Below are 57,671 nucleotides of genomic sequence, written 5' to 3'. Positions count from 1 at the left end.
CGTGGTGAAGCCGAGGATCTCGACCGAGACGCCGCAGCGTTCCAGCGTACGCGCCAGAATGTCGGCGCAGGTGGCGGCGACCGTGATCGGCCGGCCGCGCATCGAGCCGGAATTGTCGAGCACCAGCGTCACCACCGTGTCGCGGAACTTGGTGTCACGCTCCTGCTTGAACGACAGCGGCTGCATCGGATCGATGACGACGCGCACCAGCCGTGCCGGATCGAGGTAGCCCTCTTCCAGGTCGAAATCCCAGGAGCGGTTCTGCTGTGCCATCAGCCGGCGCTGCAGCCGGTTGGCGAGCCGCCCGACGACGCCTGACAGATTGGCCAGCTGCTTGTCGAGGAAGGCGCGCAGCCGGTCGAGCTCTTCTTCTTCGCAAAGCTCCTCGGCGCCGACCGTCTCGTCGAAAGCGGTGGTGAAGACCTTGTAGTCGATTTCTTTCGGCAGATTGGTGAAGGGATTGTCGTTGCGGCGCGCCTCGCCGGGTGTCTCGGCGTCCGCATCGTCATCGTCGGAGAGGTCGTCGGCGGTGGCGTCGGAGGCTTCCGTCTCGGCCGACTGCTCGTCATCGGCCGAAGCTTCGGCATCCTCGGATTGCGACTGCTCGGAGCCGGAATCCTCTTCGCCGCCCTCCTCGCTCTGCTCCTCGCCTTGCGGCTGGTTGTCGTCATTGTCCTCGGAGTCTTCCGTCTCCTGGTCGTCGCCGAGCTCCTCGGCCATTTCCATGGAGGCGAGCATCTCGCGCACGACGCGGGCAAAGGCCTGCTGGTCGCCGAGCTTGGCCGACAATCCGTCGAGGTCAGCCTTGGCCTTTTCCTCGACCCAGGGCCGCCAGAGCTCGACCAGCCGCTCGCCGCTCTTGGGGATCGGCCGGCCGGTCAGCTTCTCGCGCACCATGAGCGCGAGTGCCTCCTCGATCGGCGCGTCGGCCTTGTCCTTGACGTCGACAAGATTGGCCTTGGCGTATTTGTCCTCCAGCATCGAGCCGATATTGTCGGCAACGCCCTGCATGGCGCGGCTGCCGATCGCCTCGACACGGGCCTGCTCGACCGCGTCATAGATGGCGCGGGCCGCCTTGCCTTCCGGCGCCAGCTTGGTGTGGATACGCACATCGTGGCAGGCGCGCTTCAGCGCCATGGAATCGCCAAGGCCACGGGTAATCGCGATATCGGTCTTCGACGCCTTCTTCGGCAGTTCGGGCAAACGGGCGCGGCTGCCGGCGAGCGCCGGCCGGTCCTTGGCGAAACCGACTTCCAGTTCCTTGTCGCCGGCGATGGCGCGCATGCAGACGGTGACGGCGCGCTTGAAGCTGTCGGCTTCAGACCCCGTCTTCGACTTGTTGCGCGTGTTGTCGCCCGGACCCGCCATCGAGACTCTGCTTAGCCCAGCACCACATTTGCCGCTGATTCCGGCAGATCCTCGCCAAAGGCGCGCTGGTAGAACTCCGCAACCACCGAGCGTTCCAGTTCGTCGCACTTGTTGAGGAAGGTCAGCCGGAACGCCATGCCGATATTGCCGAAAATCTCGGCATTCTCGGCCCAGGTGATGACGGTACGCGGGCTCATCACGGTCGACAGATCGCCATTGATGAAGGCCGAGCGCGTCATGTCGGCGACGCGCACCATCTTGTTGACGATGTCCTTGCCCTTGGCGTCGCGATAATGCTTGGCCTTGGCCAGCACGATGGCGACTTCATTGTCGTGCGGCAGGTAGTTCAGCGTGGTGACGATCGACCAGCGGTCCATCTGCGCCTGGTTGATCTGCTGGGTGCCGTGATAGAGGCCTGTGGTGTCGCCGAGACCGACCGTGTTGGCGGTCGAAAACAGCCGGAACGCCGGATGTGGGCGGATGACCCGGCTCTGGTCGAGCAGCGTCAGCCGGCCAGACGATTCCAGCACGCGCTGGATGACGAACATCACGTCCGGACGGCCGGCATCGTACTCGTCGAAGCAGAGCGCGACATTGTGCTGGTAGGCCCAGGGCAGGATGCCGTCGCGGAATTCGGTGATCTGCAAGCCGTCCTTGACGACGATCGCGTCCTTGCCGACGAGATCGATACGGCTGACATGGCTGTCGAGATTGACGCGCACGCAGGGCCAGTTGAGGCGGGCCGCGACCTGTTCGATATGGGTCGACTTGCCGGTGCCGTGATAGCCCGACACCATGACGCGGCGGTTGTAGGCAAAGCCCGCAAGGATCGCCATCGTCGTGTTCTTGTCGAACAGATAGTCCGGATCGATGTCGGGCACATGCTCGGATGTCACCGAATAGGCCGGCACCACCATCTTGGACTCGAAGCCGAATTTTTTCCTTCACCGACACCGTTGTGTCGGGCAGGTTGGCGATGTCACGATCGACCTTGTTCATATCTCTCAACGTCTCCACGGGCGAAAAGCCTGATTTCGCCGGCAATCGAATTTGTCCGGGGGCGGTCTTAGAGCCTTTTCCAACCTTATGAAAGTTGGAAAACGACACGAACCGTATGGTCGCTCAGCACAAGCCCGCCTGTTTGAGCACGCGATAGGCCTGCAGCACATCGCGGAACCGGTCTTCCGAACCTCTGTCGCCACCATTCGCATCCGGATGGTGGAGTTTCACCAGTTCCTTATAGCGCGCCTTGATCTCCTTGCCAGTCGCCTTTGTATCAAGGCCAAGCGTTTCCAGCGCCTTGGCCTCAAGCGGCTTGGCCTTGCGCTCGCGCGCCTCGCGCGGATCCTTCGGCCCCTTGAACAGGTCGAACGGGTCGCGCATGCGATTATAGTAGCCGGCGCGGCCGGAACGCATCTGCGCCACATCCGGCGACGACCGCGTCGAGGCGCCGTTGACGCCCATCTTCCAGGTCGGCCGGTGACCGGTCATCGCTTCCTTCTGGAAGCGCGCGACCTCGGTGTCCGGCACGCCGGAGAAATAGTTGAAGCCCTTGTTGTACTCGCGCACATGGTCGAAGCAGAAGCGGAAATACTCGCCCTCCTTCATGCGCCCGACCGGCGCGCGATGCGTGCCCGCCTCCTTGCAGCCGTCCCACTGGCAAATCGGCGAATGCGACTTCAGCTCCGCGTCCTTGTCGGGGCGGACGCGAATCTTCTCGAAATATTTGGGGTACGGCTTCATCTAACCCATTTATGGGGCGTTCGCAGATGCGAAACAAGAATTGACATTTTCGCGATCATCGCCCTAACCGCTGAATCGCGGCATAAAGCAGGCGAATGGCGGATTTTGTTGCGGGGCAGCGGCTTTGTACGGACCGATTTTCGGTTTCAAGGCTGATGCGCCAGCCATATGTGGTGAAGGGAGACGGCGATGTCCATACAGACGACCATGGAAGACAAGCTCAACAAGGCATTTTCGCCGGACCGGCTGGTCATCATCAACGAGAGCCATCTCCATGCCGGCCACCACCACCACGGCTCCGATCATCACGGCGCCTATGACGGCACCGGCGAGACGCATTTTCGCGTCCGCGTCGTCGCTTCCGCCTTTGCCGGCATGAGCCGCATCGACCGTCACCGTGCCGTCAACGAATTGCTTGCCGACGAACTGAAGGCCGGCGTGCACGCGCTGGCGATCGAACCGGCGGCCCCCGGCGAAAAGACCCGCTGGTAGGTCGCTTCCCCGCGCTCAGAGCACTGCTTCGATGAGGAACGGCCCGCGCCGCGACAGCGCACTGTCCAGCAGCGCGTCGAAGCGCTCGCATGTATCGGCGCGAGCCGCCTCCACGCCCATGCCTTTGGCCAGCGAGACCCAGTCCAGCGGCGGATGGTCGAGATCGAGCATGCGCCTGGCGTTCTCGCCTATCGCTTCGACACCGACATTCTTCATCTCGCCATGCAGGATCGCATAGGTTCGGTTGGCAAAGACGATGGTCACCACGTCGAGCTTTTCCCTGGCCTGGGTCCACAACCCCTGCACCGTGTACATGCCGCTGCCGTCGGCCTCGAGATTGACCACTTTGCGGTCGGGACAGGCGATTGCCGCCCCGGTCGCCATCGGGATGCCCCCGCCGATCGATCCGCCCGTGCCCATCATGTAGTCGTGCGGCGCGGCAAAGGCCGACAGCGCGAAGAAACGCCGCGCCGAGGTGACCGCTTCGTCGCAGATGATCGCATCCGCGGGAAGCTTGCGCGCCACCGACAATGCGATGGCATCTTCCGTCAGCCTGCCATTCGGCGTTGCCTCGTCGGGGAAAGCGGTCGCGAACACCTGCTGTTGCGACGGCTTTATGCCGAGTTCGTCGCGAAGCGCCTCCAGCGCCGCATGCAAATCGTCGCCATGAGCTGCCAGCGTCAGCACCTGGCAGCCCTCACGGACAAGCCGTCCCGGTTTTCCCGGATAGGCGAAGAAGGCAACGGGTTCCTTCCCGCCGACGAGGATCAGGACGTCGATATCCCTGAGCACGGCCGTCGCCGCATCGACCGGATAGGGGATGCGTGTCGGCGCGACGTGCCCACGCCCGCGCTGCATCCGCGCGATCAGGACCTCGCTGAACAGGCGGACACCGCTGCCCGTCGAGATCTGCCCGGCGATGGCGAGCGAATCGGCTCGTGCGGCCCTCCCGCGAACCACCATGCCGACCCGACCCGGAGCGGCGCGGATCGCCGCGGCGATTTTTCTTACCGCGCCCATGTCGACGGCGGGCGGCGGCGCCAGGCTCACCTTGCTGACCGAGACCGCGCCGACCTCACCCCAGGCGGCATCCGCCGGGAGGATCAGGGTCGTGACGCCGGGAGGTGTCAGCGATGCGCGCAAGGCCGCCTCGGTCGCCGGCGCGACATCGTCCGGGCCACCGATGCGGCGCACCCAGTTCGACATCGGCCGCGCAAGGCCTTCGATATCGCTGGTCAGCGGCGCATCGAGCGGCAAATGGTAGGAGGCATGGTCGCCGACGATGTTGATCATCGGGCTGAAGGCGCGCCGCGCATTGTGCATGTTGGCGAGACCATTGGCTAGGCCGGGACCGGTGTGCAGCAGCGTCGCGGCGGGGCGATCGGTCATCCGTGCATAGCCGTCGGCGGCACCGGTCACCACGCCCTCGAAAAGGCCAAGCACGCAACGCATCTGCGGTTTGCGGTCAAGTGCTGCAACGAAATGCATCTCGGACGTGCCGGGGTTGGCGAAGCAGACCGTCACATCGTTGGCCAGAAGCACGTCACACAGGACATCGGCGCCGTTCATGCAATTCTCTCCCGCTCAAGATCGCAGAGCACTTGCACCCACGAGCAGCCGCACGGCAATATCCCGCCTAGGCTTTTGATCTGATCCAGTCGCTAACGCACGAACCTCGATCAGCCGACCGTCGATCTCAGGAATGCCAGCGCGGCAGCGGTCAGCGCGTCGCCGTCCTCGCCGAAATCGTGATTGATCGACATGTGGGTATAGGCGCTGCCGTCGAACAGCGTGACCCTGGTGCCGGTGGCGCGCAGCCGCTCGGCAAAGGCCTTCGAATCCTCGCCACGGCCAGGCGCCCGCGAATAGGCAATGAAGGTCGGTGGATGCTTGCGGCCGTCGACATAGCTGGCCGGCGACAGTGCCGCCCATTGCGCGGGGTCGGAAAACACACGCGCATAGGCCCGCACCATGCCGCCATTTTTGGCAAGCGCTGCAAGATCGTAGGCCCTTGTATCATCGAGGATGAGCGCAGCGACGCCCGGCAACCCGCCGCGCATGCCGGTCAATGCAATCAGATGGCAGCCGGCCGAATGGCCCATGCCGACAATGCGGTCAGGGTCGCCGCCATGCTGGGCGATGTTGGCGCTGACATAGGCATAGGCCTTTTCGACGTCGCTGGCCTGCGTGGCGACATCGGCCTTGGGCAACATGCGGTAATCGATGGAGACGAAGCAGAAGCCGTTGGCGAGCAGGAAAGCCGGCTTGGCGTTGACCTGGCTGCGTTTGCCGAACTGCCAGGTGCCACCATGGACGAAAAACACGACTGGCAGGCCGCTTGCGCCATCTGGCGCATAGATGTCGAGCTTGGCCGGTCCGTAGTCGAAGGTTTTTGGCGACGGCGCACGCGATGCGGTGGAGGCGCCGGTCGACAGAAATGCCGCTATCGAGGCCAGAAGCAGGGTTCGTCGATCGATCATCATTCTCTCCTGGCCGCCCCGGCGGAAAATGCACCGAGGCGCCGCGAAGTTCCAATGAAGGATTGGTAACATACCCCTCTATGCGACCGGCTTGATCCTCAACCTTGCGATCCGGTTCTTGTCGCGTTTCATGACGATGAAGCGCTTGCCGTGGAACGTAAAAGCCTGTTTCTCCTCGGGAATCGACTGCGTCTCGTGGATGACGAGGCCGGCGATCGTGGTCGCCTCCTCGTCGGGCAGATTCCAGTCAAGCGCCCGGTTCAGGTCGCGGATCGGCACATTGCCATCGACGACAACGGAGCCGTCGGCCTCCTGCTTGACGCCCTGGATGTCGACATCGTGCTCGTCGGCGATTTCGCCGACGATCTCCTCGATAATGTCCTCCAGCGTCACCAGCCCTTCGACCTCGCCATATTCGTCGACGACGATGGCGAAATGCGCCTTGCGGCGCAGGAAGGCGTTGAGCTGTTCCTGCAAGGTCGTCGTGTCGGGCACGAACCATGGTTTCGACGCGATCTTCATCACATCGATCCTGGAGAAGTCGTTGCCGACTTCGTTCAAGGCGCGCAGCAGGTCCTTGGCGTGCAACACGCCGACGATGTTGTCGAGCGAGCCCTTCCACAGCGGCATGCGGGTGTGCGGGCTCTGCAGGATCTCGCGCACCACCGCCTCCGGCGCATTGTCGGCATTGACCGAGCGCATGTTGGTGCGGTGGACCATGATGTCCGACACTTCAAGCTCGGCGAGATCGAACAGGCCGCCGACGCGGTCGCGATCCTCGCGCACCACCTGGCCATCGCGGCGGAAATCGTCGACCGCGCCGCGCAACTCGTCCTGGCTCGAGCGCTGCGGCTCAATGCGCGACAGCTCGTATCCGAACATGGCAAGCAGGCGCGTGCGCACGGCAACGAGCAGCAGGATGAGGATGGCAAGGACGGCGACGACGATCCAGCCGGGCTCGTTCATCTCCGGTCGCTTTCCTTTGGGTGGTTCTCCCTCAGGAACGACAGCACTTCCGATGCCGGCACGTCCTTGGCGATGAAGGCCTGGCCGATGCCGCGCGTCAGGATGAAGGTCAGCGCGCCGCGTGACACCTTCTTGTCCTGCGTGATGAAGGCCAGCAGTGCCTCGGCGTCGGGCAATTCGCCCGGAATATCAGCCATCCGCCAAGGCAGGCCGACGGCGCGCAGATGCGCTTCGACACGCGCGGCATCGTCGGGGCTGGCCAGGTTGAGCCGCGACGAGAACCGGTACGCCAGCGCCATGCCGATGGCGACGCCCTCGCCGTGGACGAGGCGGGTTCCGTCATACTGGGTGGCGGCTTCCAGCGCGTGGCCGAACGTGTGGCCGAGATTGAGCAATGCCCGATCGCCGGTCTCGAACTCGTCGCGGGCAACGACGTCGGCCTTGGCGCGGCAGGCTTCGGCAATCGCCTGCGCCCTCTCCGGCCCGCCGGCAAACACCTGGGCCCAGTTCTCTTCCAGCCAGGCGAAAAACTCCGGTCGATCGATCAACCCGTATTTGGCAAGCTCGGCATAGCCGGCGCGGAATTCGCGGATCGGCAGCGTGTCGAGCACTCCGGTGTCGGCCAGCACCAGTTTCGGCTGATGGAAGACGCCGACAAGGTTCTTGCCGCGCGCACTATTGATGCCGGTCTTGCCGCCGACCGAGGAATCGACCTGCGCCAGCAGCGAGGTCGGGATCTGCACGAAATTCATACCGCGGCGCACGATGCCGGCGGCAAAGCCGGCGAGATCGCCGATGACACCGCCGCCAAGGGCAATGACGATGTCGCCGCGCTCCAGCTTCGCAGCCAGCACACCGTCGACCACCTCTTCGAGATGGGCAAAGCTCTTGGTCTTCTCGCCGGGCGGCAGTGTGATGACGGCCGGTTGGATGCCGACCGTTTCGAGGCCGGCTTTCAGCGCATCGAGATGCGCAGCCGCGACATTGGCGTCGGTGATGACAGCGGCGCGGGTGCCCGGCAGGCGGCGCGAAATCTCCGCACCCGCGCGGGCCAACAATCCTGAACCGATCAGAATGTCGTAGGTCCGGTCGCCAAGACCGACTTCGACAACAACGGGTGCATCGACGCTCACAGACCCACCTCGCCTGTCGCGGCAGTCTCATCGATGCCGAAATGCCGGCACAGCGCGTCGACCACCTCGGTGGCGATGACCTCCTTGCGGTCGTCGCGGGTCGGCACGGTCACATCGGATGTCGCGTAGACCGGATAGCGCTCGCCCATCAGCCGCTCCAGCACCGCACGGGGGTCGGCACTTTTCAGGAGCGGCCTGTTCTGTTTCTTGGAGACGCGATCCATCAGAAGGTCGAGTTCGGCCTTCAGCCACACCGACACGCCGTGCGCTGCGATCGCCTCGCGCGTCTGCGCGTTCATGAAGGCGCCGCCGCCGGTCGACAGCACCTGCGGGCCGTTTTCCAGCACGCGCAGGATGACGCGCTGCTCCAGCGCCCTGAACTCGGTCTCGCCATAGCGCTCGAACAGCTCCGGAACGGTCATGCGCGAGACGCTTTCGATCTCCTGGTCGCTGTCGATGAAGGGCAGCGCCAGCATCGTCGCCACCTTGCGGCCGATCGCCGTCTTACCGGCGCCCATCAGCCCGACAAAGACGACGGAACGGCTGCCCAGCCGGCCAAGCAGCGCGGCGTGGGTCTCGTCTGGAGGATTTGCTGGCAGCGCGTTCATCGGATGTTTCGAAGGCCCTCTTTGCCGGCGTATCGACATGAAAAGCCCGTTTGCGTCAAGCGTGGCAAGCGCCTTGAGCCCGATATGGACTGGCGGGGTCTGCATCAGAAGTTGCTAACAGGTCTCAGCTTCTTCCTTGAATTGGCCGGATTGGCGTCCCATAAGGGGACAGGGTTTGGAAATGCAGAACAAGAAGACGGGCGAAAATTGATGCCGACACTGTTTCGCTTTGTCGTGATAACAGCGATTCTGGCTGGCATTGCCTATGGTACGATGTTCGCACTGGTGATGTTCGTCGAGCCCAAGAAGGGGGAAATGAGCGTGCGCATCCCTGCGGAAAAGCTCAATCCCAAGAAAAGCTGAATGACAAGAAAAGCTGAATGAACAGCGCCGCCCGCATCGAAGCCTTTCTGGAAATGATGAGCGCCGAGCGAGGCGCTGCCGAAAACACGCTTTCCTCCTACCGCCGCGACCTCGAAGACGCCTCAAGCGAGATCGATGGTGGGCTCGCCACCGCCGCCGCCGCCGATATCCGCGCCTATCTCGACGACGTCGCCGCCCGCGGCTTTGCCGCCACGTCGCAGGCGCGCAAGCTGTCGGCGATCCGCCAGTTCTTCAAATTCCTCTACGCCGAAGGCCTGCGCGGCGATGACCCGACCGGCACGCTGGACAGCCCGAAAAAGGGCCGCCCGCTGCCCAAGACGATGAGCGAGGCCGACACCGGCAGGCTGATCGACCGCGCAGCGCTTGAGGCCGGCGATGCCGCGCTCGGCAACAGTGAGTGGCTGGCGGCACTGCGCCTGCATGCGCTGGTCGAGGTGCTTTATGCCACCGGCCTGCGCGTTTCCGAACTGGTCGGCCTGCCGGTGACGGTGGCGCAGCGCGACGACCGCTTCTTCATGGTGCGCGGCAAGGGCGACAAGGAGCGCATGGTGCCGCTCTCGGCCAAGGCGCGTATAGCGATGAAGACCTGGCTTGCCGCCCGCGCCAAGGTTCCCGCCTTTGCCGACAGTCCGTTCCTGTTTCCGGCCGCCTCCGACAGCGGCTATCTCTCGCGCCAGGTCTTCGCCCGCGACCTGAAAGGGCTGGCGGCAAGGGCCGGCATCGCCTCGGCGAAGATCTCGCCGCATGTGCTGCGCCATGCTTTCGCCAGCCACCTCCTGCAGAACGGCGCAGATCTCAGGGCCGTCCAGCAATTGCTCGGCCATGCCGACATATCGACGACACAGATTTACACCCATGTGCTGGAAGAGCGGCTGGTGCGGCTGGTCAACGATCATCATCCGCTTGCCGACTAGGCCTCATATCGCTATGTGAGGACGACATTTCACCGCCCGGAGCCTTGTATTCAAGGGTTCCGTCAGCCATTGCCTTCCGACGTATCGGTCCGCTCACGCATGTATAATTACCTCGATTTCGAAAAGCCGGTGCAGGACCTCGAGGGCAAGATCCTCGAGCTGAAGAAGCTTGCCGAGAACGGCGAGGCGGTCGATGTCGGCGACGAGATCAGCCGTCTCGAGAAGCGCTCCCGCGATGCGCTGCGCGACGCCTACAAGGCGCTGACGCCGTGGCAGAAGGTGCAGGTGGCGCGCCATCCCGACAGGCCGCATTGCGTCGACTACATCAAGGGCCTGTTCAACGATTTCACGCCGCTGGCCGGCGACCGCAATTTCGGCGAGGACCAGGCAATCGTCGGCGGTTTCGCCCGTTTCCGCGGCGAGCCTGTTGCCATCATCGGCCAGGAAAAAGGTTCCGACACGACCAGCCGCCTGAAGCACAATTTCGGCTCGGTGCGGCCGGAAGGCTACCGCAAGGCGGTGCGGCTGATGGAGCTCGCCGACCGCTTCAAGATTCCTTTGCTGACGCTGGTCGACACCGCCGGCGCCTATCCCGGCGTCGGCGCCGAAGAGCGCGGCCAGGCCGAAGCCATTGCGCGCTCGACTTCGGCCTGCCTTGGCCTGAAAGTGCCGTCGATCTCGGTGGTCATCGGCGAAGGCGGCTCGGGCGGCGCCATCGCCATCGCCACCGCCAACCGGGTCTACATGCTCGAACACGCGATCTATTCGGTGATTTCGCCCGAGGGTGCCGCCTCGATCCTGTGGCGCGACACGACACGATCGAAGGACGCGGCGACCAACATGAAGATCACCGCGCAGGATCTTCTGGAGCTGAAGATCATCGACGCCATCATTCCCGAGCCGCTCGGCGGCGCGCATCGCGGCGCCGAAACCGTGATTGCCGCGACCGGCGACCTGATCGCCAGGACGATGAAGGACTTTGCCGGCGCCAACACCGATTTCCGCGAGCAGCGCCGCGAGAAATATCTGGCCATGGGCCGCAGTCTCTGACCACGGGCAGCCCTGCCCGCCACAATGTGGCGGTACTGAGCATTTTTGCCACAAAAATGCCGCTGCATTCGGCTCAATGAGACTGCCGCAAGGGGACGCGTCGGCACTTGCGGTAAGGAATTTATTAGGGTTAACGGGCTTAGGGTCCGTCGATGCGCAGTGCAGTAGCCGGGGCAGGAAATGCCCGGCGCCAGAGAAAAGACGATATCCGCAGCCATGTTTGTCAAGCTTGCCCGCACCGGAATCCTGATCGCCGCCCTCGGCGTTGCCGGGTGTAACAATTCGTCGATGAAGGATTTTGCGCCGGAGGCCAACAAGCCGCTGCCCGACAAGATCCTCGCCGACATGAAGGCCAAGGGCATGGTCCGCACCTCGTCGGTGATGGCCCGCATCTTCAAGGAAGAGGGCAAGCTCGAGATCTGGAAAGCCAAGACCAATGGCCGCTACGACATGGTCGCCAGCTACGACATCTGCAAATGGTCAGGCAAGCTGGGCCCCAAATACACCGAAGGCGACCGCCAGGCGCCGGAAGGCTTCTACACGGTGCGGCCGTCGCAGATGAATCCGCGCTCGAACTATCATCTGTCCTTCAACATCGGCTTCCCCAACGCCTATGACCGCGCCAATGGCCGCACGGGTCAGAACCTGATGGTGCACGGCGCTTGCTCGTCGTCGGGCTGCTATTCGATGACCGATGCGCAGATCGAGCAGATCTATGCCTTTGGCCGCGACGCATTTCAGGGCGGGCAGACCGAGTTCCAGGTCGAGGCGTTTCCGTTCCGCATGACCGCCGCCAACATGGCGCGCTATCGCAACGACCCGAATTATGAATTCTGGAAGATGCTCAAGGTCGGCTACGACAATTTCGAGATCACCAAGGTTCCGCCGAAGGTCGATGTCTGCGAAAAGCGTTATGTCTTCAACCAGGTTGCCGCCGATGGTGAGACATTCGATCCGACCGGCGCCTGCCCGGCGACGACGCAGCCTGATTCGCTGAAAAGCGCGTACAATTCCTACATGAGCACCTATGACGCGGCTTTCAACGGCGCGGTCAAGGCCAGCGTGCCCCCACCCAAGCCGACCATCGCCGGCATCAAGGAAGCCAGCATCGTCTCCGACTGGTCCAAGCGCCGCGCCCGCGGCGAGCGCGTGCCGATCGACCCGCCGTCGCTCAACAACGATGGCTCGGTGACCGAGACGGCGCGCATGGGCCGCATCGATTCGCCGGCCGGCCGCAAGATGGCTGCCCTCGACGCCGAAAAGGCCGCCAAGCAGAAGGCCGAGGAGCAGAGGCTGGCTGCCATAGAGGCGGCCAAGCAAGCCAAGGAAGCCGCCAAGGCCCAGGCTCTGGCAGAAAAGGAGGCCGAGAAGGCCGCCAAGGAAGCCCCTGTCGCCACCGCGACCATCGCGGCCCCTTCCGAAGCCGCGCCAGTGGCCGAAACGCAAGCGGCGAGCGCCGACGAGAGCCGGGTGACGAAGCTGAAGAACAAGCTGCTCGGCATGTTCGGCGGTTGAGTTCACCCGTGACTGACCGCGCCGCTGTTTACGACCTCAAGGGGCTGAACTGCCCCTTGCCCGTGCTCAAGGCAAAAAAACGCCTGGCCGGGATGCAGCCGGGCAGCCGGCTTTGGCTGGAGACCACCGACCCACTCGCCGTCATCGACATTCCGGCATTCTGCTCCGACAGCGGCCACCAGTTGATTGAAACGGCGGCGGTGTCCGGCGGCCACCGCTTCCTGGTCGAGCGCGGCGTGCCACAATCGTAGAATTTACTGCCCCGCAATCGCCAGCGGGTTGTTCTCCAGCGCCGCGCGGTCGGGCGTGTCGATCGACGGCCGGTTGGTGAAGGCGGCGAACAGCCGGCGGATATAATCTTCCGGCATGTCGAGCGTGATCAGCACCAGCCGCGTGCCGCGCTGGCCATCGGGCCAGGACGGCAATTGCACCGGCGGGTGCAGGATCTTCTGCACACCATGGATCACCAGCGGCCGCGAAGGGTCTTCCCTGAGCTCGATGACGCCTTTCATCCGCAGCAGATGCTCGCCATGCGTCGAGCGCAGCAGGTCGAGGAACATCTCGATGGCCGAAAACGGCACCGGGCCGTCATGCACCAGTGAATAGGAGCGCACGCGCTGATCGTGACGATGGCCGTGGTCATGGCCATGCTGGTGATCATGGCCATCATGATGGTGATGATCATGAGCGGCTTCCTCGCCAAGCCAGCGCCGCACATCGGCGGATTTCGTCGCCGGGTTGTAGAGACCGCAGTCAAACAGCGCCGCCACGCCTGTCTCCGTGTCGGCGACATCGAGCAGTTCGGCGCCCGGATTGATCTGCCGCAGGCGCGCCCGCAGCGTTTCCAGATCGCCGGGGTCGGTGACCAGATCGGCTTTGCTGAGCACGATGCGATCGGCGACGGCGACCTGCTTGACCGCCTCGACATGGGCATCGAGCGTGGCATTGCCGTTGACCGCATCGACCAGCGTGATGACGCCGTCGAGCCGGAAGGCCTGGACAAGTGCCGGGTGCGCCATGATCGACTGCAGCACCGGCGCCGGATCGGCCAGCCCCGTGGTTTCGACGATGACGCGGGCAAGACGGGCGATACGGCCGGTCTGCAGCCGATCGACCAGGTCGGCCAGCGTGTCGACCAGCTCGCCGCGCACCGTGCAGCACAGGCAGCCGTCGGAAAGCTGGATGATACCGTCTGAAGACTGTTCGACCAGCAGATGGTCGATCGCCACCTCGCCGAACTCGTTGATGATGACCGCCGTGTCGGCCAGCGCCGGATCCTTCAACAGCCGGTTGAGCAGTGTCGTCTTGCCGGCGCCGAGGAAACCGGTCAGCACCGAGACGGGGATCGGGAAGCCGCCCATGCTCTAGTTCGCAACCTTGGCCGGCTGGTCGCCCTGCGCGGCGGAACCGGCAATCTTCGGACCGGTGCCGGCCGGTGCCGGCCTGTCGGGCCGCCAGCTGGGGATCGGCACGTCTGCGTATTCCTGCGCGCCCTGGTCGAGGATGGCCTTCGGCGCCGGACCGGTGGCGCCGCCAAGGCCGACGGAAACCAATGTCGGCACATGGTCGAGCTTTTCCTGATAGGGCGATTTCGGCACATCCTTGGCAGCGACCGGCGGCGCTTCGGATTGTTCTTCCGCCGCCTTCTTCTTGCAGACCTCGTCATGCATGTCGTTGGGCGAGACAGTGTCGCCATAGGGCGCCAGCGTGGTGACGGTGGTTGAGCCGGCGGCAGGCGTGTCAAAACCCTGGTCGAGCAATCTCGCGGCGGTCTCGGCACGGGTCACCGCCGACTTCTCGCCAAGCACGACCGCGACCAGCGTGCGCCCGTTGCGCGTCGCCGAGCCGATCATGTTGAAGCCGGAGGGGCAGACAAAGCCGGTCTTCATGCCATCGGCGCCGGGATAACGGCCAATCAAGAGATTGTAGTTGGGAATAGCCTTCTTGCCGACGGCAAGACCTTCGATCGAAAACCAGGGCGCGTATTGCGGGAATTCCTTGCGGATCGCCATCACCAGCAAGGCGAGGTCGCGCGCCGTCGTATACTGCTCCGGCGAAAACAACCCATTCGGGTTGACGAAATACGTTCCGGTCATGCCGAGGCGCCGGGCTTCAGCGTTCATGCGAACGGCGAACCCTGCCTGCGAGCCGCCGACATTTTCGCCGACGGCCATGGCGATGTCGTTGGCCGATTTGACCAACATCATCTTCAACGCATTGTCGAGCCGCATCACCGAGCCCGGCTTGAAGCCCATCTTGCTTGGCGGCTCGGCGGCGGAGTGTTTGGTCACCTTGATGGGCGAATCAAGCTGGACCTCGCCCGCCGCGATCGCCCGAAAGGTCACATAAGCGGTCATCAGCTTGCTCAGCGAGGCCGGGTACCAGCGCTTGAACGCATCCTGATGCTGCAGGATCTTGCCGCTGTCGAGGTCGAACACAACCACCGGATTGGCCAGCGCCGGCCCGGCCACGACCGACAGCGCGATTGTGCCAGCCGAGAATAGTTTGAGGAAATGCCTGTGCCGCATGATCAAATCCGAAATCGCCTCTTGCCGTAGTCGCCCCTGGCTCCGTAAGATTTCGTTACGCGATCGCCAGCATGATAGGTCCGACCCTCAAAAACCGGACCGTATCGTTGCGGTGCTATTTACTCTATGTGACGCCAACATGGCAAAGTGCCTGGCGATCACAATTGCAAGGCAGCGGACAACACCCGCCTGTCCCAACAGCGAGATGGAACCATCATGCCAATCCTGAACCGTGCCGCCGAAATGCAGGACGAAGTTGCCGGCTGGCGCCAGCATCTGCACCAGACGCCAGAACTGAACTTCGACGTCTTCAAGACCGCCGCCTTCGTCACAGAGAAGCTGAAAGCCTTCGGCTGCGACGACGTGGTAACCGGCCTCGGCAAGACCGGCGTCGTTGGCATCATTCGCGGCCGCCAGGGCAAAGGCCCGACCATCGGCCTGCGCGCCGACATGGACGCGCTGCCGCTCAACGAGATATCAGGCAAGCCCTACGCCTCGACCATTCCCGGCAAGATGCATGCCTGCGGCCATGACGGCCACACGGCGATGCTGCTGGGCGCCGCGAAATACCTCGCCGAGACGCGCAACTTCACCGGCTCGGTGGCGGTGATCTTCCAGCCGGCGGAGGAAGGCGGCGGCGGCGGCAACGAGATGGTCAAGGACGGCATGATGGACCGTTTCGACATTTCCAAAGTGTTCGGCATGCACAACATGCCGGGCCTGCCTGTCGGGCAGTTCGCCATCCGCCCCGGCCCGATCATGGCGGCGACCGCCGAGTTCACCATCACCGTGCGCGGCAAGGGCGGCCATGCGGCGATGCCGCACGGCACGATCGACCCGATCGTCATCACCAGCCAGCTGGTCGGCGCCTTGCAGACGATCGCCTCGCGCAGCACCGACCCGGTCGAGGCCGTGGTGGTGTCGGTGACCAAATTCCACGCCGGCGATGCCTACAACATCATCCCGGAAACCGCCGAAATCGCCGGCACCGTGCGCACCTTGCGCAAGGAAATCGCCAAGAAGTCGGAAGAGCGTATCCGCACGATCTGCGACGGGCTGGCGACCGCCTTCGGCGCCAAGATCGAGGTCGACTACCAGGCAAACTACCCCGTGACCTTCAACCACGCGGAAGAGACAGTGTTTGCCAGCGACGTCGCGATCGGTGTTGCCGGCGACGCCCATGTCCACCGCGGCATTCAGCCGGTGATGGGCGGCGAGGATTTCTCCTACATGCTCGAAGCCCGCCCCGGCGCCTTCATCTTCATCGGCAATGGCGACACCGCCGGCCTCCACCACCCTGCCTACGACTTCAACGACGAGGTCATCCCGCACGGCATGAGCTATTGGGTGAAACTGGCGGAAACGGCGCTTGCCGCCTGACAGCGCCAGTCGCCTGACAATCATAAGAGGCCGGTCGAATTGCCTTCGGCCGGCCTCTTGGCGAAACGATCCGAAGCGGCTATGTGTCGGGCCGCGTGGTCCCGTAGCTCAGTAGGATAGAGCGGCAGATTCCTAATCTGTAGGTCACAGGTTCGATTCCTGTCGGGATCACCATGCTTTTCAACCATTTAGCGAACCGCCGCCGTACTTTTTTCCTAATTAGTACGGCAATTAGTACGGCGTTTTTGATGGTCAATCAGCAGCCCTGATATGGATTCGCACGATGTCGCATTGTCTGGTTACGGGGGCACTCACCATCGGGTGGTTCGCCCAACCCTATCCTTCGTATTCGGTGGCGAACCCAATAGCGAGGTCTCCGGTTGAGGCTTCGCTCGCCTCGTCACGCAGGAAACAAGGACGCAGAGGCGTAGAGTTGCAAAGTATCGTGGTTGCAGGGACCCGCAAGAATGACACTTACGTTTTTGGAATGCCGCATTCCCCGGCCGCATAGCGTGAAGGTAGACCCGCTCATAGATACCATGCGCCGGTCTAAGCGAATCTGTTCTGCCGTTGAAGCTTGGACTTAGCGCGTCCGCTCCAAAATCTGATTGAGCAGCACGGCGCCAAGGATCGTGGCGCCACTCAACACGTACCGCCAGTATTCTGAGACATTCAACAATATCATGCCGTTGTTGATACACCCAAGGAACAGAACCCCGAGCAATGTACCCCAGACACGGCCCTTGCCGCCAAAAAGGCTCGTGCCCCCGATGATTACCGCGGCGACTACGTTGAGTTCCATCCCGGTCGCGGTGCTGCCATTACCCGAACCGATCTGGCTGGCGATCAGGATGCCGCTCGCTGCCGTCAGCCCCCCGTGATGACGAGCGCTCCTGTCTTGACTCCGAAGACATTGATACCGGAAAGCCTGGCGGCCTCGGCATTACCACCTACTGCATAAACCGCGCGCCCAAAGCTCGTGAAATTCAGCAGCAAGTGCATGCCAACAAACACCGCCGCGAAGACGAATACCGGAAACGGTATGCCCATCACGCTGCCGGCTCCGAAAAAGTTGAAGCCGCGCGGAAATGTCGTGATTGGAAACCCCCCACTGATCAAGTTGGCAAAGCCTCGCAGGGCCGTGAGAAGCGCCAGCGTTGTTATAAAGGATGGCACCTTGAACCATTCACGCATCTTGCCGGTAAAAAGACCGCACAGTGCACCGACCGATATGGCGGTCACGCAGCCGACAGTCGCAGCGAAGAGTGGGCCAGTAGTGTTGGTCAGCGCGCCACAGACCCAGCCAAGGAGACAGCCGGCCATGGCGGCGCCGGCGCCCACCGAGAGGTCGATTTCACCAGCAATGATTACGGCAGTCATGCCGAAGGCAATGATTCCGAGCATGGAGACGGCGCGCAGCACATTGAGGAGATTGTTGACGCTGGCAAATCCCGGCGCGGCGACGACGAGGAATATGAACAGTGCGACGAGGATCAACTCCAGAATAATAAGGCGCAGCACTCCAAGCTTGAAGATGGAGCGGCTGTCCGCCGTCTGAACGTCTGTGGCCATCGTCAAGCACCTTCCATACATAGATGATACAGTTGCGCGAGGCTGATGGTTTCAGGAGCAACCTCGCAGACTACCCTGCCCTGCCGCATCACCAATATGCGGTCGCAGACGTCGAACAGTTCCTCAAGCTCACTCGAAACGAAAACAGCGGACAGTCCCGCTTGGGCCTTGCGCCAAATAATCTCGAATATCTGCTGCTTCGCGAGAATGTCGACGCCGCGGCTGGGCTCGTCGAAGAACATCACCTTCGGCTGGCTATTGAGCCAATTGCCGATCACTACTTTCTGCTGGTTCCCACCCGATAATGTCGAAATCGGCAACATCGGGTCGTTGGTTTTGATGCCGAGATCCCGCACTTGCCCCGCAACGAATGGGGACTCCTTCTCGCGCCACGTGAGGCCGCGCGACGCGATGCGGCGCAAACTGGCAAGAATTAAGTTGTCGTGGACCGATGCACTCTGAACGAGCCCGACTTCCTTTCGGTTCTCCGGTGTGTAGCCTAGCCCAAGTTCTTTCATGCGCCTCGGCGTAGGTTTTTGGACACTCTGTCCGTCTATTAGGATTTCGCCGGTTTCGAAAGAATCCGCGCCAAATATCGCACGCAGCGTTTCAGTGCGCCCGGCCCCAAGCAGGCCTGCCATCCCCAAGACCTCGCCGGGATAGAGATCGAATGAGACATCGGCAAAATCTGGCAGGCGTGTCAGCCCGCGTACCGACAGTACCGGGTGGTCGCGCTTCACGATCCGGCGGGCAGGACGCTGGGCCTTGGCTACAGAGCCGAACATCATTTCGATGATTGTCGCAGGCTTCGAGCCTTTCATCTCCACAGTGCCGATATAGCGCCCATCGCGGATTACCGTACAAGTGTCGGCGATCTCCGATAATTCGTTCATCCGATGGGTGATGTAGATCACGGTTACGCCGCGTTCCCTTACCCGAAAGGGCGACGTCTCCGACGGTGATCGTGACCAAGTCGCAACCGCGCAGCTTGCTGTCGATCGCGAGATTGAACAGCGCAAGATCGCGTTCTGCGCCTGATACCTGCAGTCGCGTCCGGATGCTCCAGACTTCTCGTGGCTTGAGCGGAGGCTTCTGGCCAACAATGTGGCCTCGGTTCCAACTAGGCATGGTCCTTCTCCCATGCCGCCCTCCACAGCCGCAGCGCGCGATCCGAGCCCGCAAATTGTACGTCTCGCCTGGAGCCGCCTCCGAGGATTCTGTTCGAAAGGTTACCGACTTGCGACTTGCGGCGTGTCCGATTAAGTGGACCACGGTAATGGGCGCACTCGCGCCAATTGTCGACGTTTGCAGTTATGCCAACAACGTCGCGTCTACTCGGCAAGCAGACTTACGGCCTTGCGGCATTTGGGAGTTCACTTGACGACCGAAAACTCGAACTGGTCCCCGCGGTAAACGGCCTTGTATTCGTCGTCGCGCCCCGGCGTCCTGAACACATTGCGAAAAATCGCCCCACACCTTGTCAGTTCTCTGGGAAAGGCGTTGCACAAGAAATCGCCTTGCACCCACGAGGTTCCTACGCGGCTCCTCTGGCCAACGGTCTCGCTGACGGCGCCGTCGACCGAGGTTGTGCGCTGCATCGGCAGGAACGTGGGCATTACCAATTTTCCGCGCGTTTCGTGCCCGAACATGAGAGACTTTATTTCCGCCCCTGTGAGCCGGTCCTTCGGATTCATGCCTGCCTTTGCCAATGCCGGCAGCTCTGGCACACCTGCCTTGGTCAGCCCGGCCAAAAGGCGTTCGATATCGGCCGTATTCTTGAACACCATGTAATCCTGGGTCATCAACTGGCTCGGCCCCCTGTCCACCCGCCCAACAACCTTCCTAAGCGTTTCCAAAGCCGCCGCGGCCTGGTCTGTGCGCCCAAGATGCCCATAAGCCGAAACAAGGACCTGCAGGGCATAAAATTTCGCCCGTGGATCGGCCGATATAAGGTCCATCTTCTCGATAGAGCGAACCGCGTCCTCAAACTTCTCCTGGCCGAACTCGGCCAGTCCGGCTTGGTAGCGCCTGTAGTCCATCCACGAGTTTGGGTCGACGCGCGCAGCCGCATCGAGATAGCTAAGCACTTCCTTCGGCCTGCCGTTGAAATTCAGAGCATTGGCCAGCGAGAGATAATTCCAAGTATCGCTGGGATCGAGCGCCACCGACTTCAGAAGAACGGTAACTGCGTCGTCCGAGTCGTGCTCGCGGACCATCAACTCGGCGACGAGCTGATAGTAGCCCGGCGAAGGATCCCTGGCCGCCGCTTCCAGGGTTTCATAGATCTTGCCCTGGGCCACGTCGGTCGTAAGCCCCATTACTACGACCCGACCGACATCCGCGTCCCAGTAGGCCCAGGCGAGCTGGGCGTACGCCGCGCCGAAATCGGGGTCGAGTTGCACGGCTTGCTGGAAATACTTCACAGCCTGCGCAAACTCCTCGGGCGTGTTGATACGGTTGTAGATGTCCATCCCCTTGAGATAGGCCTCATAGGCCTCGGGATTACTGGTGCCTCCGGCCCGGGTAGCCGGCGCGCCGCTCACCAGGCGGAGCTGGAGCGCACCCGCGATGCTGCTGACAACGCCGTCCTGCAGCGCGAATACGTCTGCCCACCGGCCGTCGAAACGCTGCGCCCAGAGATGTCTGGAAGTCGAGCCATCGATCAGCTGCGCATTGATGCGCATGTCGTCGCCGACGCGGCGAATCGAGCCTTTCAGCAGGTATCGGACGCCCAATGCCGCCGCAATCTCCTTCGGGTCCTTGTCCTTGTAAGCGGAGGCCGCGTTGGGGGAGAAGACGAAAAGACCCGGCACACGCGCCAGTGCGGTCGTCAGATCCTCGGTGAAGCCGTTGGCGAGATATTCTTGTTCCTTGTCGTCGCTGAGATTGTCGAAGGGCAGGACGACTAGCGAGGGCCGGGTGTCGGCTGCCTCGCTGACGGTCGGAACGGCAAGCTGTGCAGGCCTCTCCCACGGCTGCCACCATGCTACTGCAAGGCCGAGAGCCAGGACGAGAACACCCGCCGCGACTGGAAGACGCCAGGCGCGCGGCTGGCGGCGAGCATGGAGGGTCTTGCCCGCTGCCGCTGGATCAAGCAGTACGCGATACGCCCGAACTGGTTCGGTGATGTTCTTAACCCTCTGTTCGCCCATTGACTCAAATGTGAACGCTAGCTTCCTCTCGACCTCCTTGGCCACTTTTCCCGAGACGCAGATGCCGCCCGGTTTCGCTAACTGCTGAAGTCTGGCCGCGATGTTGACCCCATCGCCATACCGGTCGTCGCCGTCAACGATCACCTCGCCGAGGTTGATACCGATCCGCACCAGGATCTGTTCCGACTCGGGAAGCGAGGCGTTGCGCTCGGACAGGCCGCGCTGCAGCGACACTGCACATTCGACGGCATCGACGACACTGCCGAATTCGGCCAGCATCCCATCGCCCATCAGCTTGAAGATATGGCCGTGGTGGCGAGCAATTTCGGGTTCGAACAGTTCTTTGCGCCCGGCACGAAGGCGTTCGAATGTACCGGCCTCATCGCGCTCCATCAGAGCCGAATAGCCCACTACATCTGCGGCTAAAATCGCGGAAAGCTTGCGATCCATTGTCGGCCTCGCCTCAGCGGATCATAGTATTGGTTGTTCTGAAAGGAAACCGACCTCACCAGCAATTCCCTTCTTCCGCACGTTTGATGGACCGCTGATACGGCGAGGTGTAACCAATGTCGTAGTCACCACATTCGAGACATTAGAGCTTGCCTGCCGGAATGGCTCGTTTGGGTCATCTCCTGACATTCGGCCTGGCGACACCCGAAACGCACATCGCGCGATGGCTTTACCTTGTATTTTGGTCGCCGAACGTGTGCCCGCCAAAGCGGAATTGCAGAGAAAGGCGGGAGTGCGTAACCTCCAGTCACTGAATACCGTCAATTATACCTAGTCGCCGAGGAGGAAATGGCATCCATCGCGGAACGTCGGCTGGCCGCGATCCTCGCTGCTGACGTCGTCGGCTATTCGCGTTTGGTGGAAGCTGATGAGGCTCGGACGCTCGGTGACCTCAAGATCTTTCGGCAGGAGATCCTTGAGCCCCTGGTCACCGAGAACCGCGGGCGCGTTGTCAAACTCATGGGTGACGGCGTCATCGTCGAATTCAGCTCCGTCGTGGCTGCGGTCATCTGCGCCGTCGCGATCCAGTCGCGACTGAGGACAACACAGGAAGGGATCGCGGCTGATCGTCGGATCGTGCTGCGTATCGGCCTGCATCTCGGTGACGTGATCGTTGAAGGCGAGGACCTCCTCGGGGACGGCGTCAACATCGCCGCTCGCCTTGAACAACTTTGTCCTCCCGGCGGGGTGCTGATCTCAAGTTCAGCGCACGAACAGCTGGCCGGCAAACTCGACCTTCATTTCGCGGACAAAGGCGAACAGCGCCTCAAGAACATCGCGCGACCGGTCCGCGCGTTCGAACTTGCACTCGAGGGTACCCAGGTTCGACAACCGCTTGGACCAACCCTGGGCGAGAAACCCGTTGTCGCCGTTCTGCCCTTCCAGATCTCAGCGACGATCCGGAGCAGGTCTATTTCAGCGATGGAATCACAGAAGATGTCATTACCGAACTTTCCCGCTTTCGCGAACTTCTGGTCATAGCTCAGAACTCGTCGTTTAGCTTCCGTGGAAAGAACGTCGACGTGCGCGAGATCGGACGCACGCTTGGTGCAAGCCATGTGATTGAAGGCAACGTGCGCCGGGCCGGAGACCGCGTACGCATCAGTGCCCAACTCGTGGACACCTCGACCGGCACCCACCTTTGGACGGAGCGTTACGACCGCGCATTGGCGGATGTTTTCGCCGTCCAGGAAGAGATCGCGCAAAGCATTGTTGTGAGGGTCGCCGAGCGGGTCATCGATGAGCGCGAGATAGCCGCCCGGAGGCGCCCACCCCAGGACCTGCGGGCCTATGACCTGTTCTTGCGAGCTCTTCGATTTGGCGGCACGTCCTTCACCCCGGAAGTTCTTGGGCAACTCGAGGCACTCTATGAGCAAGTCATTGCCATCGATCCCACGTTCGCACGAGCGTATTCGGGTCTCGCGTTCATACATCGTGATCGCTCCATGCAGATCATCGCTGGGGTCAAGTTCCAGCCAGACGAAGAGATGCGAATAGCCATGGAGCTTTCGGAGAGAGCGTTGGCGCTCGACCCCAACGATGCGCGTGTTCATTCGGCGTTTGGCTGGATGCGTGCCTATTCGCGCGATTTCGACCGAGCCGAGCAGCACTTCGACCTGGCGCGGTCGATGAACCCGAACGACGCCGCCATCCAGATTCTGTATGCGTCGCTACAAAGCATGAGGGGTAAGCCTGAGCGAGGTCTGGCCGCCGTCGAGATCGCCTGTCGGCTCAATCCCCGCCACCCGCCCTGGTACAGCGCTGCTCACGCTCGGCTGCTGTTCCAACTCGGCGACTACGCTCGAGCAGCGGCTCTCCTCGAGAAACGGATGTTTGACGACCACGCTCGCTACCTGAGGGACCTTGGTTGGCGTGTGGCAGCCTACGCTTACGACGGCCGTGTCGACGTGGCAGCACGCTGCGGTGAGGAACTCACGCGCGAGATTGCTTCCCATTGGCAGGGCGATCCTGGGGCAACCGCTTCTGACTACATTGACTGGGTCATCTGGTTCTCGCTTCTTGAGCAATCGACTGACAGGGAGCGCCTCCGAGCGGGGTTGCGCCTGGCAGGCTTGCCGGCTTGACGCTTTGCAGGATCAGAGGTCCCGGAATGGTTGCTGCGCAGTGATCGCCAAAGACTGCGCGGCGCATTGGGGATGGAAAGGTCGCAGCCACCACCTGGGAGATTGTCCGCTTCTAGTTCCCTCGGCGGCGGTCGGATAGCCGGAGAGCGACCGCCGCAATTTTGGGTCAGATAACGACGATGCCCACGCCTAACTGAATGTCCGGTTTTGGCGGTCCGCACTGCGAAGCTGCCAGTCCGCTGTCGGCCCAACTTCGGCCCTTCGACAAACGGTCGCGAATGATCGGTCTTGGCTACCTAGCGGCGGATCCGAGCCTCCATCGCTGCGCGCCGTTTAATTAGCCGCAATGTCAGCATGGGCGGCCCACCAGATAAAGTCGCCTTTTTGACCCGGATCCGTCAGTTTCGCGTGCGGAAGGAACGGCAGCTTTGCGCCTCATCTCGCCCGTTGCGGACAGATTTGCCACTGATTGAAAGCGGACATCGCGGCGACCACGCTGGGCGTCGCTCGCGACTCAGCGCGGTCAAAGCCACCACGGCCGAGTCGAGTGTCGCAACCCTAGGCCCGATTTGGATTGTGCGTCAGTACATTGGCAGAATGTTCTGGTTCAGACGGAACAGATTGTCCGGATCGTATCTGTGCTTGATCCCTGCAAGCCGGGCGTAGGCCTCGGCTCCGAAAGCGTCGCGCACGAGATCCGTTCCTTCGCCATGGCCGGGGAAGTTCAGATAGAGGCGGCCGGTCGAGTAGCGCTGCATGTCCTGCCAGCAGCTGCGAACCCAGCCGATGTTCGCATCATCCCCTCCAGCGTCCTGCCAGATGGCGTCTAGGCTGAGCATGAACGGCATGGAACGGTCGCCGAAGGCGGTCGCATCGGCTGCAACGCGCTGGACGAAACCGCCGAACTTCCAGATCGAGGCGAAGGTCATTTCGGAGGGCCGCTTCGCCATCCGCGCGGTGATCTCCCCGATGACCTCGTCGTCGAGGCGCGAGAGGTAGGTGGATTTCCAGTAACAGCGGTCGCGGCCTTTCGGGAACAGGCCGTCATAGAGCGACTGGATGGTGCGATACGGCATGCGGCCGCTGAAATCGACGAGCGGTTCCCCAAAACTGCGCAACGGCGCCACGACCCGCTCGCCCTCGTCGGCCGGTCCGTCATAGACATGCGCGAGCGCCAGGACGCGCCGGCCCCTTGCATGCTCGGGAATCGAGGGATCGTCGGGCAGGGTGGAGAACTCGGCCAGGCCGCTCAGGCGGTCGGGTGCGGTCTGCATGAAGTCGCGCCAGAGCGGAATGATCTCGTTGGCGCGCTCTTCGGGATAGGCCGGACCGCACAACATCAGCTCCGGTTCGATCGAGTGCAGCTTGAACTCGAAGCTCGTCACCACGCCGAAATTGCCGCCGCCGCCGCGCAGCGCCCAGAAGAGATCCGGGTTCTGCGTCGCGTCGGCATGGATGAGGCGGCCATCGGCGGTCACCAGATCGGCCGCCAGCAGATTGTCGACGCTGAGGCCATGGCTGCCGCGCAGCCAGCCGATGCCGCCGGAAAGCGTCAGGCCAGCAACGCCCGTCGCCGAGATGAGACCCCCGGCGTGGCGCGGCCAAGCGGGGTGGTGGCCGCATCGACATCGGCCCACGTGGCGCCGCCCTCGACGAAGGCGCGGTCGAGGCCGGGCGCGACCCGCACGCCCTTCATCAGCGACATATCGATCATCAGCCCGCCGTCGCAGACGGCGTAGCCTGCAACATTGTGGCCGCCGGAGCGGATCGCGATCGCCAACCGCTGCTCGCGCCCGAAATTCACCGACGCCACGACATCGGCAGCATTCCGGCAGCGCGCGATGAGGGCGGGACGGCGGTCGATCATGCCGTTCCAGACGACCCGCGTCGCGTCATAGGACGGGTTCGACGGCTCCAGCACCTCGCCGCGCAAGATGGAACGGAAGCTTTCGATGCTCGATGGTGTAAGGGTAGCGGTGGCGGCCATGGGGCGGTCTCCTCGTTTCACGCACGCTAGCGCGGCGCGGGCACGGCCGCTAAAGTCGAAAATGCTGGAAGGCGGTCATTTCTGCCATGGTTGAACAGGCCGACCCATTGAATGTGGCGATCCTTGCCGCTCCGGAGGCTACCGCCTCCACGATCTACGGCATGTTCGACCTGTTTTCCTCGCCCGGCAGGGATTTCCTGTTCATCACCAGCGGAGCCGCGGGCACGCCGCGCATGCGGCCCTATGTGGTTGCCGGGGACGGCAGCGCGTTTCGCGCCGCAAACGGCGTCTGGGTGCGCCCGGACTACGCGCTTTCCGATTGCCCCCGCCCCGACATCGTCTGCATCCCTGATTTCTTCGTCAATCCGGGCGAAAGCGTCGCCGGGCAGTATGATGCCGAGGCCCGCTGGCTGAAGCGTGCGCATGACGACGGCGCCATGCTGGCCAGCGCATGCTCGGGCGCGGTGCTGCTCGGCGAGGCCGGGCTGCTCGACAATCGCGAGGCCACCATTCACTGGGGCTATGTCGAGACGCTCACGAACAACTATCCCGGCGTGAAGGTGAGGCCGGACCAGTCGCTTGTGCTGAGCGGCGAGGCGCAACGGGTGGTCATGGCCGGGGGCGGCTCGAGCTGGCAGGATCTCGCCCTCTATCTCATCGCGCGCTTTGTCGGCCTCAAGGAGGCGATGGAGGTCGCCAAGGTTTACATGCTGCAGTGGCACGACATGGGCCAGCAGCCCTTCGCCGCGCTCATGCGCTTTCGACAGACCAGCGACGCGGTGATTAACCGGTGCCAGAGATGGGCGGAGCTCAACTACCGGACCCCCTCGCCCGTCGCCGCCATGACGAAGTTGTCAGGCCTGTCCGAGCGCTCCTTCGTGCGCCGCTTCGCGAGGGCTACGGACATGAAGGCGATCGACTACATCCACGCGCTCAGGCTCGAGCAGGCCAAGCAGATGCTGGAGACGGGCGATCTCCCGGTCGAAGCGGTGGCGAATGAAGTCGGCTACGAGGATGCGAGTTTTTTCGGGCGTCTCTTCCGCCGCAAGGTCGGGCTGACGCCGGCGCAATATCGCATTCGTTTCAGTGCTCTCCGGCGAGCGCTGAGCCGCGATTGAATCTCAACCGTCGCGGCGCGATGCCCATATTCCGCTCTGCGCCTCATCTCGGCCGTAGAGGTCGGCTTTGCCGCTCCCCGAAAGTGGACATCGTCTGCGACCACACTGGATGTCATGTTTGCGGCATGTTCAGACCTACGCCGCTATAAACGTGAACGTCTTATCTCACCCGTTAGTGACGTTCCAATCCACCGGACGAGCATCCGTCTGGCGTGGCAATGAGCCAGGCAATTTGGATCGAATCGACGCAAGCTACTTGTCGGAGCCGAAGGTAGGTGATGCGAACTCAACGGCCCAACTTGGCCAGCTCCCTTTGCGCGGCGACGAGGTCGACGATTGGATACCTGGTGTCGAATGTGTGGACCACCGCTTGCAGACGCGTCGCGGCCTCATGGACACGACCTTGACGTGCCAGAACTGGTGCTAGTTGCGTAGCGGCGCGAAGCTCGAAGAGTCTCGCTTGCTGCCGACGGGCAGTGGCAATCGCTGTTTCGAATAGGTGAGCGGCACCCGTCAGGTCACCTCGGCCAGCGGCGATTTGGCCACGAAGGCGAATACATTCTGCTAGGTAGCTCGCCTCGTCCGTATCGAAAACGAGGGTATCGACATCATCAAGCATTTGCGATGCGTCATCGATGCGACCGGCCCGCAGGAGAAGATCACAAAGTTCGCATGCTTTCTCAGGGGTATGAAATACGACGCCCTGCCCACGCCAAAGAACCACACTCTCCCGGACATCATCGATGCCGGCATCCAGGTCACCTAGATGCGAGCGGGCATGGCCAAGCCACCTGAGGCCACTGCTTCGACGCGCCGTGTAGCCATGCCGTTCGCAAATCTCGACGATCTTCGTAGCGTTATCGAGTAATTCCTTGTATTGGCCGAGTAGCCCGCACAATTGGCACTGCACGAGAAGATGCCACGCGAGGTCGAAGGGCTTATCGAGCTGGTCAAAATCTCGCATCAGGCGCTCTTTCTCTTCGACTGCAGCATCAAAGAGACCCAAAATTATCAGCGATTCGCTAAAATATGCCTGGGCAGACACACGTTGATCCGCACCGGCGAACGAAATGCGACGACTTGGGTCAACACGATCAATCAGATCTAAGGCATTCCGCAAAGCCTCCGCTGCCAGTGGTTGTTCTCCTCGGTTGGAATGAGCAATTCCCTTCGTTGCCCAAAGACCACTCAGATAGGCCGTCGGAAGGAGATCGGCACCGTTTGCGAGCTGCTCTTCGGCCAGGGTCAGGTAATCGTGATTGCGCCCAGTGGCATAAAAAAATGGAGCGAGTGAAAGCGCAACGTCACATTGCAATTCGACCGATGCCGTTTTCGCGGCGGCAAGTCGTGCATCCTCAAGCGTCTTCCCAAGGCGCTCAGAACGATACCCTTCAGCCTGCATCAAGGCATTGGCCATCGCAAGGTGGAGATGTGTCATCCGTTCGGCGCCGCCGGACATATCGCCAAGTCTGCTGCTGCAGTCGATAGCATTGGCAAAGTGCGACACGGCTTCCCGAGTGGCAGCTCTGGCCACGGCGGCCCTTCCCGCCTTTTGCCAGTGATCGAGCGCGCCCGCCCAATCCCCAGCTTCTTGAAGGTGGTGCGCGAGGAGCTCGGGTTGCGGTTCAGTGATTCCGATCCACTTTTCCTCCAACACATCTGCGACACGCTTATGTATTTCCTGGCGCTTGCCGCGCAGCAGCGTGCCATACGCTGCGTCCTGAACGAGCGCATGCTTGAAGAGGTAAGTGGCCAGTGGCCGAGTCCCGCGGCAGAACGCCAGACCGGCGCCGACGAGTTGATCCAGTGCGCCATTTAGCTCAGCGGCATTTCGCTGTGCGACCGCTGCCAGCAATTCGTAGGAGAACTCCCGACCGAGAACCGCGCCGATTTGTGCGACCTCCTTAACGGCTGAGCCGAGGCGATCGAGCCGCGCCATCAACGAGGCATGCAGCGTGGCGGGAACGTTCAACGCCGTCGCACCAGCTCTTGAGAGCACTGCCGTGGCGTTCCCGCCCTCCAGCACTGCCTTGGTCAGCTCCTCGACGAACAGTGGCACCCCATCTGTGCGCTCGATGATCTCTGCGACAACGTCGCTCGGCAGCTCTCCGGTGCCGACGACCCGCTGGACCAGCGCGGCGCCTTCACGACGGTCGAGCCGATTGAGGACAAGAACCGTTACGTGCGCCTGCCCGGTCCACGGCGGTTGAAACTCGGGGCGAAACGTGAGGAGAAGCAGCACTGGCAGGCGCGGCACCCGCTCGATGACTAGGTCGAGCAGCTCGCGCGAGCTGGGGTCGATCCAGTGCACATCCTCGAAGAGCATCAACACCGGACCTCGTCGCGCCAGGTCTTCGAGCTGCCGGAGCAACGCATCGAAGGTCCTCTCTTTCTTACGCTGTGGCGTCAGTTGGAGAGGCGAGAAACGGCTTTCGGTCGGCAACGACAGCAGCTCGGCCAGCAGCGCCAGGTCTTCCGGCGAGGCCGGGGCAAGCAGGGCCGCAAGCTTATCCAACTTCCTCTCAGGCGGGTCGTCGCGCTCCAACCCGGCGGCACGCTCTAGCTGCGCAATGGTCGGGTGGAGCGCGCTGTCTTGATGGTGCGGCGAACAGAAATAGCGCAAGCGGGTGTGTGGCTCATTCTGGATACGCTCCTGCAAGGTGACGGTGAGGCGCGACTTTCCGATGCCGGGCTCGCCTGAGAGCAGCACCACACGACCTTCACCACTTTTCGCGCGATGCCAGTGGCGCTGCAGCAGCTCGACCTCCTCCTCACGCCCGACTAGCGGCGTGGGCGTCGTCCCATGCAGCGCCTCGAACCGGCTTTCGACAGCGCTCTCACGAAACACTTGATAGGGATGGATCGGCTCCGGAAAGCCTTTCACCGCGACGGCGCCAAGATCGCGATATTCGAAAAGATCGCCGACCAACTGCCGCGTTTGCGGCCCGATCACGACCCCGTCGGGTTCGGCAAGAGCTTGCAGGCGGGCGGCGAGGTTCGGCGTCTCGCCCACGACGCCGCGCTCTTGCCCTTCGCCGGCGGTGATCAGATCGCCAACGACGACCTGTCCGGTGCCGATGCCGATACGAACCCGCAATGGCTCGGGCTCTGGGAGTCGCCTAACGGCATTGACGAGAGCAAGGCCAGCGCGCACCGCCTGCTCGGCGGCGTTCTCGTGCGCCTGCGGGTAGCCGAAATACACCAAAACTCCGTCGCCCATATACTTGGCGACAAAGCCGCCGAAGTGGGCGACCGTATCGGCGACACAGCGGTGATACGCTCCGATGGTCTCACGCAGGTCCTCGGGATCCAGGCGCGTCGCCAGCGCCGTCGAGCCGACGAGATCCACGAACATGACGGTCAGCTGTCGACGCTCGGCGCGAGATTCCGAGGGTGCAGGCCGGGGCTGAGGCGTGGTGAGCCGGATCTGATCTTCGGCCAGGGCCGCAATGCCGCTGAGCAACTTACGCCGATGGCCAATCGACGTAATCCCGAGCGCCGTCAGGTCAGCGGCGGTCAGGCTTGGGAGCACCTCTTCATCGATGTCGTGGCTTCGGAAGGCGTCGGCATACTCGCCGAGGCCGAGGCTCACCAGCCATGTCCGAACATCCACGTCCCTACCTCTCAGGCGGTGGAGGCTTTACCCAGCCACTATATCGCAAACACTAAGTTGGGTCGCGCCTCTTCTGCGAGGAGCAGCGCCAACTTTGGGCAATGATGCCCCCACCCCCGAATTTTGCCCAGTTAAAGCATAGGGGAAGGACCTATGCCCTGAGCGCCCGATCAGTTGTGCGCAGCGCACCGCTTCGAAGTGAACCTCTAGCGGTCGACCGTTTTCGGGCGCCGTTACTCTATGATTGCAACCGCCTGGGCGACGGAATGTCCTCCTCCGCCATCGTTTTGGCTTTGGTGTGGTGGATCGTGTTCTAGCCCGCAAAGCCTATGCCGATGGCAAGGCCAGTGGCGAGGCTTTCAGCCAGCGCAGCGCATTGGCGGGTCTTCAGGATGCAAGCAAGATCATTGACCGCGTGTTCCATTCCTGAATCTTAGATCGAAACCGAATGCCCTCGATGTGGCGTCATCGCACCAATCATTAGCGACCGCCGCTATGCATCCAACTCAATTGGCTTATGGCCCGGCTGTTCATGCCAGATCACTTGCCGCAGATCACGCCAATCAACCGCCTGGCCGCAGATCGGGCACGCACAAACCTACGCCTGCAAGGCGGCATTTAGCGAGCCATTCTAGCCGGACGCTGAAAATCGCGTCGGCATTCTTCGCGCCGATGGGCACAAGCTCCATCACGGGAAGCGACAAAGCGCAGTGAGGGCAGGGCAGATCACTGATTGGCAGCCAGCATTTGCATGGCATATTAGGAAAAGTTAAATTAATCTAGAATGCGGCTCCGGACCATTCGCGCGATTGATCTCCACCAGAAACCGGAACGCGGGAGGATGAAATGACTTTCAAGCACTGTCTGCTAGCCGTCGTTTTCACGTCACTCTGCATGGGTTCTGCCCAGGCCCAGTCCGCGAAAGAGGCCATCGAAGCCGCTAATGCAGAGTTCGTGAAGGCATATAACAGTAAGGATGCGGCCGGGGTCGCGTCGAAGTACGCGGAGGATGCGGCCGCATTCCCGCCAGATATGGCGCGAGTCGACGGCCGCCAGAATATCCAGAAACTATGGCAGGGCGCGATCGACATGGGCATATCCGAGCTCAAGCTCACCACGCTTGAGGTCCAGGAAAGCGGCGATTTTGCATATGAGTCCGGGACTTTCTTCCTCAAGGCACCGGGTAAGGATTCGAAGTTGGTGGATCAAGCCGGGAAGTACGTGGTGGTCTGGAAGAAAGGACAGGACGGCGGCTGGAAGCTCTACCGGGACATATGGAACTCCGATTCCGGGAAATGAAGGATAGCTGGTGCCCAAGCAGGTCATTTACAGGAGGAGCACATGGCGAAACTCACCGTTGATCAATACTTGATGGCGGCGGCCGCGCGACTTGCCCATCTGACGCAGATTTATGCGATCATTTTTTCGCCAGTATCGCGACCATGTTCGCGATACTGGCGTACGGACCATCAGCAGGACTAGCCGCCAGGTTCGCGCTCGCGACGATCGTGGTCGCAGTCACAGTTTATGGTGTCTTGGCAGCCAAGGCTGCCATGGATGACTTAAAGGCAATGCTGGACGATGCAGTCGAGGACTTCTCGGGCAGCCGCTTCGGCGCTCACCTCAAGCAGATACCTGTGGCGCTGTTCATCGGAGTAAGCGTCGTCTTCGTTCTTGCGATAGGGGTGACGCAACTATGGGCGATCATTTCTGCCTGACTGGGCTGATTTCGAGCGCAAGGTGCGGTCGAGTGGATGGGAGGAAAGCTCGCCACGTCGACTGGCAGCGCGAACGATGCCAATTCTCTCGCTAGCTTATATGTGATAGCCCGCTGAAATTCGGCGGCGCTGTTGGCAGTAACCATGAAGGGGGTCAGGTCCTCCGATAACGTGCCGCTCGTAATATTCCGGAATAGTCTCGCCATTTTCAACGTCGTGACCGATTGGCAGGCCGTTGATCACGATCGATTTCTGGAGCGGTCTCCGGCGGCTGTCCTCGATTGGAGATCCGTCATTGTTTGTTCCGTCGCCGGAGATGTCGATGATCCTGCGCGATGCCCTGACAGGAAGTTTGTCCAAGGCTTCGACTGATACGACGAGGCTATAGACACAAAACCTCCCTTGCGACCAGCAGCAGGTCCATATTCGGGTCGTGGCTACTCCGTGTCAGCGGAACGACCGCTTGTTGGCGCCTTGAATCCCGAAAGCGGACGGACTGCAAACGGCCAACCCCGGTCATTCGAGAAACCGGCGGTGAACGACCGCTCTGACGCTTAATGGTCCTTCTGAACCGTGACCACTGCACGCCGTTTAACTAGCCACAATGTCAGCAGGATCGATCAGCCGGCTTCCGCGACGGGAATCGCCTCGATGAGCCGATAATGGCGGAGTAGAATCGTTTCAGATCGTCGATGCGTTGCCACCACCCATCTGCGGATCAAAGCCTGACAAAGCGACAGTCGTCTACATTGATCGGGAGCGAACTGTCGCGAATCCTGAATTCCGAGACGCCGCAAAAGTCTGCTCCAGGTTACTCCAGCCGCAGCCTGATTACAGACACGTCACTGCTCTCGCTTCACCCTTCCTTGCATGCGCTCCAGGGCGACAGTCAACGCGTTCGTCAGCGCAGTCGTGCCGCCGGCCTTCTGAAAATCCGCGAAGAGCTGCTCATTCAAACCGCCCTTTGTTGAGAACTCGGTTCTCAGTTCCGAAAAGGAGGAATGCGGTGACGACGATGTTGCATGGGCGAGGCCTGCAAACAATTGCCGTAGATATGCATGAGCCTGAGCGGATGGAACGCCGTTCCCGGTCAGCCACAACTCAGCATTCTCAAGAATGCCAAAATAGGTGCCCATGAGAGCACCGCTGGTTGTCAGCACCTCATATTCTTGCAGGTCGGTGACGGCAACAGCGGTGCCAAGCTCGGCGAAGACCGCGGAAATCGTTTCGTCCGACGGATAGAATGCCGTCGCGCCCATCCCCTGCGCCACAAAAGGAAGTGGCACCGCTCGCGTGAGCTTCGCCGGCACCCCAATCCATTCGGAAATTGTCTCGATGGAAAACACCGGGATGAAGCTGACGATATGTTGCTCTGGCCGGAAGCGGATTTCTTTGATGATTGCCTCCGCAACCTGAGATCTGACGGCCAAAAACACGACTTGAGATGTGTCCACGACATCCTGATTGTCACGTCCAATGGAGACGCGCGAATAGCGTTCGGCGAGTTTGGCCGCAGTTTCGGAATTGCGGGGAGAGACAGTGATCTGCTCGATCTTGAGGTCTGACTGCATCAAACCTGCGATGACAGCTGACGAAATTGTTCCTGTGCCAACAAACCCAAGTCTCATGACACGACCTTTCAAATTGATTTAATCGCTCGAATATAAGCTAAGCGATCCGTTTCGGTTTGCAGAGCGATCTTGCCCGTTATCGCCGAAATCCTGACTTTTTGACACTCTGACCCTTCCCTTGAAAGCCGGTTCATGCATTGCGTGAAGTGAACCGCAGTTTTGCGCCTAATGTCGGTCGTTGAGCATCCCGTCGCCACTGCCTGAAAGCGGACGACGTCGACAGCGAGTTCGGTTCGCGGTTGCGCAAGGAGCGGACACTTGGTCTCAACCAATCGGACGACTGCTGCCAGTTGCAGACTTTCGACGCGGTCGTTCGGGCAGTTATGGAACTAAACTTTCTGTATCACCGTGATACGATCTTGCGGTCCGAGCCTCCGTCGATCGACATTCAACCAGGGAGCTGGTCGCCGAACATTGGCCTCGATAGCGCATACGGGCCTCGCGGGGTTGAACGGTCACGATGATCGACGAGAACGGTTCGGTTGTCGATCACCACGTAACCAGGCATCATGAATCCAGTTTCATCAGCGCCAGTGCTGCTCGGCCGTTGGGTCCGTAGGGGTTGCCGAGCGATTCCGCCATCTCCTGATGGTGGTAATTGAGTGCCTTCATTGTCTCGACCGTCTTTCCTGCCGCCTCCACTGCAGCGGCAAAATCGCGACTTTGGGCGCAGCCCTATCGTCCAGGGGCTCGTCCGATCGTGACGCAATCGACGACGGCTCGTGAGCGGATCTGATAAGCCGCAGGCTGCACACCGGCTGAAAGACCGGCTATTTCATTCACGAGCTTCTTGCGAATTGCCGTTGCAAACTCGGCTGTGCTGTCGACCTGGACGATGAAAGCGTCGGAACCGCCGATGACGCAACTCTCATAATACAGCTCGACAAAGCGCGGACCAAAGCTGTCGAGCGTATCGGCCGCGTGCAGCGAGATCGCCAGTCCGTTGATGGTCACGCCGGCAGCGATGAGTGCGTCGCGCACGGGTTGAAGCGGCAGACCGGCATTGTTGGGTCCGTCGCCAGAAACATCGATTACCCGGCGGTCGCTTCCCGGCCCTTCGGCCAGTAGCTTGCCCGCCGCCAAGAGCGCCCCTGAGATTGAGGTGCCGCGTCCTCTGGCGATGGGCTGGGTCCGCAGGACCTCGCCGAAGGAGGCCGCATCTTGGGGCCCATCGAGAACGGTCCATGGTATCAGCACGCTCTGGTGATTTGGGCCGGCCCACTCGACGTAGGCTACGGCAATTCTGCCACGCCGGCCGGATTCAATGGACTGCAACACTGCGGCATCGTGCAGTGCGTTGACATATCCTTCCCTCTGCAGGCGTTGTTCCGCCTCGCTCATTGAAGACGATACATCGACGCAAAGAACCAGTTCGAGATCCACCGAGGAAGCCTGCTCCGCCGTGGCCGACAGCGACGTTGTCAGGCTCACCGCCAGAGCGAATGGCATGCCTCGTGCCCGTCCAGGTTTTTCCCGTCCAGCGAAGCGTGGAATGAAGGACATCATCTCGGCGCGTCCATCCGGTTGGTCAAACGTGAGGATGCTGCCGGGGACTTTGTCTCACATCACCCGTATGGGTGAACCGGGCTGCGCTTTTGCTGCTAGTGTGCGCCATAGCGCGCTGTCTCTCCGAGGCACAACGTGCTACTGAATCTTACCTTCCCGACCTCGGAGTTGGTCGATGCGTGTGGAACGAACTGAGCGGGCCATCGAGGCCTGTTACGATGCGGTCCTGGCGCCAGCCGAGTGGCCTCGCGCCTTGCAATTACTTGCAGAGTCGCTAGGCGCCGAAAGCTGCACCTTCTTCTCAGACGATGAAGAGGTGCCGCCCAAGATGCCGATCTCTACCGAACACGCCGAATTCCACGAATTGTGGCTGCGCAACGAATGCAATGCTCCGGATCCGCACGTCAGAAGAGCGCCCGCATTCCGCCGGGCAGGCCATACGACGCTCATCGAAGATCAGATCTCCACGGAAGAGGAGCGCAGGAGGCTGCCCTATTACCAGGAGATTGCGCGTCCCGGAGACCGGGATTGGTATGCGTCAACACCCTTCATGGTCGATGAACATCGGTGGAGCATGCCTCTTTATCGCGGTGCGCGTCGTGGCAGGTTCTTTCCTGGGGAAACCCGCTGTTTCGCGGCAGTTGGCCCGCACCTTGGCAGGATCGTAAGGCTCGCCAAGCGGTTCGCAGCGTTCCAGCAGGTTTCGGAACTCTCGTCGCTTGAACGAGCAAGCTGCGCGGCCATTCTGCTCGACGAAAAGGGCCGCGCGAAGGACCTGAACGTTTCGGCACAGAAGCTGATTGGGAAGGAGTTCTACCTTGTGAGAGGTCGCCCGGCGACCGATGACCCCAGCAGCAACGACCGGCTGCGGCGCCTGCTCTCCGGCGGTCTGCGTGGTCGGCGGGACGGAGCGCCTGCGGCCGCACCGGTGGTCATCAGCCGCAGCGAAAGGCCCTGGCTTTTGGCGGAGGTGATGCCGCTGAGCGCGTTCGGCTGTGACCTGTTCACGGCCGGCTGCGCCGTCCTCGTCCTGACCGACCTGAGGTCTCTGGAGCGTCCGGATGCACTGCGCTTGCGTGCTGCATTTGGCTTGACGGCAGCCGAGGCCAGGCTGGCCGCGCGCCTCGCGTCGGGCGATGGCATCAATGCGGCGGCAATTGCCCTCGGCATCAGCCGCGAAACCGCGCGCACCCAGCTCAGAGCGGTATTCGCCAAGACCAACACACACCGCCAGGCCGAACTCGCCACGCTCGTCACACGCCTTCGGCCACATGCATGATGACCGATTGGTAGGAGCGCATCGCGGCCTGAAGTGTCACGAGGCAGGTCCTGGCGCAAGGCGGCCAACGTGGCGCCGCAGTCGAGTGTCTGTTTCAGGCAACGGCAGGCCTAGATGGGGGCGCCAGCGGAATGGCACCTTTCTGGCTAGTTCGTCCCAGAACCGGACCGCCTGCTTCCGGCCCAAAAACAGCCGGGCTGCAACGCGCCTAATGTCGGTCATAGAGCCGAACTTTGTTGAGGCCCGAAAGCGGACGAAATGCCGGGCAGGCGGGCATGGTCCGGCGCAAACCATCTACATTTGATAAGAACACGAAGAACCGAGACAGCGGCTCCGGCTCGCCATAGAAGACCATGCTCCGCGAACTTCTTGCCGGCTGATGCTGCCCCTACTGCTGCGCAGACCTGTCCGCGCGAGCGTTTGCCTCCGCAAGCCTCGCTAGCGCCTGCTCGACCTTCTCTCCCGCCGAGTCTGTAAGTTCGATGTGATGCATGACCTGGTGCGTCAGCAGCGCAAGCCTAGCGGCACGGTACATGCCGCTATGCTTCGCAGTCTCAATGTCAAAGGTCGCTATCATCGCACTGCCGGCCTCAGCGCGCGCTGGTCGGATTGATCTTCACTAGGCGCGCGCTTGCATCGATCACACGCCGTCGCGCGGACCTAATCCGGCAGCAAAGCGCTAGGTTGATACCGACGCCGCAATCCTCGTTGAGCATCTCCTCAGCACGTTCAAGGACGAGTTGTGCTTGGTTCACTCGTTGCCTGGCAGAGGCAAGTTCCAAGTTCTGAAAATCAAACATTCCGCATCCTTTGGGTTTGCGGTCCCTTCGATTGCTAAACAGCCGCTGATCGCATTCGTTCCGACGATGCGGCAATCTGGCCACCGGGGCGGTCGTCCAAAAGGAATCTGAAACAAGTGCCCGGTTAGACCATTCGCAATGTGCCAGGAACTTTCTCTGGTCCTGGTACTCCAGCCCTTTCCCACTGGCTTCGGCCGGCGGGCCAGGCTGCCGCCAATGGCCGAGAGACGGAATAATCTGCATTGTCAATGACACCAATCTGCGCCACAATTTTCCGTCTGAAGGCCGACGATATGGAGCCGGCTTAGAGGTGAGATCATGGGCCGTTTGAGCCTTCCGTACGCTGCTCTTGTCTTGTGGCTAGTGAGCGTTCTCTCACCCGTGTTCGCCGCAGACTTCACAAAGCCAGGGCCGTTTGCGGTTGGTCTCCAGAAATTCACTATCCCCGACACTTCTGGCAAGCATCCCATGGCTACCATGGTCTGGTACCCAGCCGCCGGTCCCGCCCCAGATCCCAACGCCGCAATCTTGAAGGTGTCGATGGATGCGCCTGCGGCAACAACCGGTCCCTATCCGTTGGTGATATTGATCCACGGGCTCGACGCTACTGGCGGTCTATACGGCACGTTGGGTCGGCAACTCGCATCGAATGGTTTCGTCGTCGCTGCCGCGGACTATGATACTGGACTCCGCGGACCGCTCGATGAAGGAGTTAGCCGGGAAGATCAGTGGACGATCTGGCTGCTTTACGATCACCCTGCCGACGTGGTCCGGGTGATCGGGTACGCTGATTCATTGACTGCCCCGGGCGGGAAGCTGGCCGGGATAATCGACACCTCGCGCATCGGTGTTTGGGGGCATTCGAGCGGCGGCACCACTGTGTTCCAGGCGGGAGGCGCCCGGGTCAACTTCAGAGAACTCGATGCGTGGTGCGCTGTAAACAAAAACGAGCCATCCGCCAATGATACATGCCAATTCGTAGGCCATGAGCAATCGGTCGCGACGCAGTATGGTGTCACTGATCCGTTTGCGGCCCCGATGCCGCCCATCTGGGATAAACGCGTAGCTGCTCTTGTCGCCGGAGCTCCAGGTGGCGACCTGCATGCCCTTGGCGATACGGGCATTGCGGAGGTCAAGGTGCCGACGCTCATTATGTTCGCTTCCGACGATGCCTCTGTATTGCCTAAACACAACGCTCTGTGGGCGTATGATCAAATCAGCAGTCAAGACAAGGCGTTGGCCGTATTCGATAGTGGCGGGCACATGATGTTCATGAACTCTAAGCAGGCGAACGCCCTGACCACGGCGTTCTTTCTCGACATCCTCAAAGGCTACCCCCCGGCAGGCCAAGGCTAATGCCCGACGCTGTCTCGTTTCCCGGGCTAAGCTATCGAACGACTATCCACTAGCCATTGACCGTCCAGCGGCGCTAAGGCGCCAGGGCATACCCTCGCTGCAAGGACTCTGGGAGAAGGATTGAGGCGCGGGCTGCCACCCTAGTTGCCCTCGGGACGGGGGGTTGTTGAGCCTATGGCAGCTAAGGTCCGCTTTCCTTTCTCGGTGTCCGCAAAGCTGTCATTCCGTTTGCGGCCCAATTCCAGCCGCCTCCGATGATGAGCACCTCTAACAACTACGTGTCCAAATCCACTACAGACCGCACGACTTTGACCACTGCCATTGTGGGCAGCAGTCAGCAGTCTGCCGTCTGTTTGATGCCGGCTTTCGCGAGCAAATGGGCTGCTTTTGCCGTATTCCGCACGAACTCGCATCGATTGGCGCCAGTACAATGAGTGGAAAAACGGGCTCTGCCGCTTACGTGCAAATTGCCCGACATCGAGCTACTGGACTGTGCCCGTAACCGGGGCAGATTACCGGGCAGTCAGGCTTGAGCGGCTTGCCTAACGAGATCCGGGAGCGGCGGAATCGACTCTTGTGTTGGTATGCCGAGGCGGTCGCCGAGATAGCGGAAGAATGAGACGTCGAGCTTGATGCAGGTCTTCATCAGGCCGAGCAGGACGTCGCGGGCGTTCTTGCCTGCCTCGCTGACGGTTCCGCCGGAGATCTTGCGCTTGGTGACGAAGGTGCGGATGTCGTTTTCCGAACCATTGGTGTGGAGCGGGATCTCGGGACGATCGAGAACGCGCAGGAGTTCATGCTTGCGGCGATGCAGCCTGGCAAGAAGCCGGTCGAGCATGACGTAGCCGGTTCGTCGTTTGAACAGGCGCTCGAAGCGGGCGCGCAGGGCCGCCGCGTGGCGCGGACAAGGAGCACGCTGGTAGCTCTTGAGGTCGCGATAGAACCACCAGATCAACTGGCGCATGATGTCGACGGCCTGACGTTGATCCGGGGTCACGGGTATCAATTTGTGGACGAGCCGCTCGGCGTGGACCCAGCACAGAGCATGGTCGCCGATGCGGAACTGGCCGGCATCATCGGACACGACCACGGTATCGCCAAGAAAGCCGTGGTGGCGGATCGCTCCCCACATCGCCCCTTCGGTGGCGATCCTGACTGGGTTGGGCTCAACCGCGAGCTGGTCGAGGCCGAGTGCGGCCAGATGCGCCTGCCATGCGGCGCTGTCGGCAAATGCCTTGTGCGGCGCAGCCGCTAGCCGCGCGATCACCGGACCGGCGAGGTTGCGGCCGCGCATATAGGCCAGGGCCTCTTCATTGATGAAGTAATCGCTGTGCCCGGCACGCAGCGTCGCCAGGAACGCCTCCCGTGACTTCGATCGCCCGGTGCGGAACGCGGTGAAGCGGCGATCGCCGATCTGGGTGGTGTAGCCGTCCTGGTGGGCGTGGCGCGCCGACGTATCATCGACGGTGATCCAGGGCGCCGTAGCCAGCCCGGCGCGCAGCACGTCACGGTCCTCCGCCGCGAAGGCCTCCAGGCCCTCCGAAATCAGCCGCACCACCTGGCGCTTCGAAATGTCGACCCCGATCCCGGTCAACAACGCCGTCAACCGCTCCGTCGTCACCTGGCCTTGAATGTGACAGGCCAGAATGAAGCGGCGCAGGTTCGCGCCCCAGCCGCCGATGATCCCCGCCGGCAAGGGCGCCACCATCGTTTCGCCGGTCGGTGTCACCCAGCGCTCGCGGCGATAGCGCACCACCTCGGCCGACAACGCCAGATCGCGCACCAGGATCGTCTCATACCCCTTGAAGCGAGAGCCCGCAGGAGCGCTCACCGCAACCGTCACCTCGCGGCTCACGCGACCGCCGTCGCGCTTGGCGCCGCGCCGGCGGCGCTTGCCCTTGCCAGATGTCGGCTGCGTCGCCTTCTCCATGCCCGATGGCTTGGTCGGCTTGACCGGGGGACGCGGCGGCAGGTCCTTCAGCCGGGCGATCTCATCCTTCAGGGTCTGGTTCTCGGCGCGTAGCGCCTGGTTCTCGATCTCAAGGCTCTCGACCCGGCCTTGAAGACCGCGCACTTCGCCGATCAGCGCAGAAACCAGCCCGCGGAGTTCCGCGAGCGACAGGCCTTCAAGCGAATCAGTCGGTGGTAGCGTCACGCAAAGGGTGAATCACGAAAGCACGCGCCTGCAAACCCCCACCGCCCGGTAATCTGCCCCGGTTACACTGTGCCCGACCTAACTATTTGTAATATATACCGAAATTGGCGCACCCGACAGGATTCGAACCTGTGACCTCTGCCTTCGGACGGCATCGGCTAACCTCTGTCCCCAAATTGGAAAGTTTTGGACTAAGCCGCGTGCCTCCGATAGCAGAAGAACGCCTCTTTTATAGTGGGTGTTGCGATGTAGCGGTCTCCCGACTCGAACCCCCGAACTCTTTTGCGAATTGTTGGCGGCAAGCCCCAACCCCTTCCCCTTCATTAGATCAGGCTGCTAGCCCGGACAAAACATCCAAATCAGCCAAGCGGCAGCTGCCAACCAAATTGCAATTATCGCCGCCATGCCCCAATAGCTTTTAGGTCTGCCTTCGCGGCGGATCGCCTCTTGCCGGAACTCATCCATGAGCGGCGCAGGAATGAGCTTGACGGCAAGTAGGATTCCGAGGGGCACGATGATGATGTCATCAAGGTATCCGATCACTGGGATGAAGTCGGGGATCAGATCAATTGGGCTTAAGGCATAAGCGGCGACGGTGCCCGCTGTCAGCTTCGCATACCAAGGGACGCGCGGATCGCGCGCGGCTATCCACAGCGCCACCACGTCACGCTTTATGCTTCTTGCCCAGGTTTTGAGAGACGCGAAAGTCGTCACACTTCTATCCGTTGCGTCCCGCAGATTTCAAACTGACCCAAGGATTGCCGGCGATTCTCGGGTGTAGTTGCCTGCCCAAGCGCTCTTCCAGCGCAACAGTAGCATGGCGTTCGTGGTCACAAAGCACCGTCGCGCCGGTATCGGCCAGAACCTCGGCCACAGACCCGTGATGCCTGTTGTGGTCGTCACCAGACACACCGCCTTCGCTGGCTCCCCGATCTCGGACGGCCCAACTATCCGTGGGGCGGCCTTTCCGCGACGATCCAAGTCAACTTGGTGAAACAGCGCTGATCCGATTTGGATGGAATGCGCGTCCTTGCGCATTCCAAAACTGTGAATTGACAAGCGCGCCGCGTCCTCGCCTCCTAACGGGCAAACTAGGGAGGTGTAGATATGGCCTATTCATATCGGTGCAAGAACTACCCTGGAATGGAAGCCTGTCCAGGATCGTTTACGGCTGAGACCGAGACTGAGTTGTGGAAACACATCGAGCTTCACGCCGCCATCGCCCATCAGGAGAACCCAAAGCAGTGGTCACCGGAAGACCGGCAACAGATGAAAAAGCTCATTCAAGCTAGCTGAATTCTGCTTTTTGTAAGGGCCGAATTCACTGATCCAATCATGCCCGTTCACGACAACCGACCATCGGACGGGATCAACCCTTCACGGTCTCTTGCATCGTGATGGCGACAATCGCGCCAGAGAGAAACGTCAATGCGGCGATCGATGTGATCGCCCATGAGAGCCCGAAGCGATCGGCGATGAGACCTGCGGAGAGCGCTCCGATCGCGTAGCCGAGATCGCGCCAGAACCGATAGACGCTGAGCGACCGGGCGCGCCAGGTTGGATGCGAAGCGTCGGAAACGGCCGCGATCAGGCTTGGATAGACCATTGCCGTTCCAAGGCCGAGCAGAAGACTGCCGACGAGCCACCATTCGAACCGGCTTGTGGCCGCGGTGAGAAACAGGCCGCCGGCCTGGATCCACATTCCGGCGACGATCAGGCCCTTGCGACCCCAGCGATCGCTCAAGGGGCCGGTGACGATCTGAAGGATTCCCCATGTCGCTGGATAGATCGCCTTCAGGATGCCAATGCGCTCGATGCCAAGTCCGAAGGACGCGAAGAACAATGGGAAAATACCCCAGCTCATGCCGTCGTTGAGGTTGTTGACGAGGCCGGCTTGCGATGCCGCAAAGAGATTACGATTCCGGAACGAGGTCAGCGCAAAAACCTCCCGGAAGCTGATCGGCGCGGATTGCTGTGCGTGTGCGGATACCTCAAGCTGGAGGTGATCGCGTGTGTCGCGGATGAGCAGGATCGACAGCACGGTGCCGAAGACGGCATAGCCGATGCCGAGATAGATCGGCACCGGCCGCAATCCGTATCGCGAGGCAAGATAGCCGGTGAGGAACGCCGTCACGCCGACGGCGAGATAGCCGGCAAATTCATTGAGGCCGACGGCGAGGCCACGCGACTTCGGGCCGACGAGATCGACCTTCATGATCACCGTCATCGACCAGGCGAGCCCCTGGTTGATGCCGAGCAGCGCATTGGCCGCAATCACCCATCCCCAGCTCGGGGCCCAGATGATCATGAACGGAACCGGCAAGCCGACGAGCCAGCCGAGGACGAGAACACGCTTGCGCCCCCAGCTATCGGCGAGCTGGCCCGAGACGAGATTGGCCAGCGCCTTGACCACGCCAAAGCTGACGATGAAGGAGACGACGAGTGTCGTCGAGGTGATGCCGAACTCGTCCGACCCGATGAGCGGCACGACCGTTCGTTCGACCCCGACCATGCCGCCGACAAAGGCATTCACCAGCATCAGGAGAGCAAACTGCCGCCAGTTTTCCTTGAGCCCAAGCCTGACGGTCGAGCCTGCTGGCCGCGAAACCGATGCCGTGTCGATCATCGCTCAGGCCGCGGCGGCGGCCAGGCCGGCATTGGCGGCGCGGTTGCGCGCCGCATCCGGCGGCGGGGGCGGTATGTCTGCGATCATCGTGGCGACGAAAGCCTCCTCGTTATCGATGCGGAACGCCTTGTTGAAGCGCTTCTCGAAGCCAATCGTCGATGTCGGCTTGCCGCTGAGCGAGCGCCCGCAGACCGAGCCGGAGTAGGCGCCGGGCAGCACCTCGACGTGATCCGGCAGCTGCTTGAGACGCCGCGCGCTGGAAAACAGCGTGCGCGCGCCGGCCTCGGCGCTGGTTGCAAGTTCGGTTCGTCCGAGATCGCCAACCATGAGAGTGTGGCCGGTCAGCACGAACCATGGCTCGGCCGCGCGTGTCCTGTCGGTGACCAGGAGTGATATGTGCTCCGGCGTGTGCCCGGGCGTGTGCATGACGGTCATGGTCACGTTGCCGAGTTCGAGTACGTCACCGTCCCTGGCGCGCAGAAACGGGAACCCGGCTTCCGCGCCTTCGAAGAGCACATATTGCGCGCCGGAAGCCGCGGCGAGTGAGCGCCCGGCGGAAATGTGGTCGGCATGAATGTGCGTGTCGACCACGTAGAGGATGCGCATGCCGGTCGCCCCGGCAACTCCGAGATACAGATCGACGTCGCCGACCGGATCGACGACGGCGGCGGCCGACTTGCCACCACAGCCGAACAGGTAGGATGCGGCGACAGGATTGGAATGGAGGAATTGACGGAGGATCATGACCCTTCTCCGGAATGTGCGAATACAGGCTCCGGCGACCACCGCCGAAGCTTGACAAGAGCAGGCGAAATGTCATTCAATAACTATGTTGAATGATTTATTATGATCGAGAAGGCGATGTCAATCCGCAATCCGAAACAGGCCCTCTACGAGCAGTTCGCGGCCGTCGCCAAGGCGTTCGGCAATCCTCAGCGCCTCGAACTGATCGAGCATCTGGCGCAGGGACCGCGAAGCGTGGAGCTGCTGGCGACCAAGCTCGGCCTGCCGATCGCCAATGTATCGCAGCACCTGCAGACGCTCCGCCGCGCCGGCCTTGTGACAGCCGAACGCGACGGCAAGTTCGTCAATTACAGCCTCGCCGACGACAGCGTGCTGTCGGCGTTCGCTTCGGTCCGGACGGTGGCCGAGCGCCATGTCGCCGAGGTCGATCGCATCATTCGCGGTTATTTCGACGCGCGTGACGATATGGAGCCGGTGACGCGCGAGGAACTTTCCGCACGCATGGAGGCCGGCCTGGTGGTCGTGATCGACGTCCGCCCCCCGGACGAGTTCGCGCTCGGCCACGTACCCGGCGCGATCAATGTTCCGCTCAGGGATCTGGAAAGCCGGCTCCGGGAGATCGATACGTCACGGGAGGTCGTGGCCTACTGCAGGGGCCCATGGTGTGTGATGTCTTTCGAAGCGGTGGCCGCATTGCGCGGTCGCGGGATTGCTGCGCGGCGGCTGGAAGATGGCATGCCGGAATGGAAAGCCGCCGGGCTTCCAGTTGAGACGCTGGCCTTTGACGCCGGATTTGACGCGCGATAGGCAGGCGCGTGGACGGCTTGTCGTCGCATCCGGCCTGGAACTCCTGTATGTTTCGCAGAAGGCATGGAGGTCGCAATGGGCGCAGAATGCTGCGGACATGACCACGAACCGTCAAAGCGCGAAGACGCATCCTACAGGCGCGTTCTTTGGGCGGTGCTGGGTATCAACGTGGCAATGTTTGCGGTTGAAATCGGCGCTGGCGTCGCGGCGGGGTCGGCCTCGCTGCAGGCCGACGCACTCGACTTCCTTGGCGACGCCGGCAACTACGCCATCAGCCTGTTTGTGGTCGGCATGGCTTTGCGATACCGGGCCATTGTGGCGTTTGCCAAAGGCGCAACCATGGGCGTTTTCGGCCTCTGGGTGATCGGTGTCACCGTCTGGCACGCAATGCACGCAACGCTGCCGCAAGCGTCTACAATGGGGGCGGTCGGGCTTGCCGCGCTGCTGGCCAACGCTGCCTCGTTCGGGCTCCTGTGGGCCTACAGGGGCGGTGACGCCAACATGCGCTCAGCATGGATTTGCACCCGCAACGACGTGCTCGGCAATCTGGCGGTGCTGTTGGCCGCGCTAGGTGTTTTCGGTACAGGCGCTGGCTGGCCGGACATCATCGTCGCAGCCATCATGGCGGGTTTGGCTCTCCAGGGCGCGATTGTCGTCCTGCAGCAGTCGCGCGCCGAACTTAAGCTGGGCGAGCGCGATCTTTACAAAAAGAGCGCCGGTCGGATTTCAAACTGAGACACGACGCATTATGATCCGCGCGACGCTACTCACATCCATCCTTACCTGTCCCCACTGCGGACATCAGGTTTCAGAAGTGATGCCTACCGATGCCTGCCAGGTCATCTATGAGTGCAAGGGGTGCCGGACAGTGCTTCGGCCGAAGGCAGGGGACTGTTGCGTCTTCTGCTCCTACGGGGATGTGCCGTGTCCGCCGGTCCAGCAGGTCTCTGCAGGAGGATAGAGCCATCCTGCTGCGACGGACTTTGCTATTGCTGACGAATGCAGCCCTCCCAATGCCGGTCAAGGGATGGGCCTGAACGTCGCGGCTCAGGAATTCGGCTTGCAAATGCCTCTTTTTACCGTCAGCCTGAGCGGATGATGGCCCGGCTGTCGCCAAAACACCTCCTCGTCATGCTGCTCGCGGTCTTGCTGACCGCGGGGTTCAGCCTGTCCGCCGCACAGGCCAGCGTGATGTCGGCCAGGATGGCGATGACCGGCAGCGAGATGGCCATGGCTACCGACACCGGCATGGCCAAGATGTCCGATATGGGAACCGCAACAGACGGCGATTGCAAGGCCTGTCTCAAAGGCGCGGGCGACATCGGCAACCCGATGCACTGTCCGCCGACCTGTATCGCACCCGTGCTGGCGGTTCTGCCACAAGACCTCGCCATGACAGTGGTTCCGCTTGTATCGCAACCGTCGGCGCTGCCGACCCCATTGCTGCACGGACGAAGTTCCCTGCCCGACCCAACCCCTCCAAGGCCCAGCGACCTGATCTGACGCCGTGTCTCCTGCCCCGGGCGGGAGGCTTGCGCGTCTGATCGTCTCCGCGCGCGTTCGGCGTGCCGAGATCAATTCGCACATCGCCATGACGACAACCGGCTGACTACGGCATCGGTCTCGTGGCTCGGAAAAGGGTCCAAGCGTGAATACCGATTTCAGTTTTGCTGTTTCGCGCCGCAGGTTTCTCATTGCGGCGGCAGGCGTTGCCGTGTCCGCATCGGTGCGCCCGGTGCGGGCATCCACCGTGGCCGAACGGCGGATCAAGGCCGCGCCGAGCCAAGCCCGGCTCAGCGGTCCAGATGTTCCGCCTACGCCGGTGTGGGCCTATGACGGCACCATCGCCGGCCCGATGCTGCGTCTGCGGCAAGGTGAGCCGGTTCGCATCATGGTCGAGAACGGATTGGATGAGGACACCACCGTCCATTGGCACGGCATCCGGCTGCCAAACGCCATGGATGGCGTACCGGGACTGACCCAGAAGCCGATCAAGCCGGGGCAAAGGTTCGTGTATGAGTTCACACCGCCCGATGCCGGCACCTTCTGGTATCACCCTCATGCTGACAGTCTCGTGCAGCTCGGCCGCGGGCTTGCCGGCGCGCTGATCGTCGAGGAGACCGAGCCCGTTGCCGTCGACCGCGAGCTTGTCTGGATGCTGCAGGACTGGCGGCTCGCGTCCGACGGCCAGATCGCCGCCGGCTTCGGCAGCGCGATGGATGCGGCGATGTCCGGCCGCGTCGGCAACGTCGTCACCCTCAACGGCACGGTGCCAGCCGACGTGAGCGTGAAGGCTGGCGAGCGCATCAGGCTGCGGCTCGCCAATGCCTGCCTCGCCCGCATGATGGCGCTGCGCTTCGAGGGCCACCGTCCGGTCGTTGTCGCCATCGACGGCCAGCCATGCGACCCGCACGAGCCGGAGGGCGGCCGCTTCGTGCTGGCGCCTGCCATGAGGATCGATGTCGTAGTCGACATGCAGGGCGATCCGGGCAAGCGTTATGCAGTGACCGACGATTTTTATGACGGTCTCGCCTACACGCTCACCACGCTGGCCTACGACTCCACACCGCCGCTGCGGACTCATCCGCTCGACGCGCCTGTCGCTCTGCCGCGCAATCCCTTGCCTGAACCCGACCTCGCCACCGCAGAACGCAAGGAGATCGTGCTGCAAGGCGGCATGATGGGCGGCGGCAAGCTCGCCGGTGTCGGCGGCATGATGGGCATGGCGACGCCCGGCATGGGCGGAGGTGCGGCATGGGCGATCAACGGCATGTCGATGACCGGTGACGGCCACGCCGGGATGATGCCGCAGTTCACGCTGAAACGCGGCGCTACCTGTCATCTCACAATGCGCAACGAAACCGCGTGGTGGCACCCGATGCATGTCCATGGGTTCAGCATGCTGGTGCTGTCGCGCAACGGTTCGCCGGTGCCGCACCGGCAATGGCAGGACACGGTGCTGCTCGCCCCCAGGGACGCGATCGAATGCGCCTTCGTCGCCGACAATCCCGGTGACTGGATGCTGCACTGCCATGTCGCCGACCACCAGATGGCCGGCCTTATGACCATCTTCCGAGTGACCTGAACCTTTTCATTCAACCAAAGGAGAACCGCAATGAAACTGACCTATCGTCTCGCCGCCCTTGCTGTACTGATCGCAACGCCGCTGCCCGCTGTCGCGGCGACCATCAACGCGGTGATGTACAAGAACCCGCAATGCAATTGCTGCGAATCCTATGCCAAGTATCTGGAGCACAACGGCTTCAAGGTCGACATCAAGCCGGTCAACAATCTCTCGCAGATCAGCGGCGATGCGGGCGTGCCGGCCGACCTCGAAGGCTGCCACACGCTGATGGTCGACGGCTATGTCGTCGATGGCTTGGTGCCGGTCGATATCGTCAAGAAACTGCTGACTGAACGGCCCGCCGTCACCGGCATCACGCTGGCCGGTATGCCAACCGGTGCGCCCGGCATGGGCGGCGAGAAGTCTGGTCCTTTCATCGTCTACGCATTCACCAAGGACGGCAAGGCGCCGACCGTCTACGCAACGGAGTGAGGATCAGTCGTGATGACGAGAAAACTGGTCCTGGTTGCCATGTTGCTGGCGGTTTCGTGGCCTGCATCGGCCACGGAGCCGCCGCAGAATTTTGCCGTTCAAGAGCCACGCGTCGCGGTGCCGGAAATCCATTTCGAGGACGACGCCGGCCGGCCGAGAACACTCGCCGATTTTTCCGGCAAGGTTATCCTTCTCAACATCTGGGCGACATGGTGCCTCCCTTGTCGCGAGGAAATGCCGACGCTCGACCGGCTGCAGGCCAAACTCGGCGGGCCGGACTTCGAGGTCGTCGCGCTGTCGATGGACCGCGGCGGCCCGGACAAGGTGAAAAAGTTCTTCGCCGAGATCGGCATCGAGCATCTCGCCCTCAACATCGACACATCGGGCAAGGCGATGTTCGTGCTCGGCGCTCTCGGCTTCCCATGACATTGCTGATCGACCGCGAGGGGAAGGAAATCGGCCAGCTGATCGGCCCCGCCGAATGGGATGCGCCCGAAATGGTCGCGTTCATCCGCAGCCATTTCGCCGCCAACTGAGAAAGGAACAGAGATGACCACGACAGAACTCATTCAAACCAGGCAGGCCTCGCCCGGTCGCGGTGCCCGCTCTGCCGTCCGCCATTATCTCAGTGGTCGCCGCGGGCTGATCGCTGCCGGCGCGGTCATTGCCGTCGCCGGCCTCGCCTTCAACTGGACCTGGCTGGCCGTCGCGGGCATCGCGCCGCTGCTCATCAGCGTCCTGCCCTGCGTTGCCATGTGCGCGCTTGGCCTGTGTATGAGCCGGATGACGGGCCAAGCCTGCCCCACCGAAAACGGTGTCCAGAAAGCGGATTTCGACGGCACCATGAAAGGCAGTGGTTGATGCTTGTCCGGGTCCAACACGAGCCGCAGTCTCATTCTCGGGCTTTAAGCGCGCGCTTGCTGCGCAGTTTGATCGTGCTGACGGCGCTGATTGCCGGCTTTGTCCACGGCCCGCAAGCGCACTCGCTGGATGAAGTCGACGCTATGCTCCAGGGGGACGAAAAGTATTTCCAGCCGATTGACAAACCGGCACCCGATTTCACGCTGCGCACCACCGACGGCCGCGTCGTGCGGCTGGCCGACCTCAGCGGCAAGGTCGTCGTCCTCCACTTCATCTACACATCGTGCCCCGATGTGTGTCCCCTGCACGCCGAGAAGATCGCCGAGGTCCAGGCGATGGTGAACGGGACGCCGATGAAGGATCAGGTCACCTTCGTGACCATCACCACGGATCCTGCGAGGGACACGCCGGACGTGCTGCGCAAATATGCGCTGGCGCACGGGCTCGACCCCGTCAACTGGCTGTTTTTGACGACGACCCAGAGTCAGCCGGAGGACACGACCCGCCGACTGGCGGAAGCCTTCGGCCACAAGTTCACCCTGACCGATGACGGCTATCAGATGCACGGCACCGTCACCCATGTGATCGACAAGGAGGGCCGCTGGCGGGCGAATTTCCACGGCCTGAATTTTGCGCCGGTCAATCTCGTCACCTTGGTCAACGCCCTCACCAACAACATCGAGCATCCGCACGATGAACCGGAAGAAGGCTGGCTGGCAAAACTGAAAAGCCTCTTTTGACGCACCACCGGCATGCCAACACCACAAGGAGAGAACACATGATTACCAGGGCGAAACAGGCAAACCGACACTGTGGCTGGTTTATCCGCACCCTTCTGCTTGCCGGTGTGACAGGATGGCTCCTGATCGGCTTTCAAGGCGCGCAGCGATCGGCGATCGCGGCCGGCGAAATGTCCCAGGACCAGTTCGACCAGCGGGTGCACGACTATATCCTCGCCCATCCGGAAGTCGTCATGCAGGCTCTGCAAAGTCTGGAGGGGCGTCAACGCGACGCCGAGGCGGCCGAGGCAAAGGCGGTGCTGGCGTCGCGCGCCGACGACATCTTCCGCGACAAGCAAAGCCCCGTCGGCGGCAACGCGCAGGGCAACGTCACCCTGGTCGAGTTCTTCGACTACAACTGCCCCTATTGCCGCCAGGTGGCTCCGATCATGGCGCAAGCCGTGGCCGACGATCCGCAGCTCAAGATCGTCTACAAGGAATTTCCCATCCTAGGCCCGGATTCCGTGTTCGCGGCCAAGGCGGCGCTCGCCGCCGAACGGCAAGGCAAATATGCGGCGTTCCATAAGGCGTTGTTCGGCGCCAGGACAAGGGTGACCGAGGCGGTGGTGCTCAGGGTCGCGGCCGAGGCCGGCCTCGACGTGCCGCGCCTGAAGACCGACATGCAGCAACCGGATATCCAGGCGTTGATCGACCGAAACATGGATCTGGCTCAGGCGCTGAAAATCACCGGAACGCCGGGCTTCGTCGTCGGCGACCAGATATTTCCCGGCGCCACCGATCTCGAGACGATTAAGAAACTGATCGAACAGGCGAGGACGCTGCAGAAATGAAGCCGGCAAGCGCGGACAACTGATCGATGCCCGTACTCTCCAACATCGGCGTGCTGACCGCGTTTGCGGCAGGCATCGTCTCGTTTCTTTCGCCCTGCGTGCTGCCGCTGGTGCCGGCCGGGGTACGTGTCCTATGTCGCCGGCAGGACGCCGACGGACAGGCCGGCCAATCGGGCAGCCCGTTTGTCGACGGCCCGCCTCGGCCTCTTCTTCGTGCTCGGATTCTCGACCGTCTTCATCGTGCTGGGCGCCATCGCAACGGCGCTCGGCCGATTGCTGCTCAGCTACCACGTCGAGCTCAATCTTGTCGGCGGCGCCATGGTTATCCTCTTCGGCCTCTTTTTGCTCATCCGCCCCGGCTGGATGATGCGCGAGGCGCGGTTTCATGCGGCCGTGCCAGGCGGACGCGTGATGTCCGCTTACGCCCTCGGCCTTGCCTTCGCCTTCGGCTGGACGCCTTGCATCGGTCCGATCCTCGGCTCGATCCTGACCGTGGGTGCGGCCTCCGCTACGGTCGCAGATGGCGTCGCGTCGCTTGCGATCTATTCGCTCGGCCTTGGCGTTCCATTCCTGCTCGCCGCGCTGTTCACCGACGGCCTGGCTCGGCGACTGAAGGCGATGCGCCGGGTGGGCCGGTTGCTGCAACCGGCGGCCGGCGCAATCGTGGTGGCCATGGCGCTCGCCATGATCACGGGACAGATGTCGACATTCTCGTTCTGGCTGCTCGAGCAGTTTCCCATTTTCACGCGCATCGGCTGAAGGCCGGGAAAGGAATTCGCCATGATACGGACAATGTGCCCAGACAGACGAATGGTTGTTGTGGGCGGCGTTTTTAGCGCCGCTACGGTTGTCGGCTTCCTCAAAGGTTCGAATTCGGCATTCGCCGCGGAGGACCCCGGCCTGGCGAGCCGTTTCCAGGATCTCAGCCAAAATGGCAACAGCACCTGCTCGGCCAAGTTCACGGAGTCGATCGCGACCATGCCGAGCATCTCGCGGATCAAGGGCTCGTGTTGCAGTCCGATGGAAATGAAGCGCTACGCCGAACAGATGAATGGCTTGGCCAAGTACCGCGACATCACGATGATCCCGCAGGATCCTTACGACATTCCGGCGGCGACCGCGCAGCAGGCAACGGCCTATTATGACATGCAACTCGCCGGCGACGAGCAGAAGGCCTACGACTACGCGATGGCCAATTCCAACGAGAAAGGCCCGTGCTGCTGCCAATGCTGGCGCTGGAAAGTGTATGGCGGGCTGGCGAAATACCTGATCCGTGAACAGGGTTTTACCGGCAAGCAGATCGTGGATGTTTGGAACCTCTCCGACGGCTGCGGCGGGGGTATGTAAATTTGCCACGAGCCTCAGTTCGACGTGATCTGCCAGAAAGCAACGCCGGCGAGCGCAAGTCCGGCGGCCCCCTCGATGGTTCGGGAGATGGTCTCGAACAGGCGCGGCTGGCTAGCAAAAAGATGTACCAGACGTTCTCGAAACAGGATCGACAGAACCGCGACGCAAGATAGCGTCAGCGCCACCCCGACCATCATGGTGATTGCAGATAGGATGCCAGCGACCGGAACGCCTCTGGATATCGCGAAGGTCATCACGAAAAGCGTCAGCGGGCATGGAATCAAGCCAGCTATCACTCCCACGGCCTCGCCTTCATGTCTGTGGTGATGACCGAGGCTGAGCGCCCGCCAGATCATCCAGGCGCCGATCAGGCCGAGCAGTCCGCGACTGACATCTTCCAAAAGCGGAGCGCGGCCGACGCTGCCTAACGCAATGGAGACCAATGGCAGCAAGAGAACCGCGATTAAGACGGCAATCGTTACGTGCGTAAACGAGAGTGTTAGCGACACCAGAAGCCCGCGCAAAATCCTTGCTTCCGATCCGGCAAGATAGGTCGCCAAGACCGCCTTGCTGTGCCCTGGCGTCAGGGCGTGCGCCGCACCGAACAGCACGCCCATTGGTAGGAAGGCCATGAACGCTAGCCAGTCGCCGCCAGCCGACAGCAGTTTGATCTGCCCGCCGAGCGTCAGGTAGATCGTGCGTTGAAACTTGACAAGCGTTTGGAACATCCGCTGAGACTAGCAGAAGCGAGCCGGTCCGGAGCGACCGTCAGTGCCTGTGACCGTCATGTTCACCCAGAGCGTGTTCATGGGGGGTGCGGATGATCGTGCTCTTCGTGTTCGGTTGAAAACCGGATGTTTGCCGCCGCGAGCGCTGGCATGTGCCCAAAGAGCTCGTCTTCGAGCGCCACCGAAATCTTGTTTGCCTCGGATAGCGGCATGGTTTCGTTTGCGGCGATGGCAATGTCGGCGTGGAGTTTGTGACCGATCCAGCGCGCCTTGGCGTCGATGATATGCGCTCCCGGCACATGCGCGGCTGCGTGCTGGATTTCGTCCATCACGCCCGGCTCGATGCCGTCCAGCATGCGGGTGAGAACAGAGCGCGCCGACTGCCAGACGATGCCGAAAATGGCAATCGTGATGAGCAGTCCGACGATCGGGTCGGCCAGCGGGAAGCCGAGCCAGACGCCGACGGCTCCGGCGACAACGGCAAGGCTGGTAAGCCCATCGGTACGGGCATGGTAGCCGTCGGCGATAAGTGCCGCGCTGTTGATTTCGCGGCCGACGCGGATGCGGAACACGGCGACCACCTCGTTGCCGAGAAAGCCGACGATACCTGCCGCCGTCAGCCAGCCAAGATGCGTCACCACTTGCGGGTTTATCAGCCGCTCAATGGCCTGGTAGCCAGCAACAATGGCACTGAACAGGATGATGAGGACGATGATGATCCCGGCCAGATCCTCAACCCTGCCAAGGCCGTAGGTGAAGGTCTTGGTAGGCTTGCGCCGCGCCAGCATGAACGCGATCCACAACGGAATGGCGGTTGTGGCGTCGCCGATGTTGTGGATCGTGTCGGCCAGCAGTGCCACGCTGCCCGACAGCACCACCACGACCATCTGCAATGCCGCCGTGATTGCCAGGATGACGAACGACCATTTTATGGCCCAGATGCCCCGGTCGGTCGTCGCTATCGTTGCGTCTATGACACCATGAGTATGCCCATGCGGTCCGCTGCCATGGTCGTGACCATGCGCGGGGTGATCATGCGACCCGAAGCCAAACCAGTCGAGAATGCGCGCCCCGAGACTGCTCACAGGTATTTCGCCAGTTGCTTGAGTTCTGCCAGGGAATTGCCGCCCGACTCTGCGGTTTCCGTCAGGCAATGCTCGATGTGATCGTGGATCAGTTCGCGCTTTGCGCTGCTGATAGCGCTTTCCACGGCGTGGAGTTGGTGCGCCAGGTCAACGCAGGGACGATGCGCCTCGAACATCGACAGCACCGCCGCGAGGTGGCCTTGCGCGCGCTTCAGGCGCTTTACGATAGCGGGATGCGAATGGTGAATGCCTTGGGACATGTCCGCTTGGTATCCTCCCTGGGGGATACCGTCAAGCGATTTGGAAGTGACCTCTGGTTGGTGACTTTGCCACCGTGACCAAACAACGCTTGACCTTGACCTTCCGGCCGCTGGAACCTTTAGCGTCACTGCGAGACGTAGGAGACGAAAGATGCATCGACGCGGCTTTCTGGCGGCAGGTCTCGCGACGGTTCTTGCGAGCCCCGCGCGCAGTCGCGCAAATGAAGATGGACGACATGCCCGGCATGGATGCCGGCATGGGCGATCACGCAGGCCACGACATGGGCGCGGCGCCACAGGGTTGGCTGGAGAAGGCTTGGTGCAGTGAAATGGGCTGTGCGGGACGGTGATCCTGGCGGTCGCCTGTGCCTCCGGCACCGTTTGCTGCCGACGTCAGCTATAGGAAACTCTCGCCGAGTCGTCGCGCTTGTGACCTCTACAAAATAGGTCGATCATAGACGCATGGCGATTAAGTCACCCTCCTCGCCCAGCCGCTTTCTGCATGGTTTTCAAAGCGACGCCATGTGGATGATAGCCTCACTGCTCGTCGCCGGCGGCCTGATCCTCGGATTCGGCCTCCTGGCTGAAGAAGTCTCAGAGGGCGACACGAGCGGTTTCGACCAGGCAGTGCTTATGGCGTTCCGCACTGCCGGGGATGCGACGAATCCAATTGGTCCGCCTTGGCTAGAAGAAATGGGGCGCGACGTTACGTCCCTAGGCAGCTTTGTTTTCCTGGGCTTCGTCTCGGTCGCCGCAGTGGGATATCTGCTGATAGCGGGAAAGCGACGATATGCCGTGCTGGTTGCGGCCGCCGTGGCCGGCGGAGAGGCCATCAGCACACTTCTCAAAATCGCCTTTGATCGCCAAAGGCCCGATATTGCGCACTCCGCAAGAGTTTTCACCGCGAGCTTTCCGAGCGGGCACGCGATGCTTTCGGCAGTTACTTTCCTGACCCTTGGCGCGCTGCTGGCAAAAGCGAACCCGGACCCCCGCGTAAAAGGGTATTTCGTTTCACTCGCGGTATTCCTAACCGTCATGGTCGGGTTGAGCCGCCTCTATCTCGGCGTGCACTACCCCTCCGATGTGCTCGCCGGTTGGTGCGTCGGTTCAGCCTGGGCCATCCTGTGCTGGTCTGGGGTCCAGTGGATTGAGCAGAGGCGCGGCCGATAATTCCCCAGTTACGTGGGCTTTTGCTGTCGCACGAACTTCCATTCGTCCCAGATCAGCACCATGACGAGCGCATCGAAGACGGTCAGGACAAGCAGGCCGAATGAATGGGTGTAAGAGTAACGGTAGACTTGGTAGACCATGAAGGCACCCAACGCCGCGAGCGAAGCCGGATACGACCACAGCTTGCCTCTCAGAAGCCCGACAACCAGCAGCAGCTTTATCAGGCCGTGGCTTAGCAGGTAGAAGGCGTAGAACTCCTTGCTGGCGATCGAAAAATGGCTTGCCATCTGCGACAGATAGCCAGCTATGAAATCGTTCGGATCTTCGATCAATTCCTCCTGGGTGAATGTATTGACCCAGGAGGCAATGGCGTCGGTGGTGACGACATAAAGCAGGATTCCGCCGACGCATTCGATCAGGGCATGCGCCCCTTTGAGCCAGATGCTGACCTCGAAAATCTGATGGATGCGGCGTTCGTCGACTGCTTTCACAAAATTCACCTCGCGATCGACAACAGCGGAAACGAGAAACGATGGATGCAGCTCTAACCCACTGGATCAACGCGGCAGCCGGGATCAGCCCTTTTCTTGATAAGGCAATGATCGCCGCCTCACAAATCGGCGTTCCGCTGATGGTGCTGGGCGTTGCCCTGCAATGGTGGGTAAAGGCCGACCGCTACCATGTGCGCCATGCTGCCTTGTCGGCCGGCTTGGCGTTCCTGCTCGGTCTTGCGATCAACCAGTTCATTCTTCTGTTCGCCCACCGGATACGGCCCTACGATGCCGGCGTGACGCACCTTTTTATTTCGCCAAGCGCTGACTGGTCTTTCCCCTCCGATCACGCAACAGCCACCGTTGCGATTGTTGCGGCCTTCGCAATGCAGGGTCTGCCGCGCCGGACGATTGTGCTTTCCATCATGGCGTTCCTGATCTGCTGGTCGAGAATTTACATAGGCACCCACTACCTGACCGACGTGATCGGCGGAGCCGTCACTGGCGTCTTAGGTGCCGTTGTGGTGCGATTGTCCTATCGGGAGAACTCCCGGCTGGACAATCTGGTGACAAGAATTCTTTAGGCCCTCGGCGATCCTCGCGCTGAAATGAAAACGATCCGGTTGAAAGGAGCGTTCCGATGACACAATCAGTTATTGTAGCGATCCTGTCGCTTGCTTGCGCCTCCGCCGTGGTCGCCGCCACCCACACCAGCCGCGATGCGATCGTCGAGGCTCGCCAAGCCTCGATGAAGGAGATGGCCGCATCGGCAAAGACAATCGCCGGGATGTTCGACGGCAAGTTGGCCTATGACGCCGCCGCTTTCAAGGCGGCGGCCGAGACCCTCCGCGCCCGCACCGGACCTGCCCTGATTGCGGAATTCCCCAGCGCGACATTGGGCGCGCCGTCGGGCGCCAAGCCTGATATCGACTCCGCTCGCCCAGAGTTCGAGGCGCTGGCCCATCATATCGGGACACTGGCGGGCACCCTGGCTGCCGATGCCGAGCGCGCGCCGCCCCGCATTACCGACGAGATGCGAATGGGTTCCGGCCTGGTGATGGGTGGTGGCAGCCTACTTGGCAAACGGCCGGGGACGGTGGAAGCCGATCCCGCGAAGCTTCCAGCCGAGCACGTCCTGCATCTCATCCTGCAAGATTGCTCCAGCTGTCATTCGAAATTCCGGCAAAAGGTCGAGTGACGAGGAGGATCGTCTAATGCTCATCCAGCCGATCGATTTCTTTTCTCGTAGCATGGTTCATCCTGGCCGCCCGCATACAGCATGATCCCGCAAGGTGGGAACCGGTTTTCGTAAAAGATCACGCTCAAACAAGAAGATAATTTGAAACTACAGGATGCCTCATGCACAGTCTCACCCCCATCCTTT

50 protein-coding genes, 1 tRNA gene and 6 pseudogenes (2 of these 57 running past the window's edge) are annotated in these 57,671 nt (G+C 61.8%); 30 read left to right on the top strand and 27 right to left on the bottom strand.

Going from position 1 to position 57,671, the window contains the following annotated elements; translation table 11 throughout:
* From cobT to HB777_34155, 3 genes and pseudogenes are all read right to left on the bottom strand, one after another.
* A protein-coding gene (cobT, locus tag HB777_34165) for a cobaltochelatase subunit CobT (GenBank protein ID QND68490.1) crosses the window boundary here: on the bottom strand, positions 1-1,368 show its 5' portion. It extends 531 nt beyond the left edge of the window; the window shows 1,368 of its 1,899 coding nt (coding positions 1-1,368); it begins with the start codon at positions 1,366-1,368; its stop codon lies off the left edge, out of view.
* A gap of 11 nt (positions 1,369-1,379) precedes the next feature.
* A pseudogene (gene cobS, locus HB777_34160) lies at positions 1,380-2,367 on the bottom strand (cobaltochelatase subunit CobS).
* Positions 2,368-2,490: 123 nt separating this feature from the next.
* Positions 2,491-3,111 carry a J domain-containing protein gene (locus HB777_34155; protein ID QND68489.1) on the bottom strand — a complete coding sequence of 207 codons (621 nt, stop codon included), beginning with the start codon at positions 3,109-3,111 and terminating at the stop codon, positions 2,491-2,493.
* Between the two features lie 189 nt (positions 3,112-3,300).
* Between HB777_34155 and HB777_34150 the strand changes: the two genes are divergently transcribed.
* On the top strand, positions 3,301-3,603 hold the full coding sequence (locus tag HB777_34150; GenBank protein ID QND68488.1) for a BolA family transcriptional regulator: 303 nt from the start codon (positions 3,301-3,303) through the stop codon (positions 3,601-3,603).
* 15 nt (positions 3,604-3,618) lie between these two features.
* Here HB777_34150 and HB777_34145 read toward each other — a convergent pair whose 3' ends face one another.
* The 5 genes from HB777_34145 to HB777_34125 form a co-directional block, all read right to left on the bottom strand.
* Positions 3,619-5,172 (bottom strand): acetolactate synthase large subunit, encoded by a 1,554-nt coding sequence (locus HB777_34145; protein QND68487.1) that lies wholly within the window; start codon positions 5,170-5,172, stop codon positions 3,619-3,621.
* 110 nt (positions 5,173-5,282) lie between these two features.
* Positions 5,283-6,083 carry an alpha/beta hydrolase gene (locus HB777_34140; protein QND68486.1) on the bottom strand — a complete coding sequence of 267 codons (801 nt, stop codon included), beginning with the start codon at positions 6,081-6,083 and terminating at the stop codon, positions 5,283-5,285.
* Positions 6,084-6,161: 78 nt separating this feature from the next.
* A complete protein-coding gene (locus HB777_34135) occupies positions 6,162-7,049 on the bottom strand; it encodes an HlyC/CorC family transporter (GenBank protein QND68485.1) in 888 nt (295 codons plus the stop codon).
* Positions 7,046-8,182, bottom strand: a complete 1,137-nt coding sequence (locus HB777_34130) for a 3-dehydroquinate synthase (GenBank protein ID QND68484.1) — start codon at positions 8,180-8,182, stop codon at positions 7,046-7,048. The genes HB777_34135 and HB777_34130 overlap by 4 nt, the downstream gene beginning before the upstream one ends.
* A complete protein-coding gene (locus tag HB777_34125) occupies positions 8,179-8,790 on the bottom strand; it encodes a shikimate kinase (protein QND68483.1) in 612 nt (203 codons plus the stop codon). Before HB777_34125 ends, HB777_34130 begins: the two co-directional genes overlap by 4 nt.
* A gap of 210 nt (positions 8,791-9,000) precedes the next feature.
* Between HB777_34125 and HB777_34120 the strand changes: the two genes are divergently transcribed.
* From HB777_34120 to HB777_34100, 5 genes are all read left to right on the top strand, one after another.
* Positions 9,001-9,153: a histidine kinase gene (locus HB777_34120; GenBank protein QND69009.1), complete on the top strand. Its 153-nt coding sequence runs from the start codon at positions 9,001-9,003 to the stop codon at positions 9,151-9,153.
* Positions 9,154-9,170: 17 nt separating this feature from the next.
* Positions 9,171-10,088, top strand: coding sequence for a site-specific tyrosine recombinase XerD (locus HB777_34115; protein QND68482.1), 918 nt, complete (start codon positions 9,171-9,173; stop codon positions 10,086-10,088).
* A 99-nt stretch (positions 10,089-10,187) separates the two neighbouring features.
* Complete coding sequence (locus HB777_34110) at positions 10,188-11,138, top strand: acetyl-CoA carboxylase carboxyltransferase subunit alpha (GenBank protein ID QND68481.1); 951 nt, start codon at positions 10,188-10,190, stop codon at positions 11,136-11,138.
* A 216-nt stretch (positions 11,139-11,354) separates the two neighbouring features.
* Positions 11,355-12,653: a murein L,D-transpeptidase gene (locus HB777_34105; protein ID QND68480.1), complete on the top strand. Its 1,299-nt coding sequence runs from the start codon at positions 11,355-11,357 to the stop codon at positions 12,651-12,653.
* 8 nt (positions 12,654-12,661) lie between these two features.
* Positions 12,662-12,904, top strand: coding sequence for a sulfurtransferase TusA family protein (locus HB777_34100; GenBank protein ID QND68479.1), 243 nt, complete (start codon positions 12,662-12,664; stop codon positions 12,902-12,904).
* A 3-nt stretch (positions 12,905-12,907) separates the two neighbouring features.
* Here HB777_34100 and HB777_34095 read toward each other — a convergent pair whose 3' ends face one another.
* Entirely contained in the window at positions 12,908-14,014 is a 1,107-nt protein-coding gene (locus HB777_34095; GenBank protein ID QND68478.1) for a GTP-binding protein, read from the bottom strand.
* A gap of 3 nt (positions 14,015-14,017) precedes the next feature.
* Entirely contained in the window at positions 14,018-15,181 is a 1,164-nt protein-coding gene (locus HB777_34090; GenBank protein ID QND68477.1) for a D-alanyl-D-alanine carboxypeptidase, read from the bottom strand.
* Between the two features lie 216 nt (positions 15,182-15,397).
* Here HB777_34090 and HB777_34085 point away from each other — a divergent pair, with 216 nt between their 5' ends.
* Together HB777_34085 and HB777_34080 are read left to right on the top strand one after the other, a co-directional pair.
* A complete protein-coding gene (locus HB777_34085) occupies positions 15,398-16,561 on the top strand; it encodes an amidohydrolase (protein QND68476.1) in 1,164 nt (387 codons plus the stop codon).
* A 97-nt stretch (positions 16,562-16,658) separates the two neighbouring features.
* Positions 16,659-16,735: transfer RNA gene (locus HB777_34080), tRNA-Arg, on the top strand.
* A gap of 409 nt (positions 16,736-17,144) precedes the next feature.
* On the opposite strand, the gene HB777_34075 is transcribed toward HB777_34080, so the two are convergent.
* From HB777_34075 to HB777_34060, 4 genes are all read right to left on the bottom strand, one after another.
* Positions 17,145-17,432: a hypothetical protein gene (locus tag HB777_34075; protein ID QND69008.1), complete on the bottom strand. Its 288-nt coding sequence runs from the start codon at positions 17,430-17,432 to the stop codon at positions 17,145-17,147.
* Positions 17,429-18,133: an ABC transporter permease gene (locus HB777_34070; GenBank protein QND68475.1), complete on the bottom strand. Its 705-nt coding sequence runs from the start codon at positions 18,131-18,133 to the stop codon at positions 17,429-17,431. The genes HB777_34075 and HB777_34070 overlap by 4 nt, the downstream gene beginning before the upstream one ends.
* A 2-nt stretch (positions 18,134-18,135) precedes the next feature.
* Positions 18,136-19,275 (bottom strand): sugar ABC transporter ATP-binding protein, encoded by a 1,140-nt coding sequence (locus HB777_34065; GenBank protein QND68474.1) that lies wholly within the window; start codon positions 19,273-19,275, stop codon positions 18,136-18,138.
* A 231-nt stretch (positions 19,276-19,506) separates the two neighbouring features.
* Positions 19,507-21,735 (bottom strand): guanylate cyclase, encoded by a 2,229-nt coding sequence (locus HB777_34060; GenBank protein QND68473.1) that lies wholly within the window; start codon positions 21,733-21,735, stop codon positions 19,507-19,509.
* Between the two features lie 348 nt (positions 21,736-22,083).
* Between HB777_34060 and HB777_34055 the strand changes: the two are divergent.
* Positions 22,084-23,879, top strand: a pseudogene (locus tag HB777_34055) (hypothetical protein).
* A gap of 581 nt (positions 23,880-24,460) precedes the next feature.
* On the opposite strand, the pseudogene HB777_34050 reads toward HB777_34055, so the two are convergent.
* A pseudogene (locus HB777_34050) lies at positions 24,461-25,866 on the bottom strand (FAD-binding oxidoreductase).
* Positions 25,867-25,952: 86 nt separating this feature from the next.
* Here HB777_34050 and HB777_34045 point away from each other — a divergent pair.
* The gene (locus tag HB777_34045) at positions 25,953-26,984 is read left to right on the top strand and encodes a helix-turn-helix domain-containing protein (protein QND68472.1); all 1,032 of its coding nucleotides are present in this window, start codon (positions 25,953-25,955) and stop codon (positions 26,982-26,984) included.
* A gap of 286 nt (positions 26,985-27,270) precedes the next feature.
* Here HB777_34045 and HB777_34040 read toward each other — a convergent pair whose 3' ends face one another.
* Entirely contained in the window at positions 27,271-30,576 is a 3,306-nt protein-coding gene (locus HB777_34040) for an AAA family ATPase (GenBank protein ID QND68471.1), read from the bottom strand.
* An 867-nt stretch (positions 30,577-31,443) separates the two neighbouring features.
* Here HB777_34040 and HB777_34035 point away from each other — a divergent pair.
* Together HB777_34035 and HB777_34030 are read left to right on the top strand one after the other, a co-directional pair.
* Positions 31,444-31,896, top strand: coding sequence for a DUF4440 domain-containing protein (locus tag HB777_34035; protein QND68470.1), 453 nt, complete (start codon positions 31,444-31,446; stop codon positions 31,894-31,896).
* Between the two features lie 42 nt (positions 31,897-31,938).
* Positions 31,939-32,315 (top strand): annotated as a pseudogene (locus HB777_34030) (hypothetical protein).
* Positions 32,316-32,411: 96 nt separating this feature from the next.
* Here the strand turns inward: HB777_34030 and HB777_34025 are convergent.
* From HB777_34025 to HB777_34015, 3 genes are all read right to left on the bottom strand, one after another.
* Positions 32,412-32,675, bottom strand: coding sequence for a DUF1194 domain-containing protein (locus HB777_34025; GenBank protein ID QND68469.1), 264 nt, complete (start codon positions 32,673-32,675; stop codon positions 32,412-32,414).
* A 482-nt stretch (positions 32,676-33,157) separates the two neighbouring features.
* The gene (locus HB777_34020; protein QND68468.1) at positions 33,158-33,943 is read right to left on the bottom strand and encodes an NAD(P)-binding domain-containing protein; all 786 of its coding nucleotides are present in this window, start codon (positions 33,941-33,943) and stop codon (positions 33,158-33,160) included.
* Positions 33,944-34,621: 678 nt separating this feature from the next.
* Entirely contained in the window at positions 34,622-35,452 is an 831-nt protein-coding gene (locus HB777_34015) for a DUF1194 domain-containing protein (protein QND68467.1), read from the bottom strand.
* Between the two features lie 175 nt (positions 35,453-35,627).
* Between HB777_34015 and HB777_34010 the strand changes: the two genes are divergently transcribed.
* Positions 35,628-36,731: a helix-turn-helix transcriptional regulator gene (locus HB777_34010; GenBank protein QND68466.1), complete on the top strand. Its 1,104-nt coding sequence runs from the start codon at positions 35,628-35,630 to the stop codon at positions 36,729-36,731.
* Positions 36,732-37,999: 1,268 nt separating this feature from the next.
* Positions 38,000-38,887 carry a hypothetical protein gene (locus HB777_34005; GenBank protein ID QND68465.1) on the top strand — a complete coding sequence of 296 codons (888 nt, stop codon included), beginning with the start codon at positions 38,000-38,002 and terminating at the stop codon, positions 38,885-38,887.
* A gap of 523 nt (positions 38,888-39,410) precedes the next feature.
* Here HB777_34005 and HB777_34000 read toward each other — a convergent pair.
* Positions 39,411-41,042, bottom strand: coding sequence for a transposase (locus tag HB777_34000; protein ID QND68464.1), 1,632 nt, complete (start codon positions 41,040-41,042; stop codon positions 39,411-39,413).
* Between the two features lie 336 nt (positions 41,043-41,378).
* On the bottom strand, positions 41,379-41,756 hold the full coding sequence (locus HB777_33995) for a DUF1232 domain-containing protein (GenBank protein ID QND68463.1): 378 nt from the start codon (positions 41,754-41,756) through the stop codon (positions 41,379-41,381).
* A gap of 393 nt (positions 41,757-42,149) precedes the next feature.
* On the opposite strand from HB777_33995, the gene HB777_33990 reads away from it, so the two are divergent.
* Entirely contained in the window at positions 42,150-42,338 is a 189-nt protein-coding gene (locus HB777_33990) for a DUF1059 domain-containing protein (protein QND68462.1), read from the top strand.
* Positions 42,339-42,411: 73 nt separating this feature from the next.
* Here HB777_33990 and HB777_33985 read toward each other — a convergent pair whose 3' ends face one another.
* Both HB777_33985 and HB777_33980 read right to left on the bottom strand, forming a co-directional pair.
* Positions 42,412-43,668: an MFS transporter gene (locus HB777_33985; protein QND68461.1), complete on the bottom strand. Its 1,257-nt coding sequence runs from the start codon at positions 43,666-43,668 to the stop codon at positions 42,412-42,414.
* 3 nt (positions 43,669-43,671) lie between these two features.
* Positions 43,672-44,412 carry an MBL fold metallo-hydrolase gene (locus HB777_33980; GenBank protein QND68460.1) on the bottom strand — a complete coding sequence of 247 codons (741 nt, stop codon included), beginning with the start codon at positions 44,410-44,412 and terminating at the stop codon, positions 43,672-43,674.
* 117 nt (positions 44,413-44,529) lie between these two features.
* Here HB777_33980 and HB777_33975 point away from each other — a divergent pair, with 117 nt between their 5' ends.
* The 11 genes and pseudogenes from HB777_33975 to HB777_33925 all read left to right on the top strand — a co-directional run bounded on the left by HB777_33975 (position 44,530) and on the right by HB777_33925 (position 52,553).
* Positions 44,530-45,219, top strand: coding sequence for a metalloregulator ArsR/SmtB family transcription factor (locus HB777_33975; GenBank protein QND69007.1), 690 nt, complete (start codon positions 44,530-44,532; stop codon positions 45,217-45,219).
* Positions 45,220-45,294: 75 nt separating this feature from the next.
* Positions 45,295-45,954, top strand: a complete 660-nt coding sequence (locus tag HB777_33970) for a cation transporter (GenBank protein ID QND68459.1) — start codon at positions 45,295-45,297, stop codon at positions 45,952-45,954.
* Between the two features lie 363 nt (positions 45,955-46,317).
* Complete coding sequence (locus HB777_33965) at positions 46,318-46,722, top strand: hypothetical protein (GenBank protein ID QND68458.1); 405 nt, start codon at positions 46,318-46,320, stop codon at positions 46,720-46,722.
* A 145-nt stretch (positions 46,723-46,867) separates the two neighbouring features.
* On the top strand, positions 46,868-48,304 hold the full coding sequence (locus HB777_33960; GenBank protein ID QND68457.1) for a multicopper oxidase family protein: 1,437 nt from the start codon (positions 46,868-46,870) through the stop codon (positions 48,302-48,304).
* Between the two features lie 30 nt (positions 48,305-48,334).
* Complete coding sequence (locus HB777_33955) at positions 48,335-48,775, top strand: CopG family transcriptional regulator (GenBank protein QND68456.1); 441 nt, start codon at positions 48,335-48,337, stop codon at positions 48,773-48,775.
* A gap of 39 nt (positions 48,776-48,814) precedes the next feature.
* A pseudogene (locus HB777_33950) lies at positions 48,815-49,311 on the top strand (TlpA family protein disulfide reductase).
* A gap of 13 nt (positions 49,312-49,324) precedes the next feature.
* Entirely contained in the window at positions 49,325-49,636 is a 312-nt protein-coding gene (locus tag HB777_33945) for a hypothetical protein (protein ID QND68455.1), read from the top strand.
* Positions 49,636-50,376: a redoxin domain-containing protein gene (locus HB777_33940; protein ID QND68454.1), complete on the top strand. Its 741-nt coding sequence runs from the start codon at positions 49,636-49,638 to the stop codon at positions 50,374-50,376. The genes HB777_33945 and HB777_33940 overlap by 1 nt, the downstream gene beginning before the upstream one ends.
* 38 nt (positions 50,377-50,414) lie before the next feature.
* On the top strand, positions 50,415-51,206 hold the full coding sequence (locus HB777_33935; GenBank protein ID QND68453.1) for a DsbA family protein: 792 nt from the start codon (positions 50,415-50,417) through the stop codon (positions 51,204-51,206).
* Positions 51,207-51,232: 26 nt separating this feature from the next.
* Positions 51,233-51,965: pseudogene (locus tag HB777_33930) on the top strand (cytochrome c biogenesis protein CcdA).
* A 33-nt stretch (positions 51,966-51,998) separates the two neighbouring features.
* On the top strand, positions 51,999-52,553 hold the full coding sequence (locus tag HB777_33925; GenBank protein ID QND69006.1) for a hypothetical protein: 555 nt from the start codon (positions 51,999-52,001) through the stop codon (positions 52,551-52,553).
* Between the two features lie 14 nt (positions 52,554-52,567).
* Here the strand turns inward: HB777_33925 and HB777_33920 are convergent, their stop codons facing one another.
* The 3 genes from HB777_33920 to HB777_33910 form a co-directional block, all read right to left on the bottom strand.
* A complete protein-coding gene (locus tag HB777_33920; protein ID QND68452.1) occupies positions 52,568-53,281 on the bottom strand; it encodes an ABC transporter permease in 714 nt (237 codons plus the stop codon).
* 77 nt (positions 53,282-53,358) lie between these two features.
* Positions 53,359-54,372 carry a cation transporter gene (locus tag HB777_33915; GenBank protein QND69005.1) on the bottom strand — a complete coding sequence of 338 codons (1,014 nt, stop codon included), beginning with the start codon at positions 54,370-54,372 and terminating at the stop codon, positions 53,359-53,361.
* Positions 54,363-54,626, bottom strand: a complete 264-nt coding sequence (locus tag HB777_33910) for a metal-sensing transcriptional repressor (GenBank protein ID QND68451.1) — start codon at positions 54,624-54,626, stop codon at positions 54,363-54,365. The genes HB777_33915 and HB777_33910 overlap by 10 nt, the downstream gene beginning before the upstream one ends.
* A gap of 462 nt (positions 54,627-55,088) precedes the next feature.
* Here HB777_33910 and HB777_33905 point away from each other — a divergent pair, with 462 nt between their 5' ends.
* A complete protein-coding gene (locus HB777_33905) occupies positions 55,089-55,796 on the top strand; it encodes a phosphatase PAP2 family protein (protein ID QND68450.1) in 708 nt (235 codons plus the stop codon).
* A gap of 8 nt (positions 55,797-55,804) precedes the next feature.
* Here the strand turns inward: HB777_33905 and HB777_33900 are convergent, their stop codons facing one another.
* The gene (locus tag HB777_33900; protein QND68449.1) at positions 55,805-56,287 is read right to left on the bottom strand and encodes a DUF2127 domain-containing protein; all 483 of its coding nucleotides are present in this window, start codon (positions 56,285-56,287) and stop codon (positions 55,805-55,807) included.
* A gap of 41 nt (positions 56,288-56,328) precedes the next feature.
* On the opposite strand from HB777_33900, the gene HB777_33895 reads away from it, so the two are divergent.
* From HB777_33895 to HB777_33885, 3 genes are all read left to right on the top strand, one after another.
* Complete coding sequence (locus HB777_33895) at positions 56,329-56,871, top strand: phosphatase PAP2 family protein (protein ID QND68448.1); 543 nt, start codon at positions 56,329-56,331, stop codon at positions 56,869-56,871.
* Positions 56,872-56,927: 56 nt separating this feature from the next.
* A complete protein-coding gene (locus tag HB777_33890; protein ID QND68447.1) occupies positions 56,928-57,485 on the top strand; it encodes a cytochrome c in 558 nt (185 codons plus the stop codon).
* A gap of 161 nt (positions 57,486-57,646) precedes the next feature.
* On the top strand, positions 57,647-57,671 hold the 5' portion of the coding sequence (locus tag HB777_33885; protein QND68446.1) for a COG4280 domain-containing protein. Its footprint extends 725 nt past the window's final position; 25 of the gene's 750 nt are visible here — the first part of the coding sequence; the start codon lies at positions 57,647-57,649; the stop codon falls past the right edge of the window.

Source organism: Mesorhizobium loti (assembly GCA_014189435.1).
GTDB lineage: Bacteria > Pseudomonadota > Alphaproteobacteria > Rhizobiales > Rhizobiaceae > Mesorhizobium > Mesorhizobium loti_G.
The sequence above is the reverse complement of the archived record's forward strand: the minus strand, read 5'-3'. Positions and strand labels throughout refer to the sequence as shown.

Coding starts and splice junctions, on each gene's coding strand:
- HB777_33990 (QND68462.1), top strand. CDS start 42,150: ATGGCCTATTCATATCGGTGCAAGAACTACCCTGGAATGGAAGCCTGT.
- HB777_33925 (QND69006.1), top strand. CDS start 51,999: ATGTGCCCAGACAGACGAATGGTTGTTGTGGGCGGCGTTTTTAGCGCC.
- HB777_33890 (QND68447.1), top strand. CDS start 56,928: ATGACACAATCAGTTATTGTAGCGATCCTGTCGCTTGCTTGCGCCTCC.
- HB777_34135 (QND68485.1), bottom strand. CDS start 7,049: ATGAACGAGCCCGGCTGGATCGTCGTCGCCGTCCTTGCCATCCTCATC.
- HB777_34105 (QND68480.1), top strand. CDS start 11,355: ATGTTTGTCAAGCTTGCCCGCACCGGAATCCTGATCGCCGCCCTCGGC.
- HB777_34110 (QND68481.1), top strand. CDS start 10,188: ATGTATAATTACCTCGATTTCGAAAAGCCGGTGCAGGACCTCGAGGGC.
- HB777_34060 (QND68473.1), bottom strand. CDS start 21,735: ATGGATCGCAAGCTTTCCGCGATTTTAGCCGCAGATGTAGTGGGCTAT.
- HB777_33895 (QND68448.1), top strand. CDS start 56,329: ATGGATGCAGCTCTAACCCACTGGATCAACGCGGCAGCCGGGATCAGC.
- HB777_34010 (QND68466.1), top strand. CDS start 35,628: ATGCGTGTGGAACGAACTGAGCGGGCCATCGAGGCCTGTTACGATGCG.
- HB777_34035 (QND68470.1), top strand. CDS start 31,444: ATGACTTTCAAGCACTGTCTGCTAGCCGTCGTTTTCACGTCACTCTGC.
- HB777_34045 (QND68472.1), top strand. CDS start 25,953: ATGGTTGAACAGGCCGACCCATTGAATGTGGCGATCCTTGCCGCTCCG.
- HB777_33955 (QND68456.1), top strand. CDS start 48,335: ATGAAACTGACCTATCGTCTCGCCGCCCTTGCTGTACTGATCGCAACG.
- HB777_34085 (QND68476.1), top strand. CDS start 15,398: ATGCCAATCCTGAACCGTGCCGCCGAAATGCAGGACGAAGTTGCCGGC.
- HB777_33970 (QND68459.1), top strand. CDS start 45,295: ATGGGCGCAGAATGCTGCGGACATGACCACGAACCGTCAAAGCGCGAA.
- HB777_34145 (QND68487.1), bottom strand. CDS start 5,172: ATGAACGGCGCCGATGTCCTGTGTGACGTGCTTCTGGCCAACGATGTG.
- HB777_33945 (QND68455.1), top strand. CDS start 49,325: ATGACCACGACAGAACTCATTCAAACCAGGCAGGCCTCGCCCGGTCGC.
- HB777_33980 (QND68460.1), bottom strand. CDS start 44,412: ATGATCCTCCGTCAATTCCTCCATTCCAATCCTGTCGCCGCATCCTAC.
- HB777_33975 (QND69007.1), top strand. CDS start 44,530: ATGTCAATCCGCAATCCGAAACAGGCCCTCTACGAGCAGTTCGCGGCC.
- HB777_34095 (QND68478.1), bottom strand. CDS start 14,014: ATGGGCGGCTTCCCGATCCCCGTCTCGGTGCTGACCGGTTTCCTCGGC.
- HB777_34115 (QND68482.1), top strand. CDS start 9,171: ATGAACAGCGCCGCCCGCATCGAAGCCTTTCTGGAAATGATGAGCGCC.
- HB777_33940 (QND68454.1), top strand. CDS start 49,636: ATGCTTGTCCGGGTCCAACACGAGCCGCAGTCTCATTCTCGGGCTTTA.
- HB777_34015 (QND68467.1), bottom strand. CDS start 35,452: ATGATGTCCTTCATTCCACGCTTCGCTGGACGGGAAAAACCTGGACGG.
- HB777_34125 (QND68483.1), bottom strand. CDS start 8,790: ATGAACGCGCTGCCAGCAAATCCTCCAGACGAGACCCACGCCGCGCTG.
- HB777_33935 (QND68453.1), top strand. CDS start 50,415: ATGATTACCAGGGCGAAACAGGCAAACCGACACTGTGGCTGGTTTATC.
- HB777_33985 (QND68461.1), bottom strand. CDS start 43,668: ATGATCGACACGGCATCGGTTTCGCGGCCAGCAGGCTCGACCGTCAGG.
- HB777_34140 (QND68486.1), bottom strand. CDS start 6,083: ATGATCGATCGACGAACCCTGCTTCTGGCCTCGATAGCGGCATTTCTG.
- HB777_34005 (QND68465.1), top strand. CDS start 38,000: ATGGCTACCATGGTCTGGTACCCAGCCGCCGGTCCCGCCCCAGATCCC.
- HB777_33910 (QND68451.1), bottom strand. CDS start 54,626: ATGTCCCAAGGCATTCACCATTCGCATCCCGCTATCGTAAAGCGCCTG.
- HB777_34120 (QND69009.1), top strand. CDS start 9,001: ATGCCGACACTGTTTCGCTTTGTCGTGATAACAGCGATTCTGGCTGGC.
- HB777_34090 (QND68477.1), bottom strand. CDS start 15,181: ATGCGGCACAGGCATTTCCTCAAACTATTCTCGGCTGGCACAATCGCG.
- HB777_34155 (QND68489.1), bottom strand. CDS start 3,111: ATGAAGCCGTACCCCAAATATTTCGAGAAGATTCGCGTCCGCCCCGAC.
- HB777_34150 (QND68488.1), top strand. CDS start 3,301: ATGTCCATACAGACGACCATGGAAGACAAGCTCAACAAGGCATTTTCG.
- HB777_33920 (QND68452.1), bottom strand. CDS start 53,281: ATGTTCCAAACGCTTGTCAAGTTTCAACGCACGATCTACCTGACGCTC.
- HB777_33905 (QND68450.1), top strand. CDS start 55,089: ATGGCGATTAAGTCACCCTCCTCGCCCAGCCGCTTTCTGCATGGTTTT.
- HB777_34070 (QND68475.1), bottom strand. CDS start 18,133: ATGGCCACAGACGTTCAGACGGCGGACAGCCGCTCCATCTTCAAGCTT.
- HB777_34020 (QND68468.1), bottom strand. CDS start 33,943: ATGAGACTTGGGTTTGTTGGCACAGGAACAATTTCGTCAGCTGTCATC.
- HB777_34065 (QND68474.1), bottom strand. CDS start 19,275: ATGGGAGAAGGACCATGCCTAGTTGGAACCGAGGCCACATTGTTGGCC.
- HB777_33965 (QND68458.1), top strand. CDS start 46,318: ATGGCCCGGCTGTCGCCAAAACACCTCCTCGTCATGCTGCTCGCGGTC.